The following is a 57066-nucleotide window of genomic DNA, read 5'->3' as shown; positions in this document are numbered from 1 at the left end:
CACCCAGGTGCAACAGACACTCGACAGCCTGAACGCTGCCCTTCAGGATGGCGACGCACAGGCCGCAAGTGCCTTGTTTGCCACCGACAGTTACTGGCGCGATCTGGTCGCCGTGACATGGAACATGAAGACGGTCGAGGGGCCGTCCGGTGTTCGGGACATGCTGACGGCGCAGTTGAAACACACCAAACCGCGCGATTTTGCCATTCAGGATGGCGAAATCCCCGGGGAGGATGGCGGCGTCATCACCGCGTGGATCACTTTCGAGACCGCCGTGGGCCGGGGTTGGGGCCTGATGCGCCTGAAGGACGGGCGGATCTGGACGCTGCTGACCGCGCTTCAGGAACTGAAAGGCTTTGAGGAGAACAAGGGCAAGCGCCGCCCGATGGGGGCGGAACACGGCGCCGCCAAGAACCGGAAATCGTGGAAGGAAAAGCGCGAATCCGAGGCGACCGAACTGGGGTATACCGAGCAACCCTATACGGTGATCGTGGGTGGGGGACAGGGCGGCATAGCCCTTGGCGCGCGCCTGCGCCAACTCGGGGTGCCGACCATCGTTCTCGACAAGCACGACCGGCCCGGCGATCAATGGCGGTCGCGGTACAAGTCGCTCTGCCTGCATGATCCGATCTGGTATGACCACCTGCCCTACATCAAGTTCCCGGACAACTGGCCGGTCTTCACGCCCAAGGACAAGGTGGGCGACTGGCTGGAGATGTATACCAAGGTGATGGAGATCAACTACTGGACCCGTTCCGAGGTTCAGAGCGCGCAATACGACGCGGACGCCGGGACCTGGACGGTAAAGGTGAACCGCGATGGCGAAGAGGTCACGCTGCGGCCGACGCATCTCGTGTTGGCCACGGGGATGTCGGGCAAGCCCAACATGCCGGAGTTTCCGGGAATGGACAGCTTCAAGGGCACCATCCAGCACAGCTCACTACACGAAGGCCCGGATGCCTGGGCCGGCAAGAAGGTGGTCGTCGTGGGGTCGAACAACTCGGCCCACGACATCTGCGCCGCACTCTGGGAAGCGGATGCCGATGTGACCATGGTCCAGCGCTCGTCCACCCACATCGTGCGCTCGGACACGCTGATGGAGGTCGGACTGGGGGCTTTGTACAGCGAAGAGGCGGTGGCATCCGGGATGACCACGGAAAAGGCCGACATGGTTTTTGCCTCTCTGCCCTACCGGATCATGCATGAGTTTCAGATTCCGCTCTATGACCAGATGAAAGAACGCGATGCCGAGTTCTACGCAGGGCTCGAGAAAGCAGGCTTCGAGCTTGACTGGGGCGACGACGGTTCGGGCCTGTTCATGAAATACCTGCGGCGCGGTTCCGGCTATTACATCGATGTCGGCGCCAGCCAGTTGATCATTGACGGCGAGGTGAAGCTTGTGAAGGGCCAGGTGAAGCGTTTTGACGAGACCGGCGTGGTGCTGTCGGATGGCACGCATCTGGATGCCGATCTGGTGGTCATGGCGACCGGCTACGGTTCGATGAACGGCTGGGCTGCCGACCTCATCAGCCAGGAGGTCGCTGACAAGGTGGGCAAGGTCTGGGGCCTCGGTTCCGACACCACCAAGGATCCCGGCCCCTGGGAAGGCGAGCAGCGCAACATGTGGAAACCGACCCAGCAGGAAAACCTCTGGTTCCATGGTGGCAACCTGCACCAGTCGCGGCACTACTCGCTGTACCTTGCGCTGCAATTGAAGGCGCGAATGGAAGGGATCGCCACCCCCGTCTACGGCCTTCAAGAGGTGCATCACCGGTCATGATGCCTCTGGCGGCGCGCCGGACAACGGTGCGCCCATGCGCCCGGCGAAATCCTTCCGCCCGGCGCATCCTTTTGCTGACATAGGAGAAAAACACATGAAAGTAGCACGTTGGCATGGCGTGAGGGACATTCGCGTCGAAGACATCCCTGAGCCGACCCCCGGCCCGGGCGAGGTCAAGGTTAAGGTCGCCTGGACCGGAATCTGCGGCAGCGACCTGCACGAATACCTTGCCGGACCAATCTTCATACCGGTTGGCGAGGACCATCCCCTCAGCCACGATCAGGCCCCGATCACGATGGGTCACGAATACTGTGGCACAATCTCCGAACTGGGCGAAGGCGTCACTGGCCTTTCGGTCGGTGATCGCGTCGCCATCGAACCGATCTTTGCCTGCGGAAAATGTCCCGCCTGCCTCGAAGGCAAGTACAACCTGTGCGAGCGCCTGGGGTTCGTCGGACTGTCCGGCGGTCACGGCGGTTTTGCCGCCTCCAGCGTTGTGCCGGCCCGGATGGTTCACAAGATGCCCGACGGTCTGTCGATGGAACAGGGGGCCTTGGTCGAACCCGCCGCGGTTGCCCTGCACGCCGTTCGCCTGTCCAAGATCAAGGCCGGCGACAAGGCCGCTATCTTTGGCGCAGGTCCGATCGGGCTTCTGGTGCTGGAATCGCTGCGCGTTGCGGGCGCGTCCGAGATCCACGTCGTAGAACCCTCCGAGGTGCGGCGGCAAAAGGCGCTGGATCTCGGCGCAACCTCGGTGATCGACCCGACGGGAACGGATGCGGTCGCCGCGATCCGCGAAGCGACGGGTGGTGCTCATGTGGCCTTCGAGGTGACCGGCGTGCCACAGGTGCTGCCTCAGTGCATCGAGGCCACCCGCCACGAGGGACAGGTTCTGGTCGTGTCGATCTGGGAAGCCGAAGCGTCCTTCCAGCCCAACACGATAGTACTCAAAGAGCGTCAGTTGCAGGGCACCATCGCCTACCGCAATGTCTATCCAGCGGTCATGGCGCTGATGAAACAGGGCTATTTCAGCGCCGATCAACTGGTAACAAGGCGGATCGCTCTGGATGACGTGGTGGCCGATGGATTCGAGGCGCTTGTCGCGGAGAAGTCTCATGTGAAGATCCTCGTCAAGGCACCCGACTGACGTCCCGCAGGAAAGAAAATCCGGCCGCCCAGAAACGGCTGAGCGGCCGGAAACCAAGCAACAACCCGACATTCGGACACAGATTCCAGCTCCGGTTTGCAGTCTGCTGGTCTTCGACGAAGACGAGATCGGAGATGTCGAAACGCAAGGGGCACGCGCCCTGCGGGTACGCGGTGCGCGGCACGACCCGCGCTGGCTGAGCGCGGCGTTGCAGATGGCAATCGGTCCTGTGATGGCGGGCGGTCCTTGGCTTGCTGAAGCACCTCGTCCAACCACATGGACTCGCGATGTGAATCCTTCACGGTGAGAGTTATGCGACAACGCCAAGCGGCAGTGGCCGCGCAACCGCTCTTGGTGGTGCGGCCGCTGCCGTGACCTCGTCCAGCTTCTGCCGGCGAGGGCAAGCCAGCCTCCTGTGCTCCACGTCAAGCAGCGTCTCGTGCCACAGTTCCAACGGGACGTGGAAGAGCAACCATGACGGCGCAATACAACGTGGCCCAGCCTGCCTCGCCCCCACCGTCGTTACGATGCGACATCCCTGAAAGCGATGGCTCTTGTCGCAACGGTGATAGCAACTGCGATTTGATCTTTTGCCGCGATTGCTATAATTTAGTAGTGGTCGTCGCGTAAATGCGCGGCCTCTTGAGTGTTGATTGACTCAGTAATATCAACTCACGAGGCATTGCTGTGAGCGGTTTTCGCCATGCTCCCCCGCCGCGTGCGGTGGCGGGCCTGCTTTCGGTTCCGGTCATGATCGACCAGATCACGGCGGCCTTCCAGATCGACGGCAGCACCAAATCCGCCTCGGCCACGGCCCAGATGGCGTTCACCGTAGGGCCGCATGATGGTCATCCGGTCTTCGACCTGCGACAGACCATATCCTCGGCGACGCTGGATGGCGTTTCCGTTCCCCCGGCCGGGATCGCGCATCACGATTTCGACGGCGGGCCCGATGCGCAGATGCGGGTGCTCGAACGCTGGCTGACCGCTGGCACCTCGCATGTGCTGGCGCTCTCCTATTCGCTTGGCACGCCCGCTTCACCCAATGCCCGCGGGCTGGTCTGGGAGGCGGAGTCGAGCCGGCTGTCCTTCGACTTCTTCATGAGCGACCTCAATCCGGCGCGGTATCTGGAAGCTTGGTTGCCCTCCACCGCGCTCTGGGACCGCTTTCCGGTCACGCTGGAGGTGCAGATGGCCGGCGCCCCGGCGCATGTGCTGCTCTCGAACGGGGCGGTGACCGGTCTGGGCGCCAGTCACTGGTCCATTTCCTTCCCCGCCAGTTTTGCGCCCTGCTCGCACTTTCTCATCATCGCGGCCGCCGACCGGATCACGCAGCATTCCGCCGCGACCGTCCTTCCGGGCGGGCTGGCAGTCACGATCGACGTGGCGACGCGCAACTCGGACGGAATCGACCTCGTCGCTGGCGCGGCCGCAATCGCCGGGCATCTGGCGGCAAACACCACCGGGACCGGCCCCTGCAGGCACGGTGGCCGCCACACCGCGCTGCTGACGGCGCCCGGCTATCACAACATGGAATACGACGCGGCCACCACCACCGCGAACAGCGCCCTCGCCCACGAGGTCTTCCACAGCTGGTGGGCCCGCGGGCTGGTTCCGGCTCAGGGGCAGGACGGCTGGCTGGACGAGGCCTGGACGACGTACATGACCGGGACGCCGGGTGCGGTTCCGCTCGACACGAGCGATCCTGCGGTGACCATGTGGCCGGGCAATCCCTGGGCCCGCCGGACCCCGACATGGACGCTGGTCACGCCGCGCGACGCCAGGCCAGGCAGCAGGGTCACGCCGGACCTGCTGCAACGCAACGCGCGAGGCAGCATCGTGGGCGGCGTGTCTGTCACTGCAGAACTTACCGAACGAAAACCGAAAACGAAGCGGAAGGCGACCCGCGCCACGCCAGCGCGGAGCCTCACGACCAGGAGGACACGATCATGAAAGTACTTTATCGTCCCGACCTGAAGGGTCATGTCAGGGTGGATGACGCCAATCGCGTTCGCGCGATCCGGCACAGCCAGGAATACTGGGAAAGCCCGGTGGGTGGTGGCCTCACGACTGCGGTCCGCTACCTGCGCGAGCTCGCGCAGGTCTACGAGATCCCGTCCACGCGGCTCAACCGGCTGGCGACGCAGGTTGCCTTCCTCGATCCGAAGGAACAGGGGGAAGAATACCGGCTCTCGGAAGAGAAACGGATGTTCGATTCCGAGACCTTCGGCTTCTACCAGACCTATCTCAACGTGCCCGTCTGGCGCGCCGGTCTGAAGGTCACCGTGAAGCAGGGCCCTAACCGCGTCGTCCACTCAGAGGACAGTTCGCAATCGGGTGTCGATGCCACGCTGCCGCCGTCCCGCGTGATCAAGAAATTCCAGGCGCTCTTTGGCGATGCCACCGCCGCCAGCATCAGCCGCCGCGCCCTGCGGGCGCAGGCCGATCTGCGCGACACGAAGCTGAGAGCGGCTGTCCGCGAAACGGGCGAAACCGACAGCGCCGGAGAAAGCTTCCTGAAATCGGTACTGAAGTTCACCGGCGATGGCGAAGACCGCACGACCGATGTGCGAATGATCCGCGGGCGGTTCTGGATCTACCGCTATGACGCCGCCGAGCGCTTGCCCGAGGGTGATCCGGACCAGCCGGTGATCCGGGAGGACGAGACCCCGCCCCCGCGGCGCCGCAGCAGGCCGAAGGCGAGCGGGCGCGAGGTGCACACAAGCGTGCCGCTGCCGTTCGATGTGCCGCCCGTCAGCGACAAGATCGAGGACGGCAGGTACTACATGGTGGGCGAGGTGACCTTCGAGGTCACCGCGGGCGACGACAAGACCGTCTGGCGGGCGCTGATCGAACTTGAGAGCAATTCGATCCTCTACCTCCGGCCGCTGGTGGCGCATGTGAACGGTCTCGTCTTCGAGCAGGACCCGATCACCAGCTCGGGGACGACCACGCCCACCAGCGCGTCGAACAACGCCACGCTGAATCCGCATCGCGACGATGTGCTGCTTCAGAACCTCGACGCGCCGGTGGCTGGCACCCAGTCCCTGCGCGGGACGTTTGCGGAGGTGACGCAGGTCGAAGGGCCCAACATCGCCGCGCCCACGCAGGGCAGCGGCGCCGATTTCGACTACGACACGCGGACCAACAACTTCGCCTCGGTGAGTGGCTATTTCCATGTCGACCGGATTTTCCGGACGATGCAGGACTTGGGCTTCAACGTGTCCACCTACATGGCCAACACGAACTTCCCGGTGCCGGTGGACATCCGCTGCTTTGACGCCATCAACGCGCATTGCGTGGGCGACGGCATGGGAGGGATCGGCCACACGGGCTACGGGCTCATGGACACGACCGACACCACGAACCCGCTCGGCCGCGCCTGCGACCCGCGGGTGCATCTGCACGAGGTGTTGGGTCACGGCATCCTCTACGAGGCCGTCGACAGCCCCAACATGGGCTTCGTCCACAGCGCGGGTGACTCGCTCTCTCTGATCTATTCGACCCCGAATCGCAGTGCAGGGGCGTCGATGGCACACCGCTCGGCAAACCCGGTGATCTGCGCTTCACCTACGTGCCTTGGCACCCGACACTGAACCGGCGCGCCGACCGTGACGTCGCCGCCGGCTGGGCCTGGGGCGGCTTCCGGGACGATGGCGGCTACGGCTCGGAGGAGATTCTGCTCACCACGCTCTTCCGGTTCTACCGGTCGATCGGCGGCGATCACCCGAATCTCGGCCGGCGGCAATTCGCCTCGCGCATGGCGATGTACCTGATCCTGCGCGCGATCGGCAGCCTGACACCGGCCACCGACCCGCAATATGCCCGGGATTTCGCGGACGATCTGATCGCGACGGATGCGCTCAACTGGACCAGCGAAGGTGTCTTCGGCGGGGCCTACAACAAGGTCATCCGCTGGGCCTTCGAGAGGCAGGGCGAATACCAGACACCCCTCGTCACCGCGGGAAGTGCCGCCGACGGCACGATCATCACCGCGGGCGATCCGCCGCAGTTCGATGTCTATATCGATGACGGGCGCGCGGGCGAGTACGACTTCCAGCACGTGCACTGGCACACCACGACGATCTGGAACCGGCGCGCGGCGGACGGGATCGACGCGCATCAGGAACCAGAGCTTGGCTCGACCAACTACGCCTATGTCAAGATCAGAAACCGCGGCACCGCCCAGGCCACCAACGTGGTGGTCCGAGGCTATCACACCAAACCCGGTGCCGGCCTGAACTGGCCCGCGGATTTCGAGGCCTTCGCGACCGCTTCCATCAATGCGGGAACGCTGAACGCCAACAATGCCGAGGAGAAGATCGTGGGTCCTTTCGAATGGACGCCCAACATCAACGCCTATGGCCACGACTGCTTGCTGATGGTGGTGAGCGCCGACGGCGATCCGTCGAACGTGGACAACTTCACCGCTGGCGAGACGATTCCCGAGTGGCGGCTCGTGCCCAACGACAACAACGTCGGCCAACGCAACGTCAACCCGGTGCCCGGCGGCGGCGGCGAAGGCGGCCTGATGGCCGGGCTCGACAATGTGAGCTTCTTCGTCGGCAACCCCAACCCCGGGCGCGGCCGGATGACCTTCGACATCCGTCTGCCGAGCCTTCTGCAAAAGCGGGGCTGGCGGCTCGAGCTTCAAGGCGTGGGCGACGGCTTCACGCTCGCCTCGGGTGCCAGGCGCGAGGTCTTCATCACGCTGCATCCGGGCCAGTCCTTCACCCGCGACGCGGTGGAGGCCTCGGCGGATCGCGACATCCGGATCGACGTCCTGCACAACGACAACCCGATCGGCGGGATGACCTACCGGCTCGACCCGGACATCTCGCGGCCATGGAATGCCGACCGACCGCGCGACCGCGACTGCCTCGACGAGGCCCAGCGGCTGGCGAAGTGCCTCGGCATCGACCACGACATCGAGAAGGTCTGCGTCAAGGAAATCATCGTCGGCCTCAAGGTGAAGAAGGACGATTGCTGCTAGGCAGGGGCGTCCTTTTGCCGACCATCGGTCGGACCTCAGCGGACGCGGAACGCTGCGCCCGCTCAAGCTTGGATTCCGCAGGGCACTGCGGGACCGTCCTGCGCCTTGCAGGGGGAAATGACGATACTGTCGGAGTGGCGCGTCGTGCCGTCCTTGCCGGTCCAGGTGCCCTTCAGCAGGTCGGTTTCCACGCCATGCGGACCCGGTTCATTCCCGAGGCGATCCTCGACCGGTTCGACTGCGTGAAACGGGGCACCGAAGATGCAGCAAGAAGCGGCTGGCCCGCGCTGGCCGTTTCAGGTGCATCCGCCATCGCGCTATCACCTGCTGGTCCGCAAAGCCGGATCTGGGCCGTCGCCCCATTCCGGGACCGCGTTCAGCCTGTGCAACATGGCCATCCGTGCGGTCCAGGGGCGGTCAGGGACCAAAGCGACGCTTCATGGAGCCTTTTCCGTGGGTGCTTGGTGCGTTGATTGATTGTGAACCCTGGCTGTCAGAAGATCATTGCGCGAATGATCATCGCGACGATGAACAGCGTGGCCACTCCGCCCAGCCAGAGTGCCGCGAACCAGAGGGCCTTGCGCAAGGCGTCGGACATCAGTGATACCCTCCCGCCGGGTCGACCTTGCCGCGGAAAACCCAGTAGGCGTAGGCGGTATAGGCCAGGATCATCGGCACCAGCACCAGTGCGCCGACCAGCAGGAACAACAGGCTTTCATCCGGCGCGGCCACGTCCCAGATCGTCAACGAAGGCGGCACCATGTAGGGGTAGAAGCTGATCCCCAGCCCGATGAAGCTCAGCACGAACAGCGCCAGCGTGGCTCGGAACGGCCAGGTATCGCGGTTCTCTCGCAATCCCTTCAGGAATACGAAGGCGACGATCAGGACCGACGCAGGCACCAGCGCCGAAAAGAGCGCGTTGGGAAAGCGGAACCAGCGGTCCAGATAGAGGGGGTTGAGGAACGGTGTCAGCAGGCTGACCAGCCCGATCAGCGCCAACGTCGCCCAGCCGATCCACAGAGCCAGCCGATGCGCGATGGCGCGCACCGGACCATCGGTTTTCATCACCAGCCAAGTGGCGCCGAGCAAGGCATATCCGGTGACCAGGGCCACGCCTGTGATGATGGAGAACGGCGTCAGCCAGTCCCAGTTGCCGCCTGCATAGGCGCGCCCCTCGACCGCTATCCCCTGCACCAGCGCGCCCAGCGCCACACCTTGCGCGAAGGTGGCGATCAGACTGCCGCCGAAAAAGGACAGATCCCACAGGAATTTGCCACGCCTGGTGCGCCAGCGGAACTCAAAGGCCACGCCGCGGAACACCAGCGCCAGAAGCATGACGATGATCGGAACGTAAAGCGCGGGCATGACCACCGCATAGGCCAGCGGAAAGACGGCAAACAGACCGCCGCCACCCAGCACGAGCCAGGTCTCGTTGCCGTCCCAGACCGGGGCGACGGTGTTCATGGCAAGGTCCTTGTCGGCTTCCGTCGGCATCAGCGGAAACAGGATGCCGACGCCCAGATCGAACCCGTCAAGGATGACATAGGCGAGGATGGCGAAGGCGATCAGCCCGGCCCAGATGAACGCAAGATCGAATACCATGTGGACTCACTCCGCCGGGATGAATTTGTCGTCGAACGCGGGCGCTGGGGTCACACCCGCGGTGCGCGTCGGCCCTATGCCCGAAACCGGCGTGCCATCGTCCGGTCTCTTGCCCATCAGGCGCAGGATGTAGAAGGTCCCTGCCCCGAACAGCGTGAAATAGATGACGATGAAGGCCAGCAGCGACGCGCCGACTGCTGACGCCCCGACCGCGGTGACGCTGTCGTTGGTGGACAGCAGGCCATAGACCGTCCACGGCTGCCTCCCCACTTCCGTGGTGATCCAGCCAGCCAGCACCGCGACAAAACCGGCCGGGCCCATGGCAATGGCCGCCCGGTGCAGCCACGGCCGATCATACATCGTTCCGCGCCACCGCATTATGACCGCCCACAGGCCAAGGCCCAGCATTGCAAAGCCCAGTGCAACCATCACCCGGAAAGACCAGAACACGATGCCAACCGGCGGGCGTTCCTCGCGCGGGAAATCCTTCAGTCCCGGCAGCGGTGAGGTGAGGTCGTGCGTGAGGATCAGCGACGACAGATAGGGGATCTGGACCGCGTAGTTCACGGTCTCGTTCTCTGCATCAGGGATTCCGAACAGGATCAGAGGGGCTCCGCCTTCGGGATGCGGCTCGAAATGGCCCTCCATCGCGGCAATCTTGGCGGGTTGATGCTCAAGCGTGTTGAGCCCGTGGAAATCGCCAGCGACAATCTGCAGGGGTGCCACCACGATCAGCATGCCCATCGCCATGGAGAACATGGTGCGCGACGCCTGGTTGGCCCGGTCCCGCAACAGATGCCAGCCACCGACCGCACCCACGACCAGCGCGGTGGTCAGGTAGGCCGCCAGGACCATATGCACCAGACGGTAGGGGAAGGATGGGTTGAACACGATCGCCCACCAGTCCACCGGCACGAACTGCCCGACCTCGTTGATGGCATGGCCCTGCGGCGTCTGCATCCAGCTGTTGACCGAGAGGATCCAGAACGCCGAGCCCAGCGTGCCGATGGCGACCATCAAGGTCGCAAAGAAATGCAGCCTTGGCCCCACCTTTTCACGGCCAAACAGCATCACGCCCAGAAAGCCTGCCTCCAGGAAGAAGGCCGAAAGCACTTCATAGCCCATCAGCGGGCCGATCACCGGACCCGCCGTGTCGGAAAACACCGACCAGTTGGTGCCGAACTGATAGGACATCACGATCCCGGACACGACGCCCATGCCGAAGGCTACCGCGAAGATGGTCTTCCAGTAGTTGAAAAGCTTCAGGAAGACCTCGCGGCCCGTCCACAGATGCAACCCGTTCAAGACGGCCAGGTAGCTTGCCAACCCGATCGAAAAGGCTGGAAAGATGATGTGGAAGGACACGGTGAACGCAAACTGGATCCGCGCGAGTTCGATGGCATCGAAGCCGAACATGGGCCTGCCTTTCGATTGATACATTCTGTGTGAATAAATATAGGAGCTGAGGCAGGAAATGGGCAGGCTCCATTAAGGGACGCGTTGTCACACCCGATCGAAGGAAGCCGACTTGCGGTTGACCGGCTATACCAACTACGCGCTGCGCACCCTGCAGATGGCAGCGATCCGCGCACCACATCTTGTCAGGATTGACGAGGTGGCGCAGGCGCATCGCATCAACCGGGCCCATCTGACAAAGGTTGTCCACGAGCTTGGACAGGCCGGGTATCCCCTGCTGCCAGCAGCCAAGGGGAAGGTGTCACATGGGTCACTTCTCAATGAAAATTATGCGCCTACCCGGGTCACTTCTGGGTGCAAATCAACAAGAGTTTCGTTGCTGAGTCCCTTCCACGATGGACGGAGGCTCCGCCCGAATACACGCGCGGTGGGGGAACCAGCCTGACGAAGACAGCCTAAAACTGGAACTAGCGAACCGGGCCAATGAGGTGTTCGAGACGATGCTTGCGTTTGAGCCACCCTCCGTCCGTCTTGTTGAGAAGAACGTCTCCCCGTCGAACGTCGAGGACCCTCGATTTCTCAGTCGGTTGCGCTCCATCATGGAGCGTCGCCGCGTACCAAAAGCTATCATTGACTCGCTGTTCTCGTCAGGAGAAGCCGCGCCCGAGCAGGGAGAACTGCTGCCAAATCGGTGAGAACAACCCCGAAGTGAAGTTCGATCTCTGTTCCTTCCGGGGATGCGCCCCCTGAAATCGAAGTGTTCAGCGGGGCACCTGATAAGCCGCAGTTTTATCAGGTGCTTGTCAAAACCTCACCAAATCGGCGCAGTCATGAGGTCCGGAGAATATCGGCCCTGAGAGACCGCTTCCGGGCCTCCTGCCGCGGGGGCCAGTGCTCAGCCCCGCCCGCATAACCCTCGAAAACAACGGAAAAATCCGGCCGCATCCGGATGGGGAGAACGCTTTCGCAAGGGCAAGTGGCGGAGCGGACGGGACCGGGATCGGACGTTCTCCACCTTTCCGACAATCAACGCCGCGGACCAATATATAGTCTTATCAATGCCTTACGAATTTCTGCTGATCTCGATGGCCGCAGTGGCGGCGTCGCCGAGCTCGGCGTCTGAGACGGAGGCCGGCAACCGTATTGGCTCGTGTCCCCTGATCCCTTCCCAAGCTCCGCGGCCGCGGTGGCGCAAAGGATTCAGTTCGATCTGTCCATCCTGTAGGGTGACTGCAACACTTCCCACACCTTTGTAGAGAGCCTTGTTGGTTTTCACACCGGCGCGGCGTTTCAGGTCGTCTTCCCGCGCCTTGATCTCGTCTGCGGTCGGCGGGCGCATAACGGTGTCCCATTCGGGATGGTCGGGGGTGATGAAGCGGCTCGCGGCAAGCGCATCATGCAACGCCCTACCGAGATCCTCGCGCGCAGGTTCTGCGTCGAGAAACGCCGCATAGCCCTTGGGGTCGCCAACCGCCGCACTGTAAACAGCCTGCGAGAACACATGCGTGAACTGTCGATAGACCTCGACGGTCGCCTCTCTGCTTTCAGCGGGCGGCGGCGGGGGGGGCGGCTTCGGCTTCCGCGCATTCTGAGCTTTCATCTGAGCCAGCGCTTTTTCAAAGCTCATTGCACGAACCTCACGTTCACCTCGATCCCGCGATCGATAGCATAGTCGATGGCGCGTTGAATTTGTATTGCCTGTTCAGGTGTCGTGTCGAACGGCACCGCGAGTTCCAGCCGGCGCCGTTCGATCTGGCCCGGCCGTATCCGGAAGACGCCGTTGCTGCCCTGTTCGAACCGCTCGATCCGGTCGATGTAGTCCCGCAGCCTGCCAAAGATGCGGCTCGGGCGATCTGCATAGGTGGGCGCTCGGGTGTCGAGGGTCTTGGCGCTCGTCGCGAGACGGCTATCGAAGTCAAAGAAATCGAACGTTGGGAACGTCGGCGGCGAGCGCCGGGCCAGATCCCCGGCGGCCTCTAGCAGGTCTTCCCATGGCTCGCCCTGCGAGCGGATCGGGCCCGACCACGCGATGCCGGGATTGTCGATCGCGTCCCAGTCCACATCCGCCGGGTGGCGTCGGGCGCGCGCGGCTTCGGCCAGCAACGCGTCGGCGAGATCGTCCGTCCGGTCGCCGTCGCCCCGGCGCCCGCGCCGCCGCAGCAGCCGCGCGGCCATGACCCCCTGTGCGACGTTGAGAAGGATCACCGTCTCGAGATACGCGCGTTCGCGGTGCGCCGCCTCGACCTGTGCGCGCGTCGCGAGCCCGGCGCGATAGGCCTCGTCGGCCAGTTCGGGTCGCGCCCGCGCGGCTACGACATATTCGAGAAACGCCGCTGCGATCTCCGGACTGTCGCGCCAGAACTCGATGATCTCGTCGATGCGATCCTCGAGCGACTGTCGCAGTTCGGCCAGTTCCGCGCGCTGCTCGTCGGACAGGTTGTTCGAGGCGATCCGGATGCGGGGCGACTATATGGAGTAGCTGCCGAAGGGCTTTCCGAACTTCTCAACGCCCGACTTGCCCAGCAACGTCAGCTTGTTGTGTAGCTTGTGGCCGGGAGATGCGTTTCGGGCCTCGCGAGCCCAGACCTTGGCGTCAATTTCCCAGACATCGAAGTTCGTTCCGTCCGGGGTGAAAGCACAGAGAACGACATCGATCCGCTCGAGAAGTGTGTTGAGACATCCCCATTGGGTGTTGCGTCCCTTCGCCGTGCGCAGCGTAGCTCGCCGACCGTCAGGTAGTTTGAGTTCTGTTGCCACAGGGCTGACGAGGTCGCCGATTTTGCTCGCTAGTGCCCGGCCAGCTGAGATGCCAAACTCATACCCCTCGCGACCGGTGAACTCGTCCTGTCCGCCGCCCGGCTTGGAGGGTTTCGTCGATACGACCTTGGGAGCCTTCGGCAGAAAATCGTCCAACGCACGAGCGGCAACGGATGCAGCTGATAGACTAGGGTTCTGGGTTAAGAATTCGCCGAGACGGCTTGCCAGAATGGGATCCAGTCGAACCGTGATTGAGTCGACCATGCGCGCCACCTTTCAAGAGGGTTGATGCACGCATCTTGCAGGCCAACGATAGGATTCGTCAAGAGGTATGATTCATACCCCTTGACGTGTTGTGCTTCCGTGAAGCTGCGTCCAATCAAGCGATGCGGTAGACCCGCCCCCGATCCTCGACCTTCTCCGAGGTCACATCGAGCCCGAGCTTCTTCTTGAGCGCCCCGGCCATCGCGCCGCGCACCGTGTGAGCCTTATGCCGAAGTCGGCATAAGTCGCATTATGCCGATGCCCGGATTATGCCGATGTAGGTCTGTAAGTCGTTGTTTCCGGCGGGGACCGCTGTGTCGGGGTCGGCATAATCAGAGGGCTTCGAGGAAGGCGAGGAGTTTGTCTGTCGGCCGGAAGCGGCCGGGTTTGCTCGTGATTGGGGGCTGTCCTTTCGAGGGCCCTTTCCTTGATCTGCAGGTCCGCGTGCAGGTAGATCTGGGTCGTCTCAACCTGTTCGTGGCCGAGCCAGAGCGCGATCACCGCGGTGTCGATGCCGGCGCGCAGCAGACGCATGACCGGACACTTCCCCCACGATGTGCCCCGCCAGCGCCGCGCCCAAGTTGGAACAGGAGGTGACGGCGCCGCGCGGAAAGACCTGGTCGGGCGCCGCGACCGACAGCGCCTCGGCCCGTGGCAGCGCGGCCACGGCGGGGTCGAAGATCGCATAACTTTCCTCGAAGCCGCCGCGGTGGCTCATCAACTGCGCGAGCGTCAGCGGCGCACCGCCCGTCACCTCGACGTCCGAGAGGTATCGCGTCACGTCCGCCTCGAGGTCGAGACGCCCCTCCTCGACCAGCATCATGACCGCGATCCAGGTGAATAGTTTGGTGATCGAACCGATCTCGAAGCGTGTGTCGCGGGGGTCGACCGGCGTGCCGGCGGCGATGTCGGAGAGGCCGTAGCCGCGCAGGATCACCGTGTCGCCGCTGACTATGGCGCCAATGGCGCCGGGCACCTGATCGCTCACCATGACCGCGCCCGCCAGCGCATCGAGCCGCGCCGCGATCTCCGCATCCTCGTCCGCGAAGGCGGCCGCCGCGGCCACCAGCCACAGCGCCAGAGCAGCGACGACAGACGCCATGGACCGTCGGAACGGCCGCCTCATGGCCCTGCGCCAGGAAAGGTGATGGAGGTCACCTCGGCGCGGAAGAACGGGAAATACGCCTCCGTGCCATAGAGGTTGCCCGCTTCGACGCGGAACGGCAGGCGGTATCCGCCGACCTCGCGGAAGTCGGACATGGTCGCGCCGAAGGGCTGCAACCGGTGCTCCCTGTCGGGATTGGCATTGCTCCAGCGCTGAAAGACGGCGGTGACGGGTCGGCCCTCGGCATCGACAGTGACGTCCACCGCCTGACTGAGGGCGCCGTGCTCGACCGTCACGCGGGCGGTATCCTCGTCCACCGCCTCCCAAGTCACACCTGGCCCGGGCAGCACCGCGGCCGGTGCCCAGATCACGGCCTCGCCCACATAGCGCCCATAGGCCGAACGCGTGTGGTCCGGATCGCCGCCAAGACGGGCGACCGGGATCAGGCCCAAGATGCGGAACCGTGTCCAGCGGCCGGAATCCGATCCGGATACGGGCATGCCGCCGGTGGTGCGCATGGCCCAGACGAAACCCTCCGGCGCGGCAAGGATCTGGTGCGCCTCCATCGGTTGGTAGTTCGGGGCCTCCTTCGTGCCGAGGCTGAACTCCCCGCGCATCTCGATCTCTGCCACCGGCAGGATCGGTGTGCCAGGGCGGATCATGAAGCCGAAATAGCGTCGGGCCGGTTCGGGCAGGTCCGCCACCATCGTCGGGTCGAAGGATTCGGGCATCGCGGGTTGGAGCTCGGTCAGCCTTTCCCGCTCCAGGCGATCGGCGCGTCGATCCAGGAACAGCAGAAGCCCCAGCGAGAGGACGCCGATACCGACGATCAGGACAAGAGCGATGAGGGCTTTCATGGCAGGTAATGAGGTCCTTCTTCGTCTCCCGAGAGTCCGCTCGACGCGTGGAGCGAACAATCAGGTGAAAAAATACCACGAACGATATCCGAGGTCACAGGGGGTCTCCGGGTCCCGAGCGCGGGCATGTGCGACGGGATGTCTGACCGCAATCTGCCATGCCAAAAGGGGACGGCGGCGCGTGGCGTTTGGGAAGAGGCCGGGATCATGACACGCCTCGTTGCAAAAGCATGCGCAAGCAGAACGCCGTCTCGGCGAGGACCGTCACTCCATAGGCGGGCATGAACGCCGATGACAGGTCGGGGGCAAAGAACCGCAGGCCGCTGCCGGTCAGATAGACCAGTCCGGCCAGCGCCAACCCCGCACCAAACACCTTCGCGAAGAGGCCCGAGTGCCACACCAGCAAGCCCATGATCAGGCTGTTCACGCCGAAGAAGACAAGCCCGAGGTCGTAGCCGTGCGCGTGCAGGTCGAGGAGCACCAGTGCCAGCGTCGGGGCGTCGGCCAGACCCTCGGCGCGGGTCAGCACCAGCCAGGCCGTCAGTAGCGCCATGAGGCTGGCCGCGATCAGCACCGTCTGGATCAGGCGGAACACCATCGCCGAGAGGGCAAGGCCCGGCGCCATGGTGCGGAAGATCAGGTAGAGCAGGATCGCAAGCCCCGCATCGCTGAGTGCCATCACGAGATCGGCGGCGATGGCAAGGCGGAACTGGGCGGGCGCGGCGAGGATCGCGGCGGCGGTGGCATCGGCATCGCTGAAGTCGATCAGCGGGCCCCGGAGGCCCAGCTCGGCGCCGAGGCCCGCAACGATGATGACGAGGTAGAGCAGCCCGGCAAGGCGCGCTTTCCATGCGAGATCGGGGGTGATCGTGAGAACGGGCATTCGGATAATCCTTTCCGGAATGGCGATCATGCGGCTTTCGCCGGCGATGGGTTTGGAAGCACAGGGGTGGTGTCAGTTGATGGGCGGTTGGCCCGCTGTCCCGCCCAGACCGAACCAAGTACGATGGCGGCACCGAGCCCCTGTAGCGGCGACAGGGACTGGCCCAGCACGACCCAGCCGAGGATCACGGCCGTCACGGGACTCATCATGCCGAGCATCGAGACCGCGCCGGGTTCGAGGCGGGCGACACCCCGGAACCAGAGCACATAGCTGGCCGCAGCTCCGATGAGGCCGAGCCAGAGCAGTCCGGCGAGGTTCGTCGCCGTGAGCGGCGGGAGCGGCGGCTCGACGATCAGCGCCATCGGCAACAGGATCAAACCCCCGGCACTCAGCTGCCACGCGGTGAAGCTGACACCCGCGGGCGCCTTCGTTCGTAGCAGTGCATGGCTTCCCGCCGACGATCCCTCGTCCGAAGGTCTGGTTCGTCATTTCTACAGGCCGTCGGACGTCTGGGTCTCCAGCAACGAGCGGTTTCCCTTCTATCTTCGGCAGGTGGCGGTCACGATCGGCAAAATAATCGACCGCCGAAGGGGTGCGCTTCGGATTCAAGCCAAAAATTGGGTGATGGCAGAGATTGCGGGGACAATTGAATGTCCGCTTTTGCCGGTTTCTGCGGTTGCGGTGTTGCAACATTAGAGACGGTTCCCCGCCCGTTCCTAGCCCCATTCACCCGGATCGCTGGGCGCTGCGCGAGCGGCTGCTTTCGCGGTATCGCTGCAACCGCTAAGCCGCACCGGCATCAGGCCGCTCTCCGCCCAGACCTCCGGAACCCTTCTTTCGGAACTGCCGCTTTCATGCGCGCCACCCCGCACAACCACGCCGCCTTCGGGTGTCTCCGTTCGTATCGGCGGCGGTCGAACTCGCCTCAACTGCGGCGCAACCCGATTTCCTCAAGTCACTGGCAAGACGTCATATTTTGAATCCGCCTCAATTTGAGTGAAGGGCGGGTGGAAAGAGACGCGGGGCGTTTAGAGACAGATTTCGGCACGACGGCCAGTCTCCGAAAGTCGGATGGCTCCGCTAAACCCCTTTGAAACACAAAGAAAAAAGGACCCGTCAGGGACCTCGTCTCGGGTTCGCGATGTGCAAGTGGCGGAGGGGATGGGTCTGACGTCGAACCTTCTCCACATTAAGTAATTGATTAATAACGGAAAATTATTTCCCTCAAACGATGACCCACGCTACCCTGCAAGCGGCCAGATCAGCGGGATGACAAGAACAGTCACGGCCCCGATGAGTATGTTCATCGGCACACCGATCCTCATGAAGTCGAGGAACCGATAGCCTCCGGCACTGTAGACGAGCGTGTTGGTCTGGTACCCGATTGGCGTCGCGAAGCTCGCGCTGGCGCCGAACATGACCGCGACGACAAAGGGGCGCGGGTCGAGCCCAAGCTGCATGGCAACGCCCGCAGCGATAGGCGCCATGAGGACGGCGACGGCATTGTTGGTCACCAGCTCCGTCAAAATCGAGGTCAGCGCATACACGAGCAGGAGCGCCACGATCGGTCGTGCGGTCGCCAGCAGCGGCGAGACGCTGTCGACGATCAGCGTGAGTGCGCCGGATTGTTCCAGCGCGCTCCCCAACGTCAGCATGGACACGATCAGCAAAAGCAGGCGGCCGTCGATGGCCCCGATCCCCTCGTCCGCATCGATGCATTTCGTCAGGAACACAATCGCGACCCCGACGAGGGCGAGCGTCAGGATCGGGGCGACGTTCAACGCCGCCAGCACGACCACGGATGCCATCGTGGCGATGGCGATCGGTGCCCGCGACCGGCGAAAGGCCCGCGCCGCGACCGGCGACAGCATGATCAAGCGCTCCTCCTCGACCAGTCGGGCGATGTCGTCGGGCGTGCCGTCCAGCAGCAGTGTGTCGCCCACCGCGAGGCGCATCATCGAAAGGCGCATGTCGAGCGCCGTGCCGCCCCGGTGCAGCGCCATCGGATAGACGCCAAAGCGCCGTCGCCAGTGCAGCCGGCCAATCATGCGGTGCACCGCCCGCGTGTTCGGACCGACTATGACCTCGACCACGGAGGTGCGCCGGGCTGTCGACGGCTCGGTGCCGGCAATCACCTTGGCCGCCACCGTGCCATCGCGGAATCCCATCAGCTCAGCTTCGCGCGTGGCCAGTACGACGATGTCGCCGGCTCGGAGATCGGTGTCGTCCAGCGCCTGGCGAAGGGAAACATCGCCGCGGACGAGATCGACCACACGGCTACCCCCTGTTCGAAAGGCGGCGACCTTGCCGGGTGGCATGCCGATCAGCGGTGAATCGGCCGGAATGAACATCTCCACTAGCCATCTGCGTTGGTCCCGCTCGGGCAGGCTTGATCCGACGGTCTGTCGGACGGGAAGAAGGTGCGGTGCCGCAACCGCCAGGAATGCGGCCCCGACCAGGGCGACGATGATCCCGAGCGGCGCTATCTCGAAGATGCCGAACGGCGGCAGTCCCAGATCCCGCGCCACCCCGTCGACAAGCAGGTTCGTGGAGGTCCCGATGAGCGAACAGGTGCCACCGAGGATCACCATGTAGGACAGCGGGATCAGCAGGTGCGATGCCGCGATCTTCATCTCGCGCGCCAGTGTGATGACGACCGGGATCAGCACCATGACGACCGGGGTGTTGTTCATGAAGGCCGAGGCGGTGGCAGCAGAGGCGAAGAACAGGCCGACCGTCAATCTGGGATAGGCCGACGAATATCGCCCGAGGACGCCGCTGACGGACTCCAGAACGCCCGTCCGCACGAGAGCCGCGCTCAGGACGAACATCGCCCCGATGGTTGCCGGTGCCGGATTGGCGAGCGACGCGAGAACGTCATCGGGGCCGACCAATCCGATCGCAAGTGCCGCGACGGCGCCGCAGAACGCGACGATCTCGGGCGGCTGGATTTCCAATGCGAAAGCGATGAATACCGCCAGAAGCAGAAAGACTGCAGCATAGGGGGCAAGAACGATCAGATCGAGAAGCATGCTTTGGACTCACTCCGTGCGTACGATTCTTGAGGATACTTCAATCTGCTGGCGTAGGGGGATTGCCCTGCTGGACTTACGAAAAGATAACCGATTGAACGATGAAGATGGTGCCCTTCACCAGACCAACGACGACACCTGAGACCACGGCAACTCCCGCAACGCCGACCAGCGTCCCGGCAATTGCCGCAACCCCGTCCCGCTCCAGAACCGCCAAAGCCAGAATCGCGATGGCCAAGGCTGGAACGGTGTTTCCGAATGGGATCGGCAGGAACAGGACCACGGCGAGCACGAAAGCAAACAAGCCGATTACCTGCTCGCCGCGTCTGTTCGTCAACCAGATCAACCGTGGGCCGACCAGACGTTCCACGCGCCGGATCGAGGGCAAGACTCGCTGAAGCATCTTCGCGAAGTCGACGCGCCGAAAGGATCGGCTTCGCATGACCTCGGGCAACCATGGCTGTTCACGCCCACGCATCAGTTGCCAGGACAGAAAAAGCAGGGGGGCGCCGAGCACCGCCGAGATGCCGGGGATCGCGATGGGCAGAGCGACTGGCACCGCAAAGATGAAGAGTAGCGCCCCGAAGGCACGGTTTCCGAAGCCTTCGATCAGGTGACCAAGCGAGATGCGCTCGTCTGGTGTGGCAGGTGCATCTGCAATCTTCTGAAGGATGTCGGACAGGCGCCGCGGTTTGCGAGCGCCATCCGGATCGGGTGGGCTTTCGACCAAGGTTACATCGGGGACCTTCGTTTGCGTGAGCATGATCTGTCTCATGGGATGAAAATCTCTGGGCGCAGCCAGGCGAATTGCGCCGGAAGCGTTGCGTCTCCCGGCGCGTGCTTCGCCTAACCTGCTTGCTGTAATGCGGGTCCGCTCATCTCGGCCGGGCTGCGTGCGGCGAGCCATGCCAGCACTGGTCCAGAGACGAACAGCGATGATCCCGTCGCGATCACAACGCCCGCGATCATCGGCCAGGCAAACCCGGCGACAGCCGGTCCACCCCAGATCGCCATCGGCAGCAGCGCCGCCAGCGTCGTGCCGGAGGTGAAAATGCAGCGCGCCAGAACCTGATTGAGGCTGCGGTCGATCACATCCGACAGCGGCTCGTCGGCACTGCCGCCGCGCAGGTGCTCGCGGATCCGGTCATAGACCACCACCTTGTCGTTCACCGAGTAGCCGATGAGCGTCAGCAGGGCGACATGGCCAGCGCCAGCCGGCCCCGCCGCATGAACGAGAAGGCGCCGGGCGCGGGTACCCGGCCGATCAGTGGGGCGATGGCAAGCTGCGCGGGTTTGCGGCGGCGCACCAGCGCCTCCATCATCATCCGCATCAGCACGACGGCGGTGAACATCGAGATCAGGATGCCTAGGCTCATGGTGATGGCGAAGCCGCGGACAGCGCCCGCGCCGAACATGAACAGCAGCACCATCGCGAGAAGCGTGGTGATGTTGGCATCGAGGATCGTGGACCAGGCCCGCGCATAGCCCTGCGTCAGCGCCTTGATGGCGCTGGCACCTTTCGCCGTTTCCTCTCGGATGCGGCTGAAGATCAGGATGTTGCTGTCCACGGCGATGCCAAGGCAAAGGATGATGCCCGCGATCCCCGGCAGCGTCAGGGTGGCGCCCAGAAGCCCAAGGGCCGTCAGCGTCAGCATGACGTTCAGCCCGAGGACAGCGCTGGCCAGCAGCCCCCAGCCGCCGTAGAGCCCCATCATCATCGCCACGACCAGCGCAAGACCCACGGCTCCGGTGATCAGCCCGGCCTTGATAGAATCCGCGCCAAGCGCCGCACCGACGCTACGCTCCTCGATCACCTCGAGCGAGGCGGGCAGCGCTCCCGATGTAAGCAGCACCGCCAGCGTCTGCGCCTCTTCCACGGTGAAGTCCCCGGTAATCTGGCCCTGACCGCCGGGTATGGCGGTCTGGATCACTGGCGCGGTCAGCACTGCGCCATCGAGGACGACTGCAAAGCGTTGGCCGATATTCGCCGCCGTGATTTCGGCAAAGGCCACCGCCCCCTGCCGGTCGAAGGCAAAGGTGACCATCGGACGACCGGTATCCGGGTCAAAGGCAGAGGCCGCCCGGTCCAGCCGGTCGCCCGACAGCGCCACGCGATCCTCGACCGGGATCGACCCGGAGCCGTCACACATTTCCAGTATCGACACGCCGGGCCCGGGCCCGGGAGCGACCATCTGAAAGCTCATCTTCGCGGTGGAGCCCAGAAGCTCGCGCAGTTGCGCAGGGTTCTCCACGCCCGGCATCTGCACGAGGATGCGGTCCTCACCCACACGGCTGATGACGGGCTCCGAGACACCGACCTGGTCGACGCGGTGGCGGATCACCTCTAGGCTGCTGTCGGCGGCGGTCGTGGCGGCGTGATCCAGACCTGCCTCGGTCAGTTCAAGCCGCAAAGCGCCGTCAGACACTTCAACCGTAAAATCGGCAGTGGAGCCGGGCTGCATGGTCGCGCCCGCGATCCCTTTCATGGCCGAAAGCAGAGCGTCACTTGCGGGCGCCGATAGCGAACGTTCCTCGACCCGGATTGCAGCCGGGTTCAAGTCAAGCGCGCGCATCTCGTCCACGAGGGTCGAGCGTAGTTCCTCAAGCCGCGATGCAGCGAGATCCTCGCGGTCCACGGCAAGCAACAGATGCGCGCCGCCTTGAAGATCAAGACCCAGCGAAACGGTCTGGCTGGTCGCCCAGTCCGGCAGCGTGCTGCGGACGGTCGAGGGGAGAAAGTTGGGGAGAGCCGTCGCGACTGCCAGAAGCAGCAGGACGACATAGGTCATCACGACCCATGCTGGTCGGCGCATGTTCAGTATCCATTCTTGCCTGAGTGTTCAGTCTGACGAAGACGCGTCAGACCGCAGGCGGCCCCCGGACCGGGGGCAGGATACGGATTGCGATGGGCAGGAAAGATTGGTGCGGCGCAGGCGATATCGTTGCAGCAGTGCGCGATGGCCAAGCCTGCACGGCAGCGCCCGGCACCACGGCGTCTGGCGACGTATCGTCGGGCAGCTGCGCGCGCAGCAGGTGCCGCTGCGCGGAGGGGATGCCAAGGGCCTGCTCGACCTGGCTCTGGGCAGCTGGCCCGGCATTAGCCGCCATGCCATCCGCATGAGCCTGCGGCAGACCGAACAGCACAAGCGCCAGCACAACGAGAAGCCGCGACAGGATCGCTCCAGGCCTTCTCACATCGTGCGTCGACGCGCTTGTCATCCCTGGGCGGCCCAGACGTAGGCGACATAGCCCGCCAGCGTCGCCACACCGATCCCGCGCCCGATCACGGGGCGGGTCAGCAGCAGTGCGGTCAGGACCAGCGATACAGCGATCATGACGGGCAGGTCGAAGGTCAGAAATCGCGACGCCACCGGGATCGGCGCGATCAGCGCGGTCACGCCCAGGATGCCGAGCACGTTGAAGATGTTCGAGCCGACTATGTTGCCGATGGCAATCTCGGACTGGCGGCGGAAGGCGGCGATCAGCGATGTCGCCAGTTCCGGCAGCGAGGTGCCGACGGCAACGATGGTCAGGCCGATGAACGCTTCCGAAATTCCGTAGCCGCGCGCGATGTTGACCGCGCCATCGACAAGGAACCGCGCGCCCACCATCAGCGCGACCAGTCCGCCGATGACCCACAGCGTCGACACGAGCGCCGAGGCCGGAGCGGGCACGCCGACTTCCTCGGCCTCGAGGTCGCCGGGCTGGCGGTAGGCCCAGATCAGGTAAGCGGCCAGACCCGCCACCAGGATTACGCCCGAGACGCGCCCCAACTGCCCCATGGCAAAGACCGGCACAAGAACCAGTGCCGCCGCCATCATCACGGCCGTGTCGCGACGCAGCGTCGCTCCCATCACCTTTATCGGCCAGATCAGCGCCGACAGGCCGATGATCAGCAGGATGTTGGCGATGTTCGAGCCCACGATGTTGCCGAGCGCGATGTCGGGCACCCCGCGCCATGCCGCATCGACCGAAACCAGCAACTCGGGCGTCGAGGTGCCGAAGCCAACCACGGTGAGGCCGATCAGCAAAGGCGGGATCGCCATGCGCCGGGCGATGCCGACACTGCCGCGCACCAGCGCCTCGCCGCCAAAGAACAGCCCGACCAGGCCACCAATCAGATAGAGATAGTCCACGGCAACAGCCCCTCGCAGGCAGTTGATCCGCCTTCCGCGCAGAATTGCGTATCGAAGGGGTCGGCTACAAGGTGCCGTAGAAATTAAAGCTGGATGCGAAGTCAGCCGATAGAAAAGAATCCTCGTGGAAGCTCTTGCAGTCGCGCTATCTCGACACGAGATTCTCGGGTTGTTACCGAAGCGCCAATGCCCGACGTCTGATCGGCAAAAGGCATTCCGCTTGAATGGCTTGCAGAAAGGAGATGGTGGGTCACCGCCATGGGCTCATCATCAAATCGCGGCCTGACCGCCGATGGAACCGGCAGTCCGCTCGGCCTTGGCTACTTCGACAGCCGCCGGGCGATGATCGACGGCTTCGTGGCACGGCATTTCACCTGGCCCGGAACGCTTCGGCTTCATGGCGCGGCCCTCGGATGGGACATCCTCCGGGCGCCTGTCAACGTTGTCCTGTCGCCAATCCTCGTGCTGACTCGCATCGCGGCATATCTTTGTCGCTTTACAGGCTGGCGCGGGGGTGCCGACTGGCTGGCCCGCCGGCGGATTCTCTTACGCACCTCCGTCGCGCGGCGTGTCGAGGCGCTCAGACGGCGCCATGCGCGACTCGTGGCCAGCATAGGCTCAACAGCATACACCATCATCTGGAACAATGGCCGGAACGTCCGGCAAGAGTTGGAGAAAATGTACCTCGAGATTACGATCATCATTCTGTCGACGCTGATCAACGGCCTTCTGGCGATGTCCGAACTGGCCATCGTCTCGGCCCGACCCGCGCGGCTGAAGCTGCTGGCAGACAAGGGCAGAAGGGGAAAGGCGACGGAAATGCCGCTGACCGCTCATGATCGCAGCGCCGCAACTGATCGCGGGCCGACGCTCGGTCTGGTTGCCGCAGACTCGGATCGCGCGGTCCATGGACCGCGAGGCTTTCGCGAAGATCGTCCGAAATTCGTTGCCGTGGATCGAACGCATCGAGCGGATGGCCCGGCCGCGCCTCTGGCCGAGTGCGACGGCGAGCATCGACTGCGTGATCGGCTTCGCTTGCTTGGTGATGGCGCTTCCTATTTTCATGCCGACCCCGTCCGCCAACGGCGTGACGGCGCTGGCAATCATCGCGCATTGAGTTTTGCACAGCGAGAGGGCCGGAGTGTGGCTCGTCTCCGGGCTGCTGGCATCGGTCTTCTTCATGGCTTTCGTAGCAGCCATCATCTCGTGCGGCGCATGAGCGCTCGCCAGGATCTTCTGGTGGGCAAGGCTGCCAGCGGTCCTTGGCATGAATGCCATGAGTGAATCGTTCCGCCACAAGAACGGTCGCACACTCGCGCTGACGATCGGCGCAGTCGGCGTGGTCTATGGCGACATCGGCACCAGTCCGCTTTATGCGCTGCGCGAGGCGTTGCGGCCGGCGGCCGCCGACGGGCTGACACGGGACGAGGTCATCGGTGTCGTCTCGCTGCTGCTCTGGGCGCTGATCCTGATCGTCACGGCGAAGTACGTGCTTTTCCTGCTGCGCGCCGACAATCGCGGCGAGGGCGGCGTGCTGGCGCTCTATGCGCTGGTCCAGTCGGCGTCCCGGCGTGGCGGGCTCGCGCTGTTCCTCCTCGCCATTGCCGGGGCCGCGCTGTTCTTCGGTGACGCGATCATTACTCCGGCGATTTCTGTCCTGTCCGCGGTCGAGGGCCTGAAACTGGTGACGCCAGTCTTCGAGCCTTATGTGGTGCCCCTGGCCATCGCCATTCTGACAGGGCTGTTCCTGATTCAGAGCGTCGGGACCGCACCGCTGGCGCGCTGGTTCGGGCCGATCACGGCGCTCTGGTTCCTGGCGATGGGCGGGCTTGGATTGGTCCAGGTAATCGAGGCGCCGGAGATCCTTGCAGCCTTCAACCCGGTATTCGCCGCTGGATTCCTGATCGAGCATGGCCTGGTGGCCTTCTTCGTGCTGGGGGCCGTGTTCCTCGCCGTTACTGGGGCCGAGGCGCTTTACGCCGATCTCGGTCATTTCGGCCGCCGCCCGATCCAGTATGCGTGGTTTGCCCTGGTCTTCCCGGCCCTCACGCTCAACTACCTCGGGCAGGGATCGCTGGTCCTGACGGACCCTGCGACCCTGCAAAACCCCTTCTTCCTGCTCGCCCCCGATTGGGCGCTGCTTCCGCTCGTGATCCTTGCGACACTCGCCACCGTCATCGCCAGCCAGGCGGTCATCACCGGAGCCTACTCGATGACCCGACAGGGCATCCAGCTCGGCCTGTTGCCGCGCTTCCGGATCCGGCACACCTCGGACCGCGAAAGCGGCCAGATCTTCCTGCCGGCGATAAACGTGGCGCTTCTTCTGGGCGTCATTCTGCTCGTCCTCGAGTTCCGGAGTTCGAGCAGCATGGCCGCTGCCTACGGCATTGCCGTGAGCAGCACGATGCTGGTGACAACGGGCCTTGCAGTTCTGATGCTGATCCGTGTGCGCAACTGGTCCTGGCTGCTCGTCGCAACACTCACGGCGCCCTTCCTGCTGGTCGAGCTGGCCTTCTTCGCGGCGAACATGCTCAAGGTTCCGGAAGGGGGATACGTCCCTCTCATGCTAGGTGCGATGATAGGTCTCGCGATGTGGACATGGTCGCGCGGGACGCGCGACCTTTTCCTGCGAAGCCGCGCGCAGGCAGTGCCGCTCGACCGTTTCGTCGGACAGATCGAGCGCGGCTCGGCCCTGCGCGCGCCGGGCACGGCAGTCTACCTTACCAGCGACTCGAGCTCGACCCCGCCTGCGCTTCTGCACAATCTCAAGCACAACCATGTCCTGCACGAGCAGATCATCGTCCTGTCCGTCGAGACCACCGACGAACCCAGGGTTTGCGCGGGGCAGCGCGCAGAGATCCGGAGGATCAATGACCGTTTCACCGTCGTCATTCTGCGCTTCGGCTTTATGGAGACGCCAAACGTCAACCGCGCCCTCGGACAGTGCCGGAAGGACAAGCTGGACTTCGAGGGGCGAAAGGTGTCGTTCTTCCTCGGCCGGCGAAAGATCGTGGCCAGTCCGACCGTCGGCATGCCCGTCTGGCAGGACCATCTCTACATCCTGATGTCGCGCCTCGCGGCGGACCCCAGCGACTTCTACCACTTGCCGCGCGATCGCGTGGTCGAGTTGGGCTCCCAGATTGCGGTCTAGGTGCAACACGCCAAGATGTTAAGGGCCGTGTTTCCAAGCTGGCAATCTGGATCTGAGCAACGTCGTGCAGGTGTATCCTGCGTATACAGGAAATGATCACTGTCGCTACGCGCGGCCCGCGGCCACAAAGGATGCAAAACTGTTTACGATAATATGGACGAAAGGCCGGACCTTCCGGCAAGAGTAGGAGAAAATGTACCTCGAGATTGCGATCGTCATTCTGCTGACGCTGATCAACGGCCTTCTGGCGATGTCCGAACTGGCCATAGTCTCGGCTCGACCCGCGCGGCTGAAGCTGCTGGCCGACAAGGGCAGCAAGGGGGCCGAGACGGCCATGCGACTGGCCGAGGATCCGGGCCGGTTCCTGTCCAGCGTTCAAATCGGCATCACGCTGGTCGGCATCCTCGCGGGCGCCTTCTCCGGTGCGACGCTGGGTGCGCGCCTGGCGGCAAGCCTGATCGAGGCTGGCCTGGCGCCCGGCCTGGCGCAGCCGGTCGGTGTCGGCTCGGTCGTGGTCGCAATCACCTATCTTTCGCTGATCGTCGGCGAACTGGTGCCCAAGCAGATCGCCCTGCGCGCACCAGAGCAGGTTGCCGCGCGCGTGGCCCCGATGATGCGGATCATCGCCCGTGTTGCAGCCCCGCTGATCTGGGTGCTCGACCGATCGGGCAAGCTGGTCCTGGCTCTGCTGGGGCAGTCCGGAAGCCAAACGCGCGGCGTCAGCGACGAGGAGGTGCGCCTCATCATTGCAGAAGCCGAAAGCTCGGGCTCCATGAATCGCGCTGAAAGTCAGATGATCGCGGGCGTGATGCGGGTAGCCGACCGAACGGCGCGTGGACTGATGACAGCCCGGCACGAGGTGGAGACGCTCGATGCCAGCAGCAACAAGGCGGAGCTTCTGCAGCTTCTGCATGACCTCAGTCGGTCCCGATTGCCGGTCTGGGAGGGGGACGTCGACAACATCATCGGCGTGCTGACCACCCGGGACATCCTCGCCCCCGCTCTGATGAACGAGCCGTTCGATCTGCGTGCCCTGCTACGCGAAGCGCCGGTGGTCCGGGACGGACAAAGCGCTCTGGAAGTGGTGGATCGCCTGCGGACGGCGCCGGCGCACATGGTGCTGGTCTATGACGAGTATGGGCATTTCGAGGGGATCATCACGCCGATGGACGTGCTTGAAGCCATCGCAGGCGAGTTTCCCGACAACGTGACGGACGAGGCCAAGGTCGTGACGCGGGCGGATGGGTCTTACCTGATCGCAGGCTGGATGCCGGTGGACGAGTTCGCCGACCTGCTGTCATTGGAGATCGACGACGATCGCGACTTCGAGACGGTCGCGGGACTGGTTCTCGACGAGATCGGACATCTGCCCGAGGTCGGGCAACGACTGGAACTGCAGGGGTGGACCATCGAGGTCGTCGATCTGGATGGGCGGCGCATCGACAAGCTTCTCGTTGGCCGGTCATGACCAATCTCATCGCGCTTTGGCGGGGTGAATTGCCACTCCGTGAAGCCTTCTGGACATGGGCAGTGATCCGCACCGACTGTCCGAGTTGCAGCACAATCTCCTGGAATGGGCGATTTTCGCTCCCGACGATGTGAACGCCTTTGCCGAGGTCTGGTACCGACGCAAACGCGAGCACTCAGCTACCGATCACCGGCTGATGAACTCGGTACTGGACGCTGTTGTGCAGAGGTTCCTCGATAAGGAAGAGGCCGAGCAGGAGGAGTTTCGCGGCCAACTCACGGCGTACCGGAACCTATACGCCTTCCTCTCGCAGATCATTCCGTATCAAGATAGCGATCTCGAGAAGCTCTATGCCTTTGTTCGCAACCTGATCTCGAAGCTGCCCCCGCCGGGTGATGGCCAAGCGTTCGCCTTGGACGACGAGATTGCGCTGCGCTTCTTCCGGCTTCAGCAAATGACCGAAGGATCGATAGACCTGTCCGACGGCGAGGCCGACCCGCTCAAGGGTCCAACGGACGTGGGCACGGCCCGATCGCCCGACGAAGAAGTGGCTCTCTCTAGCTTGATCGAGAAGCTTAATGAGCGCTTTGGTACCGATTTCACTGAGGCCGATCAGCTCTTCTTCGATCAGATACGCGTGAGCGCTGAACAGGACGAGAAGATCGTGGAAGCTGCGCGTGCGAACAACTTGGCAAATTTCTCGTCGTATCTTGAGCGGATGCTAGACGAGTTGTTCATCGACCGCATGGAGGGCAACGAGGAAATTTTCTCTCGTGTGATGACGGACAAGCAGTTCCGCGCCGCGGCGCACGAGCACCTCGCCAGTGAAATTTTCCGCCGGGCTCAGAAGACAGATCCTGTTGAGTGAACCGCTGAGGAGGTCGCCAAGCATTTGGATTTCAGGTGCGCTCGCAAGGCGAAAGGAAAACACAACTATCAAGCGGGTGCAGCTTGAAAAAATGGATGCGTTTCAGGGTGTTGGTGCTGTGCACCGGATGCGAAGCGGTTCACAGCCCCGGAGAATACCGCCCCTGAGAGAGCGCGTCCGGGCCTTCTGGCGCGACGGCCAGTGCTCAGACCCTCCCGCATAACCCTCGAAAACAACGGAAAAATCCGGCCGCAGCCGGATCGGGAGAACGCTTTCGCGGGGGCAAGTGGCGGAGCGAGAGTCCGCCCTCGCACCATCCAATGAATTCCGGCAACTTCCTTCACCGCCAGCAATTACAGGCATTTATGGGCTTCCCTTATCCGCCACAGTCCGGCATATTCCTTGTTATTCCCCACAATATTGGGGGAAGGAACGGGGGAAGCCATGACAAGCCACCTAACGCGCAGGCCCGAAAAAGCACTGACCGCCCAGGCGGTGAAGAACGCCGCAGCGCCGGGCAAGTATTTTGACGGGCATGGCCTCTATCTTCGCGTCGATGCCAACGGATCGCGGTTCTGGGTGCAGCGGATCACCATTCGCGGCAAGCGGTGCGAATTGGGCTTGGGGGCGCCGTCGCTGGTGTCGCTGGCCGAGGCGCGCGCCAAGGCGCTGGAAAACCGCAAGCTGGCGCGCGCAGGTGGCGACCCCTTGCAGGCCAAGCGCGAGGCGCAAGCGGTCCTGACATTCGAGGAAGCCGCCCGCAAGGTGCATGCCCTGCACAAGCCGACCTGGAAGAACGAAAAACACGCGGCGCAATTTATGGCGACGCTGGAAGCCTACGCCTTCCCCAAACTGGGCCGCTTGAAGGTGCAGGACGTGACCACCTCCGATGTGCTGGCGGTTCTCATGCCGATCTGGACCACCATACCCGAGACCGCCCGCCGGGTGCGCCAGCGCATCGGCACGGTGATAAAATGGGCGATTGCCCAAGGCTGGCGGCAGGACAACCCCGCCGAAAATATCAGCCGGGCGCTTCCCAAGGTTTCGAAGGCGCAAGAACACCGCAAGGCGCTGCCCTACGCAGATGTGGCGGGCTGCATCGAGGCGGTGAACGGATCGGGCGCCGGGCTTGCCACCAAGCTGGCGCTTGAATTTCTGGTGCTGAACGCGGCGCGGTCGGGCGAGGTGCGCGAGGCGCGCTGGTCCGAAATCGACCTGACCGCCCAGGTTTGGGAAATCCCCGCTGATCGCATGAAAATGAAGCGACCGCACCGCGTTCCCCTTTCGCCGCGCGCTGTCGCCATTCTCAAGCAGGCCAAGGCGCTGGACGATGGGTCCGGGCTGGTGTTCCCCGGCACGAAAAAGGGGCGCCCGCTGTCTGACATGACGCTTTCCAAACTGGTCAAGGAATTGGGCTTTGCCGCTGATGTTCACGGCTTCCGCACGTCCTTTCGAACCTGGGCGCAGGAACGCACGTCCTATCCGCGCGAGGTGGCCGAGGCGGCGCTGGCGCACCTGACCGGCGATGCGGTCGAGCGGGCCTATGCGCGCAGCGACGTGTTCGAAAAGCGCCGCAACATGATGGGCGCATGGGCGGCATATCTGGCCGAAAAACGCGACAACGTGGTGAGAATCTGTTAATGTTGTATATTGACGGATATATGTCTCTGCGAGATTTTGTTAGCCGGTCCCGCCAATTAATAATCAGGGGATTGCTCAGATGGGAAAAAGATCTGGTCGCCACTCACGAAGACGTTGATCCGGGTGGGTCCCAAGTTTGCGGAAAGGCGACTAGCTTTGGCGCTTTCGGCCCCGAGGTTAATATTTTTGGCGCATCAACTCATCTAGCATGGTTAACCCTGACACGTCAGAGGGTTCCCCTAACAATCCTCACACCACACGGTGGCCTCGTGAAGCTTTCGCCTTCCAGTGTGGAATTGTCACTTAGACCGATATACGAGCACAACGCGGCAGGTGGTATTCCTTGGGACTGGTATTGGGAAATGACCGCCGAGACTTTCCACTCGGACGGCTGGCAAGAAATGTTCGCGAACAACATTTTGTTCGAACCAATCGCCACAGCTCGAGAGCCGGAAGTGTGTATTGACTGGAATAATGGGCTCGTTGCCGTGAGAGATATTATTCCTGAAAATATAGTGTTCAATGGGCTGAATTACGATCTAAGACGTCTCGCCGCACTCAAGCCATACAACGGATGTTCGGTCCTTGTCCCAGACGATATTGGAAGTGCGTTCAGAAAAGAGTCTTGGGAACAGGAAGTCCCGCAACGCAACTATATGGGCGCGCCGCACAAAAAAATACTTAACTACTCCGACGACAATCCGCGAAGCCCAAAAAAGACTATCAAAGAAAAGCTCTTTCCTAAGATGTCCGCAAGGCAATTCGAGATGCACTGGACAATGGCACGGAGCGAGAAGCCCGAGCTTGGGAGACCGGGACGGCGAAGTGTCGAAGCCCCCCCGAGCTAGCCGGTTCTTTCCAGCACGCGTATCGATACACAATTTTAATCGCGCCGACTATTTGTAACGAGCGCATTAGGCGACCCTTCCCCCACGATCCGCAACATTCAGGGAAAGGGTGAGTATGACCGAGAGACACCTTCGCCGCCGCGCCGTTGAAGAAATCACCGGACTGAGCCGCAGCACGATCTATGACCTGATGGGCAAGGGGCAGTTTCCGCGCCCCGTCAAGCTGACCGGCAAGGCGGTCGGCTGGCCCGAAAGCGCCGTCTCCGATTGGCTGAACAGCCGCACTACCGCATAGCAAACCGCCACCCCGAGGCTTGGGGCGGCGGCAGCTTTGGTTAGTCTAGCGGTAGTCCGACCATAGCGCCCAGCGCCCCGGCCCGCAATGAAAGAGGCCGAGACTTTGGCAAATTCTGAACGCTGGTATTCCAACCCCACGCAGGTTTTCTGGACCTGCGATGCGCTCACCAAGGGGCGCACCATCTCACAAAAGACCGAAATCCGCGAGGTGAAAGGCTGGCGGCTGGGCGCCATTATCCACCGCCTGAAATTCGCCTATGGCTGGCCTATCACGACCGAATTGCGCGGGGCTGAAAACGTCGCCCATTATCGGCTGGCGCCCGGCACCGATGCGGCGCGGTTGCGCTTCCCGCCAAGCGCGCGGGCATTGGCTGATCGACTGACGGGCGATGGCGAATGACCGCCTTTCGCATCGCGTTCCTGCGCGCTCGCTATGGCCTCACCACCGAACGCGCCGCGCTGGTCGCACGCATGGCCTGGGGGGATCTGGAATGACCCAAGCGCGGCACGATACGCCGCGCGGCTGGGTCGAGGTGCGCGCGATGACAGCGCGCACCGGCCCCGCCTTCGCGGTCTATGATTTGACTGAATGCCGAACGCGCGCCCGGCTGATCTATCGGACGCCATGCCGCCGCAGCGCGCTTGCATGGGCGCTGCGCTGGTCTGTGCTGACCGGACGGCGGCTGGACTGTCCCGAGGTGTTCCATGCCGCCAGCGGGCGCCTGCGGGGCGCTGTGGGGGTGCAGCGTGGCCGCTAAGCGATACAAGCACCACAAGCGCGGCACGGGGAAATTTGTGCAGCTTAGAGAATACCTGCAGGCGAGCGAGGCATGGGCAACGATGCGGCCCGGTCCGCGCGCACTCTATGTCGAAATCAAGCGGAGGTTTAACGGCTCGAACAATGGGAGCCTATACCTGTCGCATCGCGACGCAGCGATAGCGCTGAACGTGGCGCGCAACACGGTCGCAGGCTGGTTCCGGGAACTGGAAGCGCGCGGCTTCATCCGAAAAACCGCTGCCCATTATCTTGGCCCATCCGGGATCGGGCAGGCCAGTCTCTACGCGCTGGAGGAGGAAACATGCGACGGCAAACCGGCAACAAAGGGCTTCATGCGATGGAAACAAAAAACAGAATCCCCGCGCAAAATTTGAGTGGGGCGGCGCAACCATTGAGCCGCTTGCGCCCGCAAGGCCCGGTCTGGACCGCAAAGCGGCGCAATCATTGGGCCGCATCTGGCCGATTTTCGCGGATGCGCGGCGCAGTATTTGAGCCATTTATACATATGAGCCATAGGCAGGCGATTGAACGGGGGCGCAGGACCGCCACGCAACCCCGCGAGGTGCAGCCATGACCGGCAAGCGCGCCAAGCCGCCCGCAACCGTCGATGCAAGCCGCCGCGCGGGACCGTCTGTCGCGCTGGAATGGGATTCGGCCGACGCTCTGAGGGTCGAACAGTCGGGCGACTATGGCCGGATCGAGGCAGGCGCCGGGAATGCCCAGGTCGCCGATGGGCTGTTGAAGCAGATCGCTGTCCTTGGATCTCAAGGGCAGCGGATCGACCCGGTCGCATCCAGTTTCGCGCTGGGCTTTGTCGATAGCATGGCCCCGCGCGACGCTGCGGAAACGCTGTTGCTGGCACAGATGGCGGCAATTCATCAGGCCACCATGATGCTGGTTCGCCGCCTGAACCATGCGCGGAGCCTGCCGCAGCAGGATGCCGCCGAACGGGCGCTGAACAAGCTGGCGCGCACCTACGCGGCGCAAATGGACACTCTGAAACGCTACCGCAGCAAGGGGCAACAGGTTGTCCGGGTCGAGCGGGTGAACATCGAAAGCGGCGGGCAAGCGGTTGTCGGCAATGTGCGGCACGGGGGGCGGGCTGATGGGCCAGAGTGACGCTAACCCCATTGACCGCGCCAATGCCGCGCCCAGGTGCCGCGCCACAGCCAAGCGCACCGGCAAACCCTGCCGCGCCCCGGCAGTCACCGGCTGGCGCGTCTGCCGCGTGCACGGCGCAGGTGGCGGGCAGAAACCCGGCCCAGCGCATCCGGGCTACAAGCACGGTGCGCGGTCGCAAGAAACTGTGGCGATTCGCGCCGCATTGGCAGAACTGTTGCGGCAAAGCAGATCGACCATCGAGGCCATTCGAACGCCGCAAGCGCCCGACAGGCACGGAGACGCCGGATAGCCGCGAGATCAAACTTGAAGCATATGGCCGCATGTCATTTCATGGCAGGGTAAGCCGCCGTTCGGCCGCTGGACTGAAGCCGATCAGCAATGGCGCTTTCCGGGCGACACCGGGATGGCGCTGATCCCGTCGCTCAAGGACAAGGCGGTCACGTGGGTTCCGGGCAGTTAGCAGGTATGCAGAAACTGCCACTGTGCCGGGATCAACTGGCCCCCGCTGGTGATCCGGCAGTCGGGGCCTTTGCCTGCGAGCCACACGGCTGCTGCATCCTGATAGTCCTGGCCCTTGATCGTCTGAGTCGTGCCGAGTGCCGCACCGTCCTTCAGACCGGATGCGGCCGCGGCCGCAATTGACGGGGTAATCATCAGGCTGCCGGGCTTGTCGAACACGCGCCACGTGCTGCCATTGGCAACGAATGAGACGGGCTTGATGCCTGAATATTCGCTGAAGACTGTTCCCATGCCACCGCAGGCCGATACGGACAGGGCGGCGATGATTGCAAAGGCCTTCATGTGTGAGGTCCTTGTTTGAGTGTCGATTAGTGAAATATGGCACACGGGAAAAAGGTGCAATGATACGAAACGGGAACACCGCAGACATTCCGGCAATCATCGTTATGGCTGACCGGCACGGCGATGGAAATTGAAATCGAGGCCACGCTACTTTAGTCGGCAAAGCATGACGGTCGTGAAATTCAGGCGAAGGAAAGCACGCCGCCGACGCCGCAGCGTGCTTGGCAAATTTATCCCGACGAAAGGGACAGCAGGGCTGATCGCAACGGGATTGGTCCTGGTCGTCGCTGTCGCGAATCCCGCTGAGCGATTCCCCGAGCATGTCCCTTGGCTGGTCAAAGCGACCGCATCGCGGACGGTTGATGGCGCTGTGACGAAGGTGCGCGACGGCGACACAATTGAAGTCAAAGGCGTGCCGGTTCGTCTTGGTTCTCTGGATTGCGCCGAACTGGCCACGCCAGAAGGGCGTGCTGCGAAAACCGCGATGCAGGTGCTGGTTTCCGGCAATACTGTCAGTTGCCACCTGGACGGCTCGCGCAGCTACGACCGATGGATTGGCCACTGCTTCCGAAGCGATGGGCAGGAATTGGCCTCAGCTATGATGCAGGCCGGATATTGTCGCCGCTACTGGTAGCGCAATGACCTGCAACGCGCTCAGGACGTCCGCCGGGTAGGCGGGATCTGGAACGCCAATCAAAAATCCTGACGGTTTAGCGCAAAGGTCTGGGGCAGTCGGTCCCGCAGGTTGCGCCTCTCGGGATCGACCATCCCCCCCCCCGCCGAAAAAAGGTGGAATGGCGCGGCATCCGAACTAGTATTCGCTGGGTGTAACGTCAGTGAATAGTAACTTTCCGAAGAGTTTTGCCCATTCAGGAACTTTCAAACATCGTCTCCGTTATCTACCGCTTAGGTTAAAGTTCAGCAGCCGGTACATCTCGAAGTCGTTGGTCCAGTCCACGCCGCAGTCGTTGCAGGCATCGGGCATTTTGCGGTTGCCCCGTCGCTTGGAAGACGCCGACACCTCTTTGGTGACAACCACGCGGCCCGCTTGTGCGAGAGCGTAGGCCACGATGAAGGCATCGCGCCCGATCTTCTGAACATCTACATCGGTAAACTCAGGGTCGTCGCCTTCGTAACCTTCGACCAATACTTGCTGTACGAGCGCCGGGTCGGGCGTTTCATCCAGCAGCAGCGCCGCCTTCACATCGGCCTCTTTAGCCCAATTTGCGAGCGCGTCATCACCCACCGTAATCTCGTCATATATCTCGGGCGGTATCTTCACGTTGTCCTGCTGGCCCTGCTCTACGAGCCAAGCCCAGAACTGCGGCACCCTGTCTATAGGGTAGAAGTCACCGTGCGCTCGGATCAGCACGTTCGCATCTATCAGGTACATTAGTTGGCGCCGGAGACGAAAGTACCACGATTGCTCTCGAAATGCCTTAGCATCGGCTCGACGGCATTCGGCTGGGCCCCAAGCAAAGAGGCGGCCTTTGTGTGCGACAGCGTGTTACCGCGCAATGTTCGATGCACAAGAGACACCAGCGCATCACCGAGCGAGAACTGCTTCACAACCCGAGGGTGGGGGCCGGAACTGCTGCGATCGCGCTCACGCTTCAGTGTTGCCAGCCAGCGCGTATAGAACTCCGCCCGCAGCGCCTCATACACCCCGGCGCTCAGATCACCTTCACGGTTCAGGCGATAGGCCACCATCGGCTCGCTTACGGACCAGCGGGTCGCAATCTGCTCGACCGCGAGCCTCGCAGCCTCAAGGTCATTCACACCGAAAGCAGCCACGTCATGGCGGTAGGCGTTTTGCGGCAGCAGGAACTCGCCAGCCACGTCGTTGCAGAAGCGTTCGATCCGCGCATCCTCGGTTGTCGGAGTTGCCGTCGACACCGTGCCACTGACGCCGGTCTGGCCGAGGAGGATGTGTACCAGTTCGTGCACGAGCGTGAACACGCGGGCAGCTCTTGCGTCCTTGGAGTTGATAACAACGAAGGGTGCGACGGGATCGGCAATGGCGAAACCACGGAACACGCTGGCCGGGATGGTATGGTGATAAGAGCCGAGGTCGCCGAGCACTAGCACGAAGATACCTACGCCCTCGGCAGCCTCGCGAAGGCGCTTGAATAGCGCCTCCGGCGACCCTTTGCGCGGTGCCAGTGTGTTGAAACCCAGCAAGGTCGAGAGAGCATCTACAGCGTGCGCCACGCCCTGCCGCATAGCGATGGACCCGACGAAGGGCAGCGGCATCGCTTCCTCTTCGTCTTCCAGCAGTTCGCGTACCATCTGCTGCCGTACAAGCACATCGCGCAGTAGCGTATCAAGCATCGCGTTCTCTCGACGCGTGCGGGCATCGGGAGACTGCCGGAAGTCGTGCCCCCTACCAGCTTTACGCGGCGGCCCGGCCATGTAGAAGGTCAGCAGCGGCCTGCGGTACACGTTGGCCATGTCGTTGAGCTGGTTGCGGGTCGGTGCCTTCTCGCCGCTTTCCAGTGCCGCCAGCTTGTCTGCCGCAGTGCTCTTCGCGCTGGACGACAACGTCAGTTTGGCCGCAGCCTCGTCGAGACTGAAGCCAGCTGCCTCGCGGGCCCAAACGAGGATTTCAGGGTTCACTGCAATAGTCATGATCTGGTGGTCTGCTCCTGACGCAGAACGTAGTACTGCATACAATCATGCGCAAAGCGATATTTTGTCCATCGCGCCATCCGTCGTGCCGGGCGCTGGTCGATATTGCGTCCGAGCAACGCGCCGCCGACACTTGGCGCCGGGCCGAACCATCCGAGGTGTTCCGAAACGGAAAGGGGGAAGTTTTGGGGGAATAAATTCCGCGTAAACAGAATTTATACATATATTTCAATTATGTAGGCGAAGATTGTGGCGGAGCGAGAGGGATTCGAACCCTCGAGACGGTTTCCCGCCTACACACTTTCCAGGCGTGCGCCTTCGACCACTCGGCCACCGCTCCTAGGCGGCGGGTCTAGCCGCTGCATCGGAGTAGCGCAAGTCAGAGGTTTGATATTCGTTGCTGCAGCTCGGCCAGTTGGCGGCGGATTTCATCCATGTCTTGCGCCTCGGATGACTCTTCAGCCTTGGTTTGCTTCCCGGGCTTGTCCGCGCGGGAGGACGGCGTCTTCGATGGCGCCTCGGGCGGCGAGGACGCAGGTTCCGACGCGTCGATATCCTCGGATTCCGGGCCCGAGGCGCCGCCTCGCCACCCGCCCATCATTGCCGTCAGGAACATCCTCTGCTGCCGCTGCATCGCCTCGAAGCCCGGCATCTTGGCCATCGGGTTCGGGATCGTGGCCATGTTTTCCATCAGCTTCGATTGCCCGTCGCGCAGCATCTCGAAACTGGCGGCCAGGAACTGCGGGACCACGGATTGGGCGCTGGTGGTGTAGCTGCGGACAAGGTCGGTCAGCACGTCGATCGGCAGGACATTCTCTCCCCTGCCCTCGTGCTCGGCGATGATCTGCAACAGGTATTGTCGCGTCAGGTCGTCGCCCGACCGCAGATCCACGATCTTCACCTCGCGGCCATCACGGATAAAGTTCGAGATGTCGTCTAGCGTCACGTAATCGCTGGTCTCGGTGTTGTAGAGCCGCCGGCTGGCATAGCGTTTGATCAGCAGCGGCTTGGCGTCTGCGGCCATTTGCGGCCCCTTTTGCAATCACTTTCTACCATGATGGGTGCAGCGTTCCGAAAAGGCAAAGAAAAATTGCCGCGCTTTCAGGTCTGCGCGGACACGTCTGCGAGGGTGGGCCAGAGTCGTCATCGCCGAGGATAACCGACGGCATGAAAAAAGGGGCGGTGAACCCGCCCCTTTTCTCTTGCACTGCCAGGATGCGATTATTTCGCAGAGGCGGTCGCGGCTTTCTTGACGGCGGCCTGGCTATCGCGGGCCGCTTTTTCGGCCGCTTTCTGGGCGTCCGAAGCCATGTCCTTGCCGGCGGTCAGCATCAGGTCGACGGTGTCCATCTGAACCTTCTTGGCAACTTCGGCGAACGCAGCCATGTGCTCGGCGGCCACTTCGGCCGAGGCCGAGGCGTAATCGCTGACGGCTTTCGTGTAGTCGGAAGGCTCTGCCTTGACGACAGCCAGCTCGCCCATGCGGGAAATGCTGTCCTTGGCCCACTGTGCCGAGATTTCGGTCGAACGTTCTGCGGCGCTCAGCGCCACGCGGGCCAGTTTCTCGCCCAGAACGCCTTGCGACTTGAAAGCGTCCTGGAACGACGAGGTGTCGACCGGGAGGTTTGCCATCATGTCCTGCATCGTCTTGGTAAAATCGGGGGTCTTCGCCATTTTGGTCACTCCTTTCGCGACGGCGGGTAAGCTCTCTGAAAGGCCCCGCCGCGCTTGCTATCTGCGTGACCAGAATATAAATGCTGCATCGCGGCATTTCAAGTGCTTCCGCTGCGGCGCGGCAAAACCTTCACACAAGCCGGCAGCTTTCCGCCAAGCCCTTGACGCGACTGCTATCCGGGACCCGATTCATGCCGATCGCTCATGGACATAGCTGCCCGGCGCCGGCAGGATTTCGCTCTCGGGCTCGCGCGCTGCCACCAGTTTGCCAGACCGTTCGGCCAGCCAGTCCCCCCAGTGCGGCCACCAGCTACCGGCATTGAAGCTGGCCGATTCGCGCCATGCCTCCTGGCCATGATCGAAATCCTTGCCGCCGACGTAGTGGCCGTATTTCTTCTTGCTGGGCGGGTTCACGATGCCGGCGATATGACCGGACTCCGAGAGGATGAAGGTCTTGTCGCGCGATCCCATTTGCGCCACGCCTTGCCAGCAATCCTTCCAGGGCGCGATGTGATCGGATTCGCAGGCGATCGAGCAGAGCGGCACCTCGACATCGGCAAGATGAAGCTTGTGGCCCATCAGTTCAAAGCCATCCCGCGCGAAGACATTCTGCTGGCACAGCGAACGCAGATACTGAAGCGCCATCCGCCCCGGCAGATTGGTGCTGTCGCCGTTCCAGAACAGCAGGTCGAAGGCTGGAGGCGTCTCGCCCAGCATGTAGCTGCGAATCGCAGGCCCCCAGACCAGATCGTTGGCCCGCAGGAAGCTCATCGTGCGCGACATCAGCTGCGCGCGCAGGATCCCGTGACGCTCGACCTCTTCGACGATACCATTGACGAAATCGTCCTGCAGGAAGGTCGTGAACTCGCCCTGCTCGGAAAAATCCGTCAGCGTCGTGAAGAAGGTCGCCGAGTTGACGCGGTCGTCGCCCCGCTGTTTCAGCAGCGACAAGGTCAGCGCCAGCGTTGTGCCCCCGATGCAATAGCCGACGACATTCATCTTGGGCTGCCCGGTCAGTTCCCGCACCTTGTCCATCGCTTCGAGATAGGCGGCGACATAGTCGTCCATCCCGATATCGGCATAGCTGGCATCGGGATTTTTCCAGCTGACGATGAACAGCGTGTTCCCGCGATCCACCAGCCAGCGGATAAGGCTGTTCTGCGGCTTCAGGTCCAGAATGTAGAACTTGTTGATCCAGGGAGGAAAGATCAGCAGCGGAACAGCGTGGACCTGATCGGTCGTGGGCTTGTACTGGATCAGCTCGAACAGGGGCGAGCGATGGACCACACTGCCCTCTGACGTGCCGATATTCTCGCCGACGGTAAAGGCCTCCCGGTCAGCCAGCGACACGATCACCTCGCCACCGTGCTGCTCGACATCGCGGACAAGGTTTTCCATGCCGCGGACCAGGCTTTCCCCTTCGGTCTCGACCGCCTTTTCCAGCGCGTCGGGATTGGTCGCCAGAAAGTTGGTGGGCGACATCATGTCGATCAGCTGACGGGTCATCCAGTCCACGCGGTGGCGTGCGATCTGGTCCGGCAACTGCAGCTCCTCCGAAGCTTCCTGAAGCGCACGGGCGTTGATCAGGTACTGATTCTTGACGAAGTTGAAATAGGGATGGCTTTGCCAGAGCGGGTGTTTGAACCGCTTGTCTTCCGGGGTCTCGTCTTCGGGCGCGGTCAACTGTCCTCGCGCCAGGGCCATCTGCGCCCGTGTGTAATGCTTGAGCGTCTCGCCCCAGTAGTTGACCTGCTGCTCGATGACGCGCGCAGGCTGTTCGGACAGGTTTTTCATCCACGCGCCTGCCGCCGTCATCATCAGTTCCGGCCCCGGCCTCTCGACGCCGGGATTGGGCAGGCCGCGTTCACTCAGCGCCGCCATCAGCCGGTGTCCAAGCGCCTCGATGCGCTCGATGTTCTCGACCAGTCGCCGCGCGGATGGCCCGCTGTCCCCTGCCGCCTCCTCCGGCGCGTCGGACACGATCGAGGATGTGCCGGCATCGACCCGAGGCGCAGCCTCGTCGGGCGTGACCGGGGCCGCGCGTTCCGACTGCACGGCGGGTGACTGCGGGGGCGCAGCCTTCTGCTTTTTCGCCGAACCCGAGCCATCATCCGCACCTTTGGCACGCGCCGCGCCCGGGGTCTTGCGCTGCGGTGCGGCATCAGCGGCCTTGGACGCCGCGGCATCCGAAGCCGCCGCGCGCGACTTGCGCGGTCGCCGCGCAGGCTTGGTGGCGTCTTCAGCGGATCCGGCATCGGCCTGCCTGGGCGCTCCCGCGCCACGGGGCCGGGAGGCAGATTTCGCAGCCGCCGAAACGTTTTTCCGTTCGGCCTTCAAAGGCTTTCCGGAAGTTGCGTTTTCACCACCGCGGCCAGCAGCTTCTTTACCAGACTCGTCCGTGTTGCTTGCCATGACATCCATTCCCCCTTAAAGACATACCCATGATATGCGCAGGGCGGGCACAGCGTAAACCCGGCTTTTGACGTCCAGACTCCCTCCGCCAGGACGCGAAATGATGCCGCGACGCAGCAAATGGTGAGTATAATGCCAGCAAAAGGGATCAAGGGAATCGTCTCCTACGATGCGATGGAGACGATTCGGAATACCAATGAGTGGCTTGGGGCGACGGCACGGGCACTGGGTTCATACCCGGCATTCGCCCTGATTCCGCACCCCTCCATCAAGCTGATGAGCGCATGGGGCCGCGTGGTCGAACGCAGCTTCTCTCGGATGGTCATCAAGCCCGACTGGGAAATCCCCGCCATCGCCGGCGAGGATGGTCAGGACCACATCGTCTATGTCGAGCCCGAGATACGGCGACCCTTCGGGGACCTGATCCATTTCCGCGTCGCGCGGCGCGAGATCAGTCCGCGCAAGGTGCTGCTGGTCGCGCCCATGTCCGGCCACTACGCCACGCTGATGCGCTCGACCGTGACCTCGTTGCTGCCCGATTGCGAGGTCTATGTGACCGACTGGCACAATGCCCGCGACATCCCGGTCAGCCAGGGCAAGTTCGACATCGAGGATTACACCTCGTATCTTGTCGACTTCATCAAGCATCTGGGACCGGACACGAACGTGATTGCCGTCTGCCAGCCGGCGCCGCTTGCGCTGGCCGCGACCGCCATGCTTGCCGAGCAGGACCCGAATTCCCAGCCTCGCACGCTGACCCTCATCGGCGGCCCGGTCGATCCGGACGCCGCGCGCACCGAGGTGACCGATTTCGGGCGCCGCGTGACCATGGGCGAACTGGAACATCTGGCGATCCAGTCCGTGGGCTTCAAGTACCGCGGCGCCGGACGGATGGTCTATCCCGGTCTGGCGCAGTTGTCCTCGTTCATCACGATGAACGCCGAGACCCATGCCCGCGCCTTCATCGACAAGATCTTCAACGAGGCGCGTGGCGCCGCCAGCGAAGGCGACAGGCACAACAAGTTCTATGACGAGTATCTGGCCGTGATGGACATGACGGCCGAATTCTATCTGTCGACGGTGGAGCGGATATTCCAGAACCTCGAGATCGCCCAGAACAAGTTCACGGTGAACGGCAAACCGGTGGATATGGGCAAGATCACCGAGGTGGCGATCATGACGGTCGAGGGCGCTGATGATGACATCTCGGCGCCTGGCCAGTGCGTCGCCGCGCTGGATCTCTGTTCAAACGTCCCGGCCGAAAGGAAACAGCAGCATCTGGAGCCTGGGGCAGGCCATTACGGCATCTTCGCTGGCAAGTCCTGGCGGTTGAACATCAGGCCGCTGGTTCTCGATTTCATCGACGAGCACATGGCGGTTCCGGATTCCATCCGGCCCAAACGGCGCCGTGCGCGCGGCGGTGCGGCTGCCGATTGCGGCGTGAACGACCCGATCGGGAACGGCAGGAAGATGCCCGTCTGATCGGCGGAATCCTTGCCACGGCCGTGCGGTTGATTGCCGGAAACCGCAAGGCCACGGCAAGGCGAGCTACCCTGCACGATCCGGACGCGACGCGCGCCATGTTCTGGGACCGTCTCGACGATATCAGCGTCGCGATGCTCGGGCTTACGGACGACATGCGGCTGGTGCCGATGTCTCACTACAGCGATCGCGACGAGGCCGCGCTGTGGTTCATCACCGCCAGGGGAACGGAACTCGCCGAAGCGGTCGCGACCGGACCGGTTCCTGCCCTGCACGTCGTGGGTGACGGTGGAATGGGGTTGTCCGCGCGGATCGAGGGCAGGCTTTCACGGATTTCCGACAAGGCGAAGCTGGACGAGCTGTGGAACGCCGTGACGTCAAGCTGGTTCGAGGAAGGGCGGCAGGACGATGATGTGCATCTGATGCGCCTCGATCCGAGCAGCGCCAAGGTCTGGATCACCGGCGGCAGCGCCAGTTTTCTGTACAAGATCGCGAAATCCAAGGTTACCGGCGAAACCCCCGATCTGGGCGAGCATCTCAGGCTGGATTTCTGATCCGGCCGCGCATGCGCCTGCTGCAAGGCGACGAGACCGGCGCCCGCCGCTAGATCCCGGCAATCCACTGCACGATCCGGTCCACCAGCACCACCGACAGGTCCGGTGACAAAGCATCGCCGCCGATGACATGGGCGCTCGGGTCGTCGCGGGGGCCCGGGTCCACATTCAGCCGGGTGACCGGTCCGCCCCAGCGATCGGCCACGCGCTGCGTCGCCCGCGGCACGACGACGCGATCCTTCCAGGACCAGATGAAGAAGGCGGGTTGACGCGCCGTCCCGTAGTTCAGGCCCCGCGCGTGCCGCACCGCGGCTGCCATCGGCAAAGTCGACACGATCGCATAGCACGAGGTCCAGCCTTGCTCATGCGCCTCGTTCAGGGGCTCGAAGCAGCGGTCGCCATGCCAGAGCGCCTCGATGACCGGACGCGCGAAGGGCAGGTCCAGCACCCAGGCCCATCGGTGGTTCACCTTGAAATTCGGAGAGATCAGCACCAGGCCATCGATCTGCGGTCCAAGTTTGGGGTCAAGCGCTGCGATCGCGGCCAGCGTTGCGCCGGTGGACAGGCCGAGCAGGATCACCCGGTCGCCCAGTCGGTCCGCGACGGCGACCGCGTCGACGGTATCGCCCCACCAGTCCGACAGGCGCGCCCTGGCCATGGCGGCCCCGTCAAGCCCGTGACCGGTCAGGCGCGCCGAATACAGGTTCGCGCCAAGCGCCTGCGCGACCTGCTGTGGCAATGGCCGCAACTCGGCGGGGCTGCCGGAAAAACCGTGCAGATAGACCAGCGCCAGCTCGGTTCGCTGTCCGGGCTCACCGGCCCATTCGATGCGGCCGGCAGCACGGTCGTCTATGTGCCGTTCACGGTCGGCCAGCCAGCCGCTGAGGTCCTCGGGCAGGTCGGCTTCGACCGTGTGCATGTCGGCCGGCTCGCGCGGGCCAAGAAGGATCAGGGCCGCCATGACGGCGACCATGACCGCCAGCGCCCTAAGCCAGAACATCCGCGATCGCTTCGCCGATCAGCGACAGACATTCCGGCGTCGAAAAGCGATGGTCAGCATTCTTGACCAGCGTCAAACGGATGTCGCTGCCATCCGCATGCTTCAGCAGGCGAAGCGCCCAATCCATCGGCACGTCCGCATCGGCGGTTCCCTGCAACATCCGCACCGGGAAGGGCAGCGGCAATGGCTGCGTCATCACAAGCTGGTTGCGGCCGTCCTCTATCAGGTGGCGGGTGATGACATAGGGCTGGTCGTCATAGTCGCTTGGCAGCTCGATCCGGCCCTGCCGCATCAGCAGGTCGCGCTGCGCGGCATCAAAGCCTGCCCAGTAGCCCTGCTCGGTGAAATCGGGCGCCGCGGCGACGGTCACCATCGCCGCGACGCGCTGCGGAATCGCGCGGGCCAGCAGCAGCGCGATCCAGCCGCCCATGCTTGACCCGACCAGCACCTGCGGACCGGTGGTCAGCGCCTCGATGACCGCACGGGCGTCCTGGACCCAGTCGCCGATACACCCCTCTGCAAAGCTGCCACTGCTTTCACCATGTCCGGAATAGTCGAAGCGAAGGAACGCCCGGCCCTGTGTCTGCGCCCAATCCTGCAGATACGATGCCTTGGTGCCCGCCATGTCGGATTTGAAGCCGCCCAGGAACACGATCCCCGGTCCCTGCCCGGCGCTTCGGCAATAGGCGATCCTGCGGCCTTCGGTTGTCGTCAGATAGTCGATCATGCTCTTACCTTGTCCCGTTCCCGGGCGTTCCAGCCCCGGCCAGCGGTCGCACGACCGCGACCACCAGATTGCGTCGCGAAGTATAGACCGGGCATGCATCCGTTGGCGACATGTCCTCAGGACAGGTGGCCCGCCCTTGTTCTTGACAGTTCTCGGCTCGGGGTCCAAGACGGCGCCCGACATACCCGCAACCGGGCGTTCCGTGGGCGCCAAACCGACGAGGAGGACGACATGTCCCATATTTCCCTGACCTTTCCCGATGGCAATTCGCGCGACTATTCCGCCGGCATCACCCCGGCCGAGGTGGCCGAAAGCATCGCGCCAAGCCTTGCCAAGCGCGCGATTTCGGCCAGCCTCGACGGTCGCCATATCGATCTGGCCTGGCCGATCACCGAAAGCGGCGCGATCGCGATCCATACGATGAAGGACGAGGCGCAGGCGCTGGAATTGATCCGGCACGACTTTGCGCATGTCATGGCCCGCGCCGTGCAGGACATCTGGCCGGACGTGAAGGTGACAATCGGACCCGTGCGCGATTTCGGCTGGTTCTACGATTTCGATCGGGCCGAGCCTTTCACGCCCGAGGATCTGGGCAAGATCGAGGCGAGGATGAAAGAGATCATCGCCGCCCGCGATCCGGTCCGGACCGAGGTCTGGGACCGCGACCGGGCGATCGCCCACTACAAGGCCGCGAACGAGCCCTTCAAGCTGGAACTGATCGACCGCATCCCCGAGGGCGAGGATCTGCGCATGTACTGGCACGGCGACTGGCAGGATCTGTGCCGCGGACCGCATCTGCAATCGACGGGCCAGTTGCCCGCCGACGCCTTCAAGCTGACCCATATCGCCGGAGCCTATTGGCTGGGTGACGCCTCGCGCCCGCAATTGCAGCGCATCTATGGCGTCGCGTTCCGCAACCGCGAGGATCTCAAGGCGCATCTGCACATGCTGGAAGAGGCCGCCAAGCGCGACCACCGCAAGCTGGGCCGCGAGATGGATCTGTTCCACATGCAGGAAGAGGCGCCCGGGCAGATCTTCTGGCACCCGAACGGCTGGAACATCTACACCACGCTGCAGGACTACATGCGCCGCAAGCAGCGCGCCGACGGTTATGTCGAGGTCAACACGCCTCAGGTCGTCAGCCGCAAGTTGTGGGAAGAATCGGGCCACTGGGAAAACTATCAGGAGCACATGTTCATCGTCGAGGTGGACGAGGATCATGCGCGGCAGAAGACGGTGAACGCGCTCAAGCCGATGAACTGCCCCGGCCATGTGCAGATATTCAACCACGGCCTGAAATCGTATCGCGACCTGCCGCTGCGGATGGCGGAATTCGGGTCCTGCAACCGCTACGAGCCGTCCGGCGCGCTGCACGGGATCATGCGGGTGCGCGGCTTCACCCAGGACGACGCCCATATCTTCTGCACCCAGGAGCAGGTCGAGACCGAGACCCGGAAATTCATCGAGTTTCTAGCCGGAATCTATGCCGATCTTGGTTTCACGGACTGGAAGATCAAGCTCTCCACGCGCCCTGACAAGCGCATCGGATCCGACGAAAGCTGGGACCGGGTCGAGGCCGCGCTTGGCAATGCCTGCCGCGCCGCAGGCCATGATTACACGCTGTTTCCCGGCGAGGGGGCGTTCTATGGCCCCAAGCTGGAATTCGTTCTGACCGACGCGATCGGCCGCGACTGGCAATGCGGCACATTGCAGGTCGATCCCAACCTTCCCGAGCGGCTGGACGCGGAATATGTGGGTCAGGACGGCGCCAAACATCGCCCCATCATGCTGCACCGCGCGGTTCTGGGAAGTTTCGAGCGTTTCATCGGCATCCTGATCGAGAACAGCGCCGGCAAGCTGCCGTTCTGGCTTGCCCCCCGCCAGGTCGTCGTCGCGTCCATCGTCTCGGACGCGGATGCGTTCGTCCACGAGGTCGTGGCGACGCTGCGCGCGGCAGGGATCCGGGTCGAGGCGGACACCCGGAACGAGAAGATCAACTACAAGGTGCGCGACCATTCCGTCGCGAAGGTTCCGGCCATTCTTGCCATCGGCATGAAGGAGGTCGAGGGCCGCACCGTATCCATGCGCCGGCTGGATCAGCAGGGTAGCCGCACGTTGTCGCTGGACGAGGCGGCAGAGATGCTGAAAGCCGAAGCCACACCGCCCGATCTGCGCTGAATTGCGGCGCTTTCACGCGAGTGTCGCACTCGCCGCGCAGGCTGTGGGCGTTTCCTGCTTGCGTTTCTTAACGATTCGTTCATCATTTCATGTGCGTGAGCGAAGACTTTCTACCGCCTCCCTCTTGTTGGGCAGCCGGAAGACCGAAAGCGGGCTGCACGGCCTGGCGCAATCCTGCGTCGGGATGACGACTTGAAGGAGAGAACGGTTATGGCGACCGGAACGGTAAAATGGTTCAACGCCACCAAAGGCTTTGGCTTCATTGCCCCCGATGACGGCGGCAAGGACGTGTTCGTGCACATCTCGGCGGTCGAGCGCGCCGGGCTGACCGGACTGCAAGACAACCAGAAAATCGCATATGAGTTGCAGTCCGGCCGTGATGGCCGGGCCTCGGCCAGCGATCTCAAACTGCTCTGACCCTGCCGCTCAGGCACAGGAAACGGCCCGTCCGCGCGGGCCGTTTTTCTTTGGCAGCGTCATCGCGCAACGAACGGGTCGACAACAGGCAAAGCTCAGGATGAATCTTGCGGAACATGTTCTTCTGGCGGGGTCCTCAAGGTCCGAAAAGCTGGCGCTTGCGGTCGTGGGACCGGCCCGCGCCGAGCGCTGGTCCTATGGTCGGCTGATCGCGGCCGTCCGCGGCACCGCAACCGGGCTGCTTGAGGCGGGGCTTCGCCCTGGCGACCGGCTGCTGATGCGGCTTGGCAACACGCCCGGCTTTCCGATCGTCTATCTGGGCGCGATCACGGCGGGCATCGTTCCGGTCCCGACCTCGGCCATGCTGACAACGCGCGAGGCAAGCAAGATCGCCGCCGAGATCGGTCCGGCGATGATCGTGGCGGGGGCCGGCGTGCCGATGCCCGATCATGCCGCGCCGGTTCTGGACGAGTCCGAGATGGCCGGTTTCAGCGATCTGCCGCCTGCCGATTTCGTGCACGGCGACCCCGACAGGCTGGCCTACATCATCTACACCTCGGGCAGTTCGGGCCAGCCGCGCGCGGTCATGCACGCGCACCGCGCCATCCATGCACGGCGGCTGATGTTCGACGGCTGGTATGGCCTTCGCGACAGCGACAGGATGATGCATGCCGGCGCCTTCAACTGGACCTTTACGCTTGGGACCGGCCTCATGGATCCCTGGACGCTTGGCGCAACCGCGCTGATCCCGGCCGAAGGCACCGATCTTGACCAGATCCCGCTGCTCGCCTCCCGTCACGGGGCCACGATCCTTGCCGGGGCACCGGGCGTGTTTCGCCGCATCCTGCGCGCAGACTGGCAGCCCTTCGCCAGCCTGCGTCACGGCCTCGCCGCGGGCGAGCGCCTTGATCCGTCCCTGCGCAACGAGTGGCAGGCCCGCACCGGCACCGACCTGCACGAAGCAATGGGCGCATCAGAGCTTTCGACCTTCATCTCGGGCAGTCCCGACCGCCCCGCCCCGCCCGGCACCGCAGGCTTCCCGCAACCGGGGCGCAACGTCGCGATCCTGTCCCGGGACGGACAGCCCCTCGCAGCGGGCGAGGCCGGCGCACTCGCCGTGCGCCGCGATGATCCAGGGCTTTTTCTCGGCTATCTGGGTCAGCCCGAGGAGAGCGCGGCGCGCTTTCGCGGCGACTGGTTCCTGACCGGCGATCAGGCGGTGGCCGACAGTGACGGCGCGATCACGCTGCTGGGACGTGCCGATGACATCATGAATGCCGGCGGCTTCCGGGTCGCGCCATCCGAAATCGAAGAGCTTCTGGCGACCCATCCGCAGGCCGGCGACGTGGCCGTCACCGAGCTGGCGGTGAGCCCCGCGACCAGCATCATCGCCGCGTTCTGGACCGGCACGGCCTCGGCCGATGACCTGCGCGCGTTGGCCGCAAGCGGACTTGCCCGTTACAAGCAACCGCGTGATTACATCCGGCTCGAGGCGCTGCCCAGGACGCCGACCGGCAAGATCAACCGCCGCGCGCTTCGTGAAACACATCGAAAGGACCGCGCATGATCCGTCTCGACATCTTCGCCGATCCCGTCTGCCCCTGGTGCCTGATCGGCAAGCTTGAACTGGATCGCGCGCTGGAAAGCCGCCCCTCGCACCCCTTCAACGTCACCTGGCATCCCTTTCGCCTGAACCCGGACATGCCACCCGAAGGGATGGATCGGCTGGCCTATCTGAAAGCCAAACCCGGTGCCGCCGAGGCCGCCCGCACCCTTGCCCAACGAGCCGCCGCGATGGGGCTTGTTCTGGACCCCGCGCCGCGCCAGCCCGACACCACCGACGCCCATCGCCTGATGTATTGGGCCGGTCTGGAAGGAGCCCAGACACCCGTCATGTCGGGGCTGTTGCGCGCCCACTGGCAAGAAGCGCGAGACATCGCCGACACGGAACAGCTGGCCCGCATCGCCGGGGCTGCGGGGCTGGACGAGGCGCTGGTTTCCCGGTTGCTGCGCAGTGACGCCGACCGTGACCAGATCATCGCGCGCGAGATGCATGCCCGAGAGCGCGGCATAAACGCGGTGCCGACCTTCATCGTCGCCGACCAGCACGCGATCAGCGGGGCGCAGACCGCCAGGATATGGCAGGACATCATCGATGAGCTGACCCAAGCCGACAGCGTGTGACCACCTGGCCGGGAAATCTTGCGCATAATGCAAAGTACCGTTATGCGCTGCACCTGATCGAAGGTGTTTCCCGATGTCCCGAGCCGCGACCCTGGGCCCGACGCCGCTGAGGCGGCTGCCGCTGCCAGAATTCATTGCGATGCTGGCGTTTCTTTTCGCTACCATCGCCTTTTCGATCGATGCGATGTTGCCGGCGCTGCCCGACATCGCGCGCGAACTGACGCCGGACAACATCAACCGGGCCCAGCTGATCCTGACCGTCTTCGTCGCCGGGCTGGGGGCAGGCACGCTGTTCGCAGGTCCGATCTCGGACGCGATCGGCCGAAAGCGCGCCATCACCATCGGCTTCCTGATCTACGCCCTCGCGACCGTCATCGCGATCCTTGCCAGTTCGATCGAGACGCTGCTGGCCGCCCGCTTCGTGCAGGGCCTTGGCGCCGCCGCCCCCCGTATCGTCGGGTTGGCGCTGGTTCGTGACCTCTATGCGGGGCGCGAGATGGCGCGGATCACCAGCTTCGTGATGATGGTCTTCATCATCGTCCCCGCGCTTGCCCCCTCGATCGGGGCGGGGATGATCTGGCTTGCCGGCTGGCAGGGGGTCTTCTTCGGCTTCCTGCTGTTCGCGCTGATCGGATGCAGTTGGCTGAACCTGCGCCAGGCCGAGACCCTGCCGCCCGAACGCCGTCGCCCCTTGCAGGTCGCCCCGCTGAAAGAGGCCGCCCGCGAGGTGCTCGGCAACCGTCAGGTCATGCTTTGCACGCTGATCCTGACGCTGGGGTTCGGGCAGATGTTCGGACTGCTGTCTTCGGCCCAACAGCTCTTCGCAGAGGCCTATGGCAAGGGCGGTGCGTTCCCGGCCTGGTTTGCCGCAATGGCGCTGCTTTCGGGTTCCGGCACGGTGCTGAACGCGGTCTTCGTCACCCGTTTCGGGATGCGCCGGATCGCATTATGGGCCTATGTGATGCAGACCTGCGTCAGCGCCACGATGCTGGTGCTGCTGGCGGCCGGACTGCTGCCGCCGGCACTGCAATTCCCGGCCTTCTTCATCTGGTGCGTCAGCGTGTTCTTCATGGCCGGCGTCACCTTCGGGAACCTGAATGCCCTTGCCTTGCAGCATATGGGGCATATCGCCGGCATGGCCGCGTCGATCGTCGCCGCCATCTCGACCATGCTTGCGACGCTGATCGCCGCGCCGGTCGGCCTGCTTTATGACGGCACTGCGCTGCCCGTCGTGACGGCCACTCTGATCTGCTCAGCCCTGGCCTGGTTCCTGATGCGCTACCTCGCCGACTAGCACCACATCGGCTGCGCGCGAAGCCGTGGATGCTATCTGCGCGTTGGCCAGGTCGTTCGCCAGATGCGCGGCGACCCCGGCTTCGTCCTTTCCCAGCGCGTGCCAGCGCGCCTCAAGCCTGCGACGCAACTCCGGCAAAGGGACGTCCAGCCAGACGCTCAGGTCATAGCGGACGCGGTTCCAGGGCGGCCGGTCCAGCAGCAGGTAGTTCCCCTCGACCACAACCACCCTGTGCGACGGCGCGACGACCCCAGCACCGGCCACAGCCAGTTCGCGGCTGCGATCGAAGACCGGAAACACGATGTCGCCCCCTGGCTGCGCCAACCGGCCAGCCAGAACGGCGAACCCCTCGGCGTCGAAGGTTTCGACGGCGCCCTTGCGCTCGAGCAAGCCACGCTCTTCCAGCACCCGGTCATCCAGGTGGAACCCGTCCATCGGCACCAGCACCGCATCCGGCAGGCGGGCGACCAGCGCCTCGGCCAGCGTCGATTTCCCGGAACCGGGCGCGCCCGCCACGGCCAGTACGGTCCGGTCCGATGGCACAGCATTGATCCGCCTGATGAGCGCCCGCCCTTGCGCGCTGTCGAAAAAGCCATCGGCAAGCCCCGGCAAGGCGGGCCCGTCCACCCCATCCCCACTCGTCACGCAGCGACCCCTTCGGGCAGTTTCGCGCCGGTCATGTAGGCCACCGCGTCCGACATGGTATGCTCTTTGGGATCGATGACACAAAGGCGCTTGCCAAGCCGGTGGATATGGATCCGGTCGGCCACCTCGAAGACATGCGGCATGTTGTGGCTGATCAGCACGATCGGAATGCCGCGCGACCTGACGTCCAGGATCAGGTCCAGCACCCGGCGGCTTTCCTTGACGCCAAGTGCGGCCGTGGGCTCGTCGAGGATGATCACGCGGCTGCCGAACGCGGCGGCGCGCGCCACGGCAACGCCCTGACGCTGTCCGCCAGACAGCGTCTCGACCGGCTGACTGATATTCTGGATCGTCATCAGCCCCAGCTCGGTCAGCTTCTCGCGGGCGAACTTGTCCATGGCTGGCTTGTCCAGCATCTTGAACCACTTGCCCATGATGCCCGGGCGGCGAAGCTCGCGCCCCATGAAGATGTTGTCCGAGATCGACAGCGCAGGCGACAGCGCAAGCGTCTGATAGACGGTCTCGATGCCGGACTTGCGCGCCTCCAGCGGGCTGTTGAAGCTGACCGGCTTTCCATCCAGCCTGATTTCGCCCTCATCCGGTCGCACGGCCCCGGAGACCGCCTTGATCAGGCTTGACTTGCCGGCGCCATTGTCGCCGATGACGGCCAGGATCTCGCCAGGATAAAGGTCGAAATCGGCGTGATCGATCGCGGTCACCCGGCCATAGCGCTTGACCAGATTGCGGGCTGCCAGAATCGGTTCGGTCATGACGAGATCTTCCTGATCCACTGGTCCACGGCGACGGCGATGATGATCAGCCAGCCGGTCGCGAACAATTGCCACAGAACGTCCACACCGGCGAGGCGTAGACCGGAGTTGAAGACACCCACGATCAGCGCGCCGATCAGCGGGCCCAGGATCGAGCCACGCCCACCGAACAGCGATATGCCGCCGATCACCACGGCGGTGATCGATTCAAGGTTCGATTCGAAGAACGAGGTCGGGCTCACCGATCCGACACGTCCGATCGAGGACCACGCGGCCAGGGCACAGATGACACCGGCGGTCATGTAGACCGACATCAGCATCCGGTTGGTCTGGATGCCCGCCAGCGCGGCCGCCTCGGGATCGTCGCCAACCGCATAGACCCTGCGGCCCCAGGCGGTCTTGTTCAACGCATACCAGAGCACCGCGAAGACGATCAGCATCAGGACGACGCCATATGTCAGCACCGCACCGCCGAGATTGAACCTTTCGCCGAAGAATTTCAGCATCGGCGCTTCGGCGTCCAGCGTCTGGCTTCGGATCGTCTCGCGCCCTGAAAGGTAATAATTCAACGCAAGGAATATATTCCAGGTCCCCAGCGTCGTGATGAACGGCGGCAGCTTGAGCCGGGTGACCAGCAGCCCGTTCAGGCCTCCGGTCAGCATCCCGCAAACAAGACCGAGCAGGATCGCAAAGGGCACCGGGACGCCGAATTCGATCGAAAGCCGGCCCATGATGACCGAAATCATCACCATGACCGCGCCAACCGAAAGGTCGATGCCGGCGGTCAGGATCACCAGCGACTGCGCGGCCGCCAGCGTGCCGACCACCGCCACCTGCTGCATGATCAGCGACAGGTTGAAGGCCGAAAAGAAATTGGGCGAGACCAGCCCGAAGACGATCAGCGACAGCACCAGCACGATGACCGGCACCATGGTTGGATAGCGATGCAGGAAATGCTGGATACGGTCCAGCGGACCACGCGAATGGTGCTCGAATTGAGCCACGGCTTCGCCTGAGCTACGCTCGACCACGGGATCTGGGGCGTCCGACATGGGCCTCTCCGTCCGAATGAGGATGATGGTGCGGCGGCGCATGGCGCCGCCGCCAGGGTTTCCGTGTCGCCTGACGGGTCAGGCGACCCGCATCAGCCCCAGCACTGGTCCAAACCTTCCTGCACGCTGATCGATTCAACGCCCTCGACAGGTTCGTCGGTGACCAGATTCACGCCGGTATTGGTAAAGTCGAGGCCTTCACTGGTCGCCGGACGGGTGCCGTCCTTGGCGAAGGCGGCGATCGCCTCGACCCCCATTGAGGCCATTTTCAGCGGATATTGCTGCGAGGTCGCGCCGATCACGCCTTCCTGCACATTCTGCACGCCAGGACATCCGCCATCGATCGACACGATCAGGGCGTCACCTTCTTTTCCGAATGATTTCAATGCCTCATAGGCACCTGCGGCGGCCGGCTCGTTGATCGTGTAGATCACGTTGATGCCGGAATCCATCTGCATCAGGGCTTCCATCGCCTGACGGCCGCCCTCTTCGTTGCCCGAGGTTACCTCGTGACCAACGATGCGTGCATCGTCCTCGTCCCCGATGACATTGGGATCCTTCACGTCGATCCCGAACCCTTCCATGAACCCTTGATCACGCAGAACATCCACGGAAGGCGCGCTGGCCGACAGGTCCAGGAATGCGATTTTGGCGTCCGCGGCAGCATCGCCCAGCTTGCCCTTCGCCCAGGCGCCGACCAGCCGCCCGGCTTCGAAATTGTCGGTCGCGAAGGTCGCGTCCGCGGCATCGATCGGGTCCAGCGGCGTGTCCAGTGCAATGACCAGAATGTCGTTGTCCTGCGCCTGCTCGAGCACATCGACAATGGCCTTGGTGTCCGATGCGGTGATCATGATACCCTTCACACCGGCCGAGATGCAGCTTTCCACCGCCTGTTGCTGGGTTTCGTGATCGCCATCGATCTTGCCGGCAAAGGTCATCAGCTCGACGCCCAGCTCCTGGGCCTTCGCGGTCGCGCCTTCCTTCATCTTGACGAAAAACGGATTGATGTCCGTCTTGGTGATCAGGCAGGCCTTCACCGGGTCCTGCGCCTGGGCCAGCCCGGCGCTCAGCGCCAGCACGGACGCGGCCAGGGACAGTCGAAATACGGGCTTCATGTTCATGTCAGTTCCTTCCTCCACCACCAGCAGGCTCCCTGTCCCGCCTTGCCTCTCAAAAAGCACCAGAAGATTTCTCTTGTCAATAACTCAATTGCATTGATTAATGCGGGCAAGGAGGATGGATGGCATGCCGAATGATCGAGTTGGCACCGCGATGGCGGGACGGAACGAGCGCGTGATCCTTTCGCTGATCCGGCGCCATGGGCCGATGCCACGCGCGGCCTTGGCACATGCGACGGGACTGTCGCCCCAGGCCATCACGAATCTCAGCAGAAAATTGATTGCAAACGGTTTCCTGGAGGCCGAAGAGGTGGTCCGCGGCAAGGTCGGCCAACCCTCGACACCGCTGGCTCTGGCCCCTGACGGGGCGTGGTTCCTGGGGCTCAAGCTGGGTCGCAGGCTGGCCGAACTGGCCCTGGTGGACTTTACCGGTCAGGTGAAACTGCACCGGCAGGAGATATATCCGTATCCGCTGCCGGACAGGGTCCTGGCCTTCGCCCGGCATGGCATCGCCACGTTCGTGGCGAATCTGCCGCGCGCATCGCGCGACCGAGTCGCCGGGCTGGGAATCGCGACGCCCTTCCGGCTTTGGGACTGGGGTGACGAAATGGCCGGCTGGATCGACTGCGATCTGCGCGCCGAACTGGAAGCGGAACTGCCCTTCCCCGTTTTCCTCGAGAATGACGCCACGACCGCCTGCGGGGCCGAGCTTGTCTTCGGCCACAGATCCCTTCCCAGCGATTTTCTGCACATCTACATCGCGCATTTTCCCGGCGGCGGACTGGTTCTGGACGGCAAGCTTCGCTTTGGACCCAGACGCAATGCCGCCGCGCTGGGGTCGATCCTTGTTCCGGATGGCGGGCAATTGCTGCACAGCGCCTCGCTGGCGTCTTTGGAAAAGCGCCTTGGACGACCCCTGCAACCCGACGACTCGGCGTGGGACGTGCCGGAGACGGTCGAACGCGAATGGGCCGAACAGGCCGGGCGCGCCCTGGCCTTCGTATCGCTTGCCGCCGTCTCGATCGTCGACCTGCCGCTGGTCGTGATCGACGGGGCCGTGCCCCCCGCGACCCGCGCGCGGCTGGTCGCTACGACCCGCGAGGCACTGGCGGGCATGCCGCGAGAGGGCATCGACCCCCCGCATGTCATCGAGGGCAGCCTTGGCCGCAACGCGCGGGTTCTGGGGGCGGCCGCCCTGCCGCTGTCGCATTTCTTTCAGCCGGACGGCGATCTGCGTTCGTCCCCCGCTCTGGCAACCGAAGGCCAGATGTAACAGACTCGCGCCAGTCAGACGGGGGACAGCATGTATCTGGGAATCGATCTGGGCACCTCGGGCGTTAAGGTCGTGCTGATCGACGACGCGCAGGCGGTGCTGCAAACCGGCCACGCAAGGCTGGACGTTCAGACGCCACAACCGGGCTGGTCGGAACAGGACCCGCAGGCCTGGATCGACGCGACGCGCGCGGCCCTGGCCGGGCTGGACCAACCTCTGGACCGGGTGGCCGGCATCGGCCTGTCCGGCCAGATGCACGGTGCGGTCTGCCTTGACGCGTCGGATCGGGTGCTGCGCCCCGCGATCCTGTGGAACGATGGCCGCGCCTCGGCCGAGGCCGCCACGCTGGACGCGGACCCGCGCTTTCACGCGATCACCGGAAACCTGGTCTTCGCCGGTTTTACCGCGCCCAAGCTGCTGTGGATGCGCCGTCACGAACCCGATCTTTTCGAACGCGCGCGGCGCGTCCTGCTGCCCAAGGACTATCTGCGACTGTGGCTGACCGGCGAGGCCATCAGCGACATGTCCGACGCCTCGGGCACCGCGTGGTTCGATCCCGCCAGGCGGGACTGGTCCGACGACCTGCTGTCCGCGACCGGCCTGTCACGCGCGTCGATGCCGGCGCTGGCCGAGGGCAGCGAGGTCGCGGGCCGCCTGCGCGCCGAACTGGCGGCCGAGCTGGGCCTTCCCGCCGGCATTCCGGTCGCCGGCG

Annotated in this window: 54 protein-coding genes, 1 tRNA gene and 1 pseudogene (2 of these 56 only partly in view); 27 read left to right on the top strand and 29 right to left on the bottom strand. The window is 63.6% G+C overall.

What is annotated here, in order from left to right; genetic code table 11:
- From L1965_RS09795 to L1965_RS09775, 5 genes are all read left to right on the top strand, one after another.
- Positions 1–1780 carry the 3' portion of an NAD(P)/FAD-dependent oxidoreductase gene (locus tag L1965_RS09795; protein WP_235756438.1) on the top strand. The gene continues 20 nt to the left of window position 1, outside the view, so 1780 of the gene's 1800 nt are visible here — the last part of the coding sequence; its start codon lies beyond the left edge, outside the window; the stop codon is at positions 1778–1780.
- A gap of 34 nt (positions 1781–1814) precedes the next feature.
- A complete protein-coding gene (locus L1965_RS09790) occupies positions 1815–2927 on the top strand; it encodes a 2,3-butanediol dehydrogenase (RefSeq protein WP_277882959.1) in 1113 nt (370 codons plus the stop codon).
- 750 nt (positions 2928–3677) lie between these two features.
- Complete coding sequence (locus L1965_RS09785; RefSeq protein ID WP_235756248.1) at positions 3678–4880, top strand: M1 aminopeptidase family protein; 1203 nt, start codon at positions 3678–3680, stop codon at positions 4878–4880.
- Positions 4877–6523, top strand: coding sequence for a hypothetical protein (locus L1965_RS09780; protein ID WP_235756247.1), 1647 nt, complete (start codon positions 4877–4879; stop codon positions 6521–6523). The genes L1965_RS09785 and L1965_RS09780 overlap by 4 nt, the downstream gene beginning before the upstream one ends.
- The gene (locus tag L1965_RS09775; RefSeq protein ID WP_235756246.1) at positions 6502–7920 is read left to right on the top strand and encodes a hypothetical protein; all 1419 of its coding nucleotides are present in this window, start codon (positions 6502–6504) and stop codon (positions 7918–7920) included. Before L1965_RS09780 ends, L1965_RS09775 begins: the two co-directional genes overlap by 22 nt.
- 493 nt (positions 7921–8413) lie before the next feature.
- Here L1965_RS09775 and L1965_RS09770 read toward each other — a convergent pair whose 3' ends face one another.
- The 11 genes and pseudogenes from L1965_RS09770 to L1965_RS09720 form a co-directional block, all read right to left on the bottom strand.
- Positions 8414–8518, bottom strand: coding sequence for a DUF2474 domain-containing protein (locus L1965_RS09770; RefSeq protein WP_235756245.1), 105 nt, complete (start codon positions 8516–8518; stop codon positions 8414–8416).
- A complete protein-coding gene (gene cydB / locus L1965_RS09765; RefSeq protein ID WP_235756244.1) occupies positions 8518–9522 on the bottom strand; it encodes a cytochrome d ubiquinol oxidase subunit II in 1005 nt (334 codons plus the stop codon). Before cydB ends, L1965_RS09770 begins: the two co-directional genes overlap by 1 nt.
- Before the next feature lie 6 nt (positions 9523–9528).
- Positions 9529–10938: a cytochrome ubiquinol oxidase subunit I gene (locus L1965_RS09760; protein WP_235756243.1), complete on the bottom strand. Its 1410-nt coding sequence runs from the start codon at positions 10936–10938 to the stop codon at positions 9529–9531.
- 1063 nt (positions 10939–12001) lie between these two features.
- Entirely contained in the window at positions 12002–12565 is a 564-nt protein-coding gene (locus L1965_RS09755; protein ID WP_235756242.1) for a contact-dependent growth inhibition system immunity protein, read from the bottom strand.
- On the bottom strand, positions 12562–13113 hold the full coding sequence (locus L1965_RS09750; RefSeq protein ID WP_235756241.1) for an endonuclease toxin domain-containing protein: 552 nt from the start codon (positions 13111–13113) through the stop codon (positions 12562–12564). The genes L1965_RS09755 and L1965_RS09750 overlap by 4 nt, the downstream gene beginning before the upstream one ends.
- A 291-nt stretch (positions 13114–13404) precedes the next feature.
- Positions 13405–13959 carry a hypothetical protein gene (locus L1965_RS09745; RefSeq protein WP_235756240.1) on the bottom strand — a complete coding sequence of 185 codons (555 nt, stop codon included), beginning with the start codon at positions 13957–13959 and terminating at the stop codon, positions 13405–13407.
- A 115-nt stretch (positions 13960–14074) separates the two neighbouring features.
- Positions 14075–14179, bottom strand: a pseudogene (locus tag L1965_RS09740) (DUF3489 domain-containing protein); the annotation flags it as partial.
- Between the two features lie 246 nt (positions 14180–14425).
- Positions 14426–15061, bottom strand: coding sequence for a serine hydrolase domain-containing protein (locus tag L1965_RS09735; protein WP_235756239.1), 636 nt, complete (start codon positions 15059–15061; stop codon positions 14426–14428).
- 20 nt (positions 15062–15081) lie between these two features.
- Positions 15082–15921, bottom strand: coding sequence for a DUF6544 family protein (locus tag L1965_RS09730; RefSeq protein ID WP_235756238.1), 840 nt, complete (start codon positions 15919–15921; stop codon positions 15082–15084).
- Between the two features lie 205 nt (positions 15922–16126).
- Entirely contained in the window at positions 16127–16834 is a 708-nt protein-coding gene (locus tag L1965_RS09725; protein ID WP_235756237.1) for a DUF4386 domain-containing protein, read from the bottom strand.
- Positions 16831–17166, bottom strand: coding sequence for a DMT family transporter (locus L1965_RS09720; RefSeq protein ID WP_439332072.1), 336 nt, complete (start codon positions 17164–17166; stop codon positions 16831–16833). Before L1965_RS09720 ends, L1965_RS09725 begins: the two co-directional genes overlap by 4 nt.
- A 40-nt stretch (positions 17167–17206) precedes the next feature.
- On the opposite strand from L1965_RS09720, the gene L1965_RS09715 reads away from it, so the two are divergent.
- Positions 17207–17500, top strand: a complete 294-nt coding sequence (locus L1965_RS09715) for a hypothetical protein (RefSeq protein WP_235756236.1) — start codon at positions 17207–17209, stop codon at positions 17498–17500.
- A gap of 545 nt (positions 17501–18045) precedes the next feature.
- Here the strand turns inward: L1965_RS09715 and L1965_RS09710 are convergent.
- The 5 genes from L1965_RS09710 to L1965_RS09690 all read right to left on the bottom strand — a co-directional run bounded on the left by L1965_RS09710 (position 18046) and on the right by L1965_RS09690 (position 23972).
- Positions 18046–19836 (bottom strand): SLC13 family permease, encoded by a 1791-nt coding sequence (locus tag L1965_RS09710; RefSeq protein WP_235756235.1) that lies wholly within the window; start codon positions 19834–19836, stop codon positions 18046–18048.
- 76 nt (positions 19837–19912) lie between these two features.
- The gene (locus tag L1965_RS09705; protein ID WP_235756234.1) at positions 19913–20611 is read right to left on the bottom strand and encodes an exopolysaccharide biosynthesis protein; all 699 of its coding nucleotides are present in this window, start codon (positions 20609–20611) and stop codon (positions 19913–19915) included.
- A gap of 71 nt (positions 20612–20682) precedes the next feature.
- A complete protein-coding gene (locus tag L1965_RS09700) occupies positions 20683–21006 on the bottom strand; it encodes a hypothetical protein (protein ID WP_235756233.1) in 324 nt (107 codons plus the stop codon).
- A 17-nt stretch (positions 21007–21023) separates the two neighbouring features.
- Entirely contained in the window at positions 21024–22649 is a 1626-nt protein-coding gene (gene secD / locus L1965_RS09695) for a protein translocase subunit SecD (protein WP_235756232.1), read from the bottom strand.
- A 402-nt stretch (positions 22650–23051) separates the two neighbouring features.
- Positions 23052–23972 (bottom strand): calcium/sodium antiporter, encoded by a 921-nt coding sequence (locus L1965_RS09690; protein WP_235756231.1) that lies wholly within the window; start codon positions 23970–23972, stop codon positions 23052–23054.
- Between the two features lie 258 nt (positions 23973–24230).
- Between L1965_RS09690 and L1965_RS16245 the strand changes: the two genes are divergently transcribed.
- The 11 genes from L1965_RS16245 to L1965_RS09635 all read left to right on the top strand — a co-directional run bounded on the left by L1965_RS16245 (position 24231) and on the right by L1965_RS09635 (position 34142).
- Positions 24231–25256 (top strand): DUF6635 family protein, encoded by a 1026-nt coding sequence (locus tag L1965_RS16245; protein ID WP_235756230.1) that lies wholly within the window; start codon positions 24231–24233, stop codon positions 25254–25256.
- On the top strand, positions 25240–27123 hold the full coding sequence (locus L1965_RS09680) for a potassium transporter Kup (RefSeq protein WP_338421481.1): 1884 nt from the start codon (positions 25240–25242) through the stop codon (positions 27121–27123). The genes L1965_RS16245 and L1965_RS09680 overlap by 17 nt, the downstream gene beginning before the upstream one ends.
- A gap of 193 nt (positions 27124–27316) precedes the next feature.
- Positions 27317–28591 carry a hemolysin family protein gene (locus L1965_RS09675; RefSeq protein WP_235756228.1) on the top strand — a complete coding sequence of 425 codons (1275 nt, stop codon included), beginning with the start codon at positions 27317–27319 and terminating at the stop codon, positions 28589–28591.
- 55 nt (positions 28592–28646) lie between these two features.
- A complete protein-coding gene (locus tag L1965_RS09670) occupies positions 28647–29459 on the top strand; it encodes a hypothetical protein (RefSeq protein ID WP_235756227.1) in 813 nt (270 codons plus the stop codon).
- A gap of 444 nt (positions 29460–29903) precedes the next feature.
- The gene (locus tag L1965_RS09665; protein ID WP_235756226.1) at positions 29904–31100 is read left to right on the top strand and encodes a tyrosine-type recombinase/integrase; all 1197 of its coding nucleotides are present in this window, start codon (positions 29904–29906) and stop codon (positions 31098–31100) included.
- The gene (locus L1965_RS09660) at positions 31100–31948 is read left to right on the top strand and encodes a hypothetical protein (protein ID WP_235756225.1); all 849 of its coding nucleotides are present in this window, start codon (positions 31100–31102) and stop codon (positions 31946–31948) included. Before L1965_RS09665 ends, L1965_RS09660 begins: the two co-directional genes overlap by 1 nt.
- Before the next feature lie 115 nt (positions 31949–32063).
- Positions 32064–32243, top strand: a complete 180-nt coding sequence (locus tag L1965_RS09655) for a helix-turn-helix transcriptional regulator (RefSeq protein ID WP_235756224.1) — start codon at positions 32064–32066, stop codon at positions 32241–32243.
- A gap of 87 nt (positions 32244–32330) precedes the next feature.
- Positions 32331–32645: a hypothetical protein gene (locus L1965_RS09650; RefSeq protein ID WP_235756223.1), complete on the top strand. Its 315-nt coding sequence runs from the start codon at positions 32331–32333 to the stop codon at positions 32643–32645.
- 91 nt (positions 32646–32736) lie between these two features.
- On the top strand, positions 32737–33003 hold the full coding sequence (locus tag L1965_RS09645) for a hypothetical protein (protein WP_235756222.1): 267 nt from the start codon (positions 32737–32739) through the stop codon (positions 33001–33003).
- Positions 32993–33397: a hypothetical protein gene (locus L1965_RS09640; RefSeq protein ID WP_235756221.1), complete on the top strand. Its 405-nt coding sequence runs from the start codon at positions 32993–32995 to the stop codon at positions 33395–33397. The genes L1965_RS09645 and L1965_RS09640 overlap by 11 nt, the downstream gene beginning before the upstream one ends.
- A 196-nt stretch (positions 33398–33593) precedes the next feature.
- A complete protein-coding gene (locus tag L1965_RS09635) occupies positions 33594–34142 on the top strand; it encodes a hypothetical protein (RefSeq protein WP_235756220.1) in 549 nt (182 codons plus the stop codon).
- 459 nt (positions 34143–34601) lie between these two features.
- Here the strand turns inward: L1965_RS09635 and L1965_RS09630 are convergent, their stop codons facing one another.
- The gene (locus L1965_RS09630; protein WP_235756219.1) at positions 34602–34946 is read right to left on the bottom strand and encodes a hypothetical protein; all 345 of its coding nucleotides are present in this window, start codon (positions 34944–34946) and stop codon (positions 34602–34604) included.
- A gap of 166 nt (positions 34947–35112) precedes the next feature.
- On the opposite strand from L1965_RS09630, the gene L1965_RS09625 reads away from it, so the two are divergent.
- Entirely contained in the window at positions 35113–35580 is a 468-nt protein-coding gene (locus L1965_RS09625) for a thermonuclease family protein (RefSeq protein ID WP_235756218.1), read from the top strand.
- A 261-nt stretch (positions 35581–35841) separates the two neighbouring features.
- Here the strand turns inward: L1965_RS09625 and L1965_RS09620 are convergent, their stop codons facing one another.
- The 6 genes from L1965_RS09620 to L1965_RS09595 all read right to left on the bottom strand — a co-directional run bounded on the left by L1965_RS09620 (position 35842) and on the right by L1965_RS09595 (position 41669).
- A complete protein-coding gene (locus L1965_RS09620; protein WP_235756217.1) occupies positions 35842–36339 on the bottom strand; it encodes a DUF4411 family protein in 498 nt (165 codons plus the stop codon).
- Positions 36339–37574 carry an ImmA/IrrE family metallo-endopeptidase gene (locus L1965_RS09615; protein WP_235756216.1) on the bottom strand — a complete coding sequence of 412 codons (1236 nt, stop codon included), beginning with the start codon at positions 37572–37574 and terminating at the stop codon, positions 36339–36341. Before L1965_RS09615 ends, L1965_RS09620 begins: the two co-directional genes overlap by 1 nt.
- A gap of 250 nt (positions 37575–37824) precedes the next feature.
- Positions 37825–37914 (bottom strand) — tRNA-Ser (locus L1965_RS09610).
- Between the two features lie 39 nt (positions 37915–37953).
- On the bottom strand, positions 37954–38598 hold the full coding sequence (gene phaR, locus L1965_RS09605; RefSeq protein ID WP_235756215.1) for a polyhydroxyalkanoate synthesis repressor PhaR: 645 nt from the start codon (positions 38596–38598) through the stop codon (positions 37954–37956).
- A gap of 197 nt (positions 38599–38795) precedes the next feature.
- Positions 38796–39248, bottom strand: coding sequence for a Phasin (locus tag L1965_RS09600; RefSeq protein WP_235756214.1), 453 nt, complete (start codon positions 39246–39248; stop codon positions 38796–38798).
- Positions 39249–39437: 189 nt separating this feature from the next.
- Positions 39438–41669, bottom strand: a complete 2232-nt coding sequence (locus L1965_RS09595) for a PHA/PHB synthase family protein (RefSeq protein WP_241865485.1) — start codon at positions 41667–41669, stop codon at positions 39438–39440.
- 123 nt (positions 41670–41792) lie between these two features.
- Between L1965_RS09595 and phaZ the strand changes: the two genes are divergently transcribed.
- Positions 41793–43142 (top strand): polyhydroxyalkanoate depolymerase, encoded by a 1350-nt coding sequence (gene phaZ, locus L1965_RS09590; protein ID WP_241865484.1) that lies wholly within the window; start codon positions 41793–41795, stop codon positions 43140–43142.
- Complete coding sequence (locus L1965_RS09585; protein ID WP_235756212.1) at positions 43094–43696, top strand: pyridoxamine 5'-phosphate oxidase family protein; 603 nt, start codon at positions 43094–43096, stop codon at positions 43694–43696. The genes phaZ and L1965_RS09585 overlap by 49 nt, the downstream gene beginning before the upstream one ends.
- Positions 43697–43745: 49 nt before the next feature.
- On the opposite strand, the gene L1965_RS09580 is transcribed toward L1965_RS09585, so the two are convergent.
- A complete protein-coding gene (locus L1965_RS09580; protein WP_235756211.1) occupies positions 43746–44696 on the bottom strand; it encodes an alpha/beta hydrolase in 951 nt (316 codons plus the stop codon).
- On the bottom strand, positions 44683–45423 hold the full coding sequence (locus L1965_RS09575) for an alpha/beta fold hydrolase (RefSeq protein ID WP_235756210.1): 741 nt from the start codon (positions 45421–45423) through the stop codon (positions 44683–44685). Before L1965_RS09575 ends, L1965_RS09580 begins: the two co-directional genes overlap by 14 nt.
- Positions 45424–45654: 231 nt before the next feature.
- Here L1965_RS09575 and thrS point away from each other — a divergent pair, with 231 nt between their 5' ends.
- From thrS to L1965_RS09550, 5 genes are all read left to right on the top strand, one after another.
- Positions 45655–47601 (top strand): threonine--tRNA ligase, encoded by a 1947-nt coding sequence (gene thrS / locus L1965_RS09570; protein ID WP_235756209.1) that lies wholly within the window; start codon positions 45655–45657, stop codon positions 47599–47601.
- 210 nt (positions 47602–47811) lie between these two features.
- A complete protein-coding gene (locus tag L1965_RS09565; RefSeq protein ID WP_235756208.1) occupies positions 47812–48018 on the top strand; it encodes a cold-shock protein in 207 nt (68 codons plus the stop codon).
- 100 nt (positions 48019–48118) lie between these two features.
- The gene (locus tag L1965_RS09560) at positions 48119–49585 is read left to right on the top strand and encodes a class I adenylate-forming enzyme family protein (protein ID WP_235756207.1); all 1467 of its coding nucleotides are present in this window, start codon (positions 48119–48121) and stop codon (positions 49583–49585) included.
- Positions 49582–50202, top strand: a complete 621-nt coding sequence (locus L1965_RS09555) for a DsbA family oxidoreductase (RefSeq protein WP_235756206.1) — start codon at positions 49582–49584, stop codon at positions 50200–50202. The genes L1965_RS09560 and L1965_RS09555 overlap by 4 nt, the downstream gene beginning before the upstream one ends.
- A gap of 73 nt (positions 50203–50275) precedes the next feature.
- Positions 50276–51496 (top strand): multidrug effflux MFS transporter, encoded by a 1221-nt coding sequence (locus L1965_RS09550; protein ID WP_235756205.1) that lies wholly within the window; start codon positions 50276–50278, stop codon positions 51494–51496.
- On the opposite strand, the gene L1965_RS09545 is transcribed toward L1965_RS09550, so the two are convergent.
- The 4 genes from L1965_RS09545 to L1965_RS09530 form a co-directional block, all read right to left on the bottom strand.
- Positions 51455–52057: an AAA family ATPase gene (locus L1965_RS09545; RefSeq protein WP_439332078.1), complete on the bottom strand. Its 603-nt coding sequence runs from the start codon at positions 52055–52057 to the stop codon at positions 51455–51457. The two genes, L1965_RS09550 and L1965_RS09545, sit on opposite strands and share 42 nt — an antisense overlap.
- Positions 52058–52137: 80 nt before the next feature.
- Positions 52138–52911 carry an ATP-binding cassette domain-containing protein gene (locus L1965_RS09540; protein ID WP_235756204.1) on the bottom strand — a complete coding sequence of 258 codons (774 nt, stop codon included), beginning with the start codon at positions 52909–52911 and terminating at the stop codon, positions 52138–52140.
- Positions 52908–53963, bottom strand: coding sequence for an ABC transporter permease (locus L1965_RS09535; RefSeq protein WP_235756203.1), 1056 nt, complete (start codon positions 53961–53963; stop codon positions 52908–52910). The genes L1965_RS09540 and L1965_RS09535 overlap by 4 nt, the downstream gene beginning before the upstream one ends.
- A 92-nt stretch (positions 53964–54055) precedes the next feature.
- The gene (locus L1965_RS09530; RefSeq protein WP_235756202.1) at positions 54056–55084 is read right to left on the bottom strand and encodes a sugar ABC transporter substrate-binding protein; all 1029 of its coding nucleotides are present in this window, start codon (positions 55082–55084) and stop codon (positions 54056–54058) included.
- Positions 55085–55208: 124 nt separating this feature from the next.
- Here L1965_RS09530 and L1965_RS09525 point away from each other — a divergent pair, with 124 nt between their 5' ends.
- Positions 55209–56354 (top strand): ROK family transcriptional regulator, encoded by a 1146-nt coding sequence (locus tag L1965_RS09525; protein WP_235756201.1) that lies wholly within the window; start codon positions 55209–55211, stop codon positions 56352–56354.
- Positions 56355–56384: 30 nt separating this feature from the next.
- Positions 56385–57066: the start of a xylulokinase gene (xylB, locus tag L1965_RS09520; protein ID WP_235756200.1), read on the top strand. 737 nt of this gene lie beyond the right edge of the window; the window shows 682 of its 1419 coding nt (coding positions 1–682); its start codon is at positions 56385–56387; the stop codon falls past the right edge of the window.

Source organism: Paracoccus salsus (assembly GCF_021556615.1).
In the GTDB taxonomy this organism is placed as follows: Bacteria; Pseudomonadota; Alphaproteobacteria; order Rhodobacterales; family Rhodobacteraceae; genus Paracoccus; species Paracoccus salsus.
Note: the sequence above shows the minus strand (reverse complement) of the source record. Positions and strands in the feature narration are given on the sequence as shown.

Coding starts and splice junctions, on each gene's coding strand:
- L1965_RS09620 (WP_235756217.1), bottom strand. CDS start 36,339: ATGTACCTGATAGATGCGAACGTGCTGATCCGAGCGCACGGTGACTTC.
- L1965_RS09735 (WP_235756239.1), bottom strand. CDS start 15,061: ATGGCGTCTGTCGTCGCTGCTCTGGCGCTGTGGCTGGTGGCCGCGGCG.
- L1965_RS09660 (WP_235756225.1), top strand. CDS start 31,100: ATGTTGTATATTGACGGATATATGTCTCTGCGAGATTTTGTTAGCCGG.
- L1965_RS09535 (WP_235756203.1), bottom strand. CDS start 53,963: ATGTCGGACGCCCCAGATCCCGTGGTCGAGCGTAGCTCAGGCGAAGCC.
- L1965_RS09750 (WP_235756241.1), bottom strand. CDS start 13,113: ATGGCCGCGCGGCTGCTGCGGCGGCGCGGGCGCCGGGGCGACGGCGAC.
- L1965_RS09745 (WP_235756240.1), bottom strand. CDS start 13,959: ATGGTCGACTCAATCACGGTTCGACTGGATCCCATTCTGGCAAGCCGT.
- L1965_RS09710 (WP_235756235.1), bottom strand. CDS start 19,836: ATGCTTCTCGATCTGATCGTTCTTGCCCCCTATGCTGCAGTCTTTCTG.
- L1965_RS09790 (WP_277882959.1), top strand. CDS start 1,815: ATGCGCCCGGCGAAATCCTTCCGCCCGGCGCATCCTTTTGCTGACATA.
- L1965_RS09615 (WP_235756216.1), bottom strand. CDS start 37,574: ATGACTATTGCAGTGAACCCTGAAATCCTCGTTTGGGCCCGCGAGGCA.
- cydB (WP_235756244.1), bottom strand. CDS start 9,522: ATGGTATTCGATCTTGCGTTCATCTGGGCCGGGCTGATCGCCTTCGCC.
- L1965_RS09725 (WP_235756237.1), bottom strand. CDS start 16,834: ATGATCGCCATTCCGGAAAGGATTATCCGAATGCCCGTTCTCACGATC.
- L1965_RS09550 (WP_235756205.1), top strand. CDS start 50,276: ATGTCCCGAGCCGCGACCCTGGGCCCGACGCCGCTGAGGCGGCTGCCG.
- L1965_RS09580 (WP_235756211.1), bottom strand. CDS start 44,696: ATGTTCTGGCTTAGGGCGCTGGCGGTCATGGTCGCCGTCATGGCGGCC.
- L1965_RS09705 (WP_235756234.1), bottom strand. CDS start 20,611: ATGAGACAGATCATGCTCACGCAAACGAAGGTCCCCGATGTAACCTTG.
- L1965_RS09755 (WP_235756242.1), bottom strand. CDS start 12,565: ATGAGCTTTGAAAAAGCGCTGGCTCAGATGAAAGCTCAGAATGCGCGG.
- L1965_RS09680 (WP_338421481.1), top strand. CDS start 25,240: ATGAATGCCATGAGTGAATCGTTCCGCCACAAGAACGGTCGCACACTC.
- L1965_RS09575 (WP_235756210.1), bottom strand. CDS start 45,423: ATGATCGACTATCTGACGACAACCGAAGGCCGCAGGATCGCCTATTGC.
- L1965_RS09730 (WP_235756238.1), bottom strand. CDS start 15,921: ATGAAAGCCCTCATCGCTCTTGTCCTGATCGTCGGTATCGGCGTCCTC.
- L1965_RS09540 (WP_235756204.1), bottom strand. CDS start 52,911: ATGACCGAACCGATTCTGGCAGCCCGCAATCTGGTCAAGCGCTATGGC.
- L1965_RS09665 (WP_235756226.1), top strand. CDS start 29,904: ATGACAAGCCACCTAACGCGCAGGCCCGAAAAAGCACTGACCGCCCAG.
- L1965_RS09525 (WP_235756201.1), top strand. CDS start 55,209: ATGCCGAATGATCGAGTTGGCACCGCGATGGCGGGACGGAACGAGCGC.
- L1965_RS09645 (WP_235756222.1), top strand. CDS start 32,737: ATGACCCAAGCGCGGCACGATACGCCGCGCGGCTGGGTCGAGGTGCGC.
- L1965_RS09655 (WP_235756224.1), top strand. CDS start 32,064: ATGACCGAGAGACACCTTCGCCGCCGCGCCGTTGAAGAAATCACCGGA.
- phaR (WP_235756215.1), bottom strand. CDS start 38,598: ATGGCCGCAGACGCCAAGCCGCTGCTGATCAAACGCTATGCCAGCCGG.
- L1965_RS09650 (WP_235756223.1), top strand. CDS start 32,331: ATGAAAGAGGCCGAGACTTTGGCAAATTCTGAACGCTGGTATTCCAAC.
- L1965_RS09770 (WP_235756245.1), bottom strand. CDS start 8,518: ATGTCCGACGCCTTGCGCAAGGCCCTCTGGTTCGCGGCACTCTGGCTG.
- L1965_RS09785 (WP_235756248.1), top strand. CDS start 3,678: ATGATCGACCAGATCACGGCGGCCTTCCAGATCGACGGCAGCACCAAA.
- L1965_RS09720 (WP_439332072.1), bottom strand. CDS start 17,166: ATGGCGCTGATCGTCGAGCCGCCGCTCCCGCCGCTCACGGCGACGAAC.
- phaZ (WP_241865484.1), top strand. CDS start 41,793: ATGCCAGCAAAAGGGATCAAGGGAATCGTCTCCTACGATGCGATGGAG.
- L1965_RS09560 (WP_235756207.1), top strand. CDS start 48,119: ATGAATCTTGCGGAACATGTTCTTCTGGCGGGGTCCTCAAGGTCCGAA.
- L1965_RS16245 (WP_235756230.1), top strand. CDS start 24,231: ATGGGCTCATCATCAAATCGCGGCCTGACCGCCGATGGAACCGGCAGT.
- L1965_RS09555 (WP_235756206.1), top strand. CDS start 49,582: ATGATCCGTCTCGACATCTTCGCCGATCCCGTCTGCCCCTGGTGCCTG.
- L1965_RS09760 (WP_235756243.1), bottom strand. CDS start 10,938: ATGTTCGGCTTCGATGCCATCGAACTCGCGCGGATCCAGTTTGCGTTC.
- L1965_RS09600 (WP_235756214.1), bottom strand. CDS start 39,248: ATGGCGAAGACCCCCGATTTTACCAAGACGATGCAGGACATGATGGCA.
- L1965_RS09780 (WP_235756247.1), top strand. CDS start 4,877: ATGAAAGTACTTTATCGTCCCGACCTGAAGGGTCATGTCAGGGTGGAT.
- L1965_RS09670 (WP_235756227.1), top strand. CDS start 28,647: ATGGGCAGTGATCCGCACCGACTGTCCGAGTTGCAGCACAATCTCCTG.
- secD (WP_235756232.1), bottom strand. CDS start 22,649: ATGCGCCGACCAGCATGGGTCGTGATGACCTATGTCGTCCTGCTGCTT.
- L1965_RS09625 (WP_235756218.1), top strand. CDS start 35,113: ATGACGGTCGTGAAATTCAGGCGAAGGAAAGCACGCCGCCGACGCCGC.
- L1965_RS09595 (WP_241865485.1), bottom strand. CDS start 41,669: ATGGATGTCATGGCAAGCAACACGGACGAGTCTGGTAAAGAAGCTGCT.
- thrS (WP_235756209.1), top strand. CDS start 45,655: ATGTCCCATATTTCCCTGACCTTTCCCGATGGCAATTCGCGCGACTAT.
- L1965_RS09630 (WP_235756219.1), bottom strand. CDS start 34,946: ATGAAGGCCTTTGCAATCATCGCCGCCCTGTCCGTATCGGCCTGCGGT.
- L1965_RS09565 (WP_235756208.1), top strand. CDS start 47,812: ATGGCGACCGGAACGGTAAAATGGTTCAACGCCACCAAAGGCTTTGGC.
- L1965_RS09635 (WP_235756220.1), top strand. CDS start 33,594: ATGACCGGCAAGCGCGCCAAGCCGCCCGCAACCGTCGATGCAAGCCGC.
- L1965_RS09675 (WP_235756228.1), top strand. CDS start 27,317: ATGTACCTCGAGATTGCGATCGTCATTCTGCTGACGCTGATCAACGGC.
- L1965_RS09530 (WP_235756202.1), bottom strand. CDS start 55,084: ATGAACATGAAGCCCGTATTTCGACTGTCCCTGGCCGCGTCCGTGCTG.